We start from the raw sequence: 57,347 nt of genomic DNA, 5'->3' as shown, positions 1-57,347 counted from the left end.
GTCAACGTTGTTTCCATCTGTTGTCCTCACGCTCGGAACAGTGTGTGCTTTCGCCAAGGTATGGACAGCACATGGGTTTTGCTAGCATTTCGTCACACTGATTCGTGTGTCGAAATGAGGAACGTGATGAGGTGTGCGACCTGCGGCGGGCAGCTCCTGCAGCCGATGAAGGGTCGCCGCCGCCGCTATTGCTCGCGGTCGTGTCAGGCCCGCGCCTACCGGTCACGCCGCGATGCGGTGATGGCGCCGCGGCGCACCGCGCGGCCCGCCCGCCTCACCACGGTCGGCATCGTGCGCGCCGCCGTCGAGGTAGCCGACAAGGACAGCATCGATGGGCTCTCGATGCGCCGTTTGGCAGGCGACCTCGGTATCGCGACAGCGAGCCTGTACCGCCACTTTCCCGACCGCGAGGCATTGCTTGCCGCGATGGCCGAACTCGTGCTCGCCGAAATCCCGCCACCCCCGGCACATTCGACGGACTGGCGGGCCCGGCTCACGCACGAGGCACGCGAAGAGTGGCGGCTCTACCGCAGGCACCCGTGGATGCTGACGGTCCTCGCGCGCACCCGCCCACCACTGGGGCCCGCCCTGTTCGACATCGTGGAACGCACCCTGTCGGCCCTGGATCGCCCCGGTCTGCCGCCCGAGCAGATGCTCGCGATCTACCTGTCGGTCTCCGGTCTGGTCCAGGGCCTCGCACTGCTGTGGAGCTCCGAGCGGGCGGACCGGATCGGCGGTGTGGAACCACGCGCCTGGTCGGATGCGCTGCGCGGCGAGTTCCCGGAACTCCTGGACCCCACCACCCGACCAGTGCTGCACCGACTCTTCACCAACGCTCCCACCGGCCTGGATCTCAATTTCGACGCCCTGCTGGAGACCGGACTCGAATTGCTGCTCGACGGCGTCGCGATGCGCCACCTGCCGCTCACCCAATAGCCTGTGCCCATGACCGCTGTTGCAGATCGTTCACTAGGACCGGAACTGGCTCGCACACAAACCGTCGGGCCCGACACCGATGTGCTCGTCATCGGATTGACCTCCTCGGAGAACGGCCCGGCGATCGCGCCCGATGACCTGTTCAGTGATGTGCTCGACGCCGACATCCGCGCGGAGTTGCTGGACCAGCTCGGCGCGGTCGGTGCGAAGGGCAAGGCCGAGGAATTGTCCAGGGTGCCCGCGCCCGCGGGGCTGGACGGGGTGACCAGCGTGCTCGCGGTCGGCCTCGGCGCGCCCGACAAGGTCGACGCCGAGCAGATCCGCCGCTCGGCCGGTGTCGCGGCGCGTGCGCTGTCCGGGACCGAACTGGTGGCGACCACCCTCTCGGGCCTCGACCTCGGCGCCGCCGCCGAGGGCTTCTACCTCGGCGCGTACGCGTTTACGCCGTTCAAGTCGGGCAAGTCCGCGCCGAAGCCGGACGAGCGCCCGGTGGCCAGGGTCGAGCTGCTGGTGCCGGAGCCGGAATTCGGCGAGGCAGCGCTGATCAAGGCGCAACTGGTCGCCGAGGCCGTCGCCACCGCCCGGGATTTCGTCAACACCCCGCCGAGCCATCTCTTCCCCGCCGAATTCGCCGCGCGTGCGCAGGTGTTGGCCGAGGCGGCCGGGCTCGAGGTCGAGGTGCTCGACGAACAGGCCTTGGAGGCAGGGGGTTTCGGTGGCGTGCTCGGCGTCGGCAAGGGTTCATCGCGCCCGCCGCGCCTGGTCCGGATCACCTACGCGGGCGGTCCCAAGAAGGTCGCGCTGATCGGCAAGGGCATCACCTTCGACACCGGCGGCATCTCCATCAAGCCCGCGCAGAACATGGAGAACATGACCTCGGACATGGCGGGCGCCGCCGCGGTCGTCGCCACCACACTGCTGGCCGCCCGCCTCGGTCTGCCGGTCACCGTCACCGCGACCGTCCCGATGGCCGAGAACATGCCGTCGGCCACCGCACAGCGCCCCGGCGATGTGCTCACCCAGTACGGCGGCACCACCGTCGAGGTGCTCAATACCGATGCCGAGGGCCGTCTCATCCTCGCCGACGCGATCGTGCGGGCCGGCGAGGACGAACCCGACTACCTCATCGACGTGGCGACCCTGACCGGCGCCCAGATGGTCGCGCTCGGCACCAGGACCCCCGGCGTGATGGGTACCGACGAGTTCCGTGACCGGGTCGCGAAGATCTCCCGCGAGGTCGGCGAAAACGGCTGGGCCATGCCGCTTCCCACGGAACTGCGCGCGGACCTGAACTCCAAGATCGCCGACCTGGCCAATGTCGCGCCGCACCGCTGGGGCGGCATGCTTTCGGCAGCGCTGTTCCTCAAGGAGTTCGTGCCCGAGGGCGTGCAGTGGGCGCACCTGGATGTCGCGGGCCCGGCTTACAACACCGGTGGTCCGTTCGGCTACATCGGCAAGGGCGGCACCGGTGTCCCGGTTCGCACCCTCATCGCGGTGATCGAGAACATCGCCGCCGAGTAGTCATCCCGACGCCGTCCGAAGGTCGCCCGATCCGCCGCACACGGGCACCGGGCGACCTTCGGTCGGGCCGTGCGGGTGAACATATTGAACGAAACTGCGGGCCGGAACCTACAGATCGCGCAGATCCTGCTCCATCGCGCGCTGTCGCTCGATGCGCTTCTTGGCGTCGTAATCGCGCATCCGTTGCGGATAGCCGGTTTTGCGCACGTCGTAGACCGGGATGTGCAAATCTCCGGCAAGCCGCTGCGCTCCGCGCTCACCGACCACCCGACGGGTCCATTCCCCATCAACGGCAATAAGCACGACAGTGACGTCGGTCACTGTGGTTTTCGGTTCGATGTATCCCTCGACCCCGGCGTGGGTGCGCACCCACTGAGCCAGATAGCGGGCATCGTCGCTATGCGGGGAACCCGCACGTAGAACGCCGCTGCCCCGGGCTGCGGCACCACGAAAACGATCCAGCAAACCCACCGCAGTCGACCTCCTGTCCCACACCGGGAATCGTTCGTCACCGGTCTTCCCATCTTGCCAGCTCTGTGCAGTTCGCTGCCCTGTGCTACGTGAGAAGCGGACGGGTGCAAGGATGGAACGCGGTACAAGAACCACACGGATCTCCGGTGCCACGCACAATGATCGGTGGCTTTCGAGCATTCATCGCAACCCGCGATGCGTGCTCGCAGAGAGATCAACTGTTGTAGAACCCGTCGAGCAGTCAGAGGAGTCAACGGACATGGCCTTCTCCGTCCAGATGCCGGCTCTTGGTGAGAGCGTCACCGAGGGAACGGTGACAAGGTGGCTGAAGCAGGAAGGAGACACGGTCGAGGTCGACGAGCCACTGCTCGAGGTCTCCACCGACAAGGTCGACACCGAGATCCCGTCGCCAACCGCGGGCGTGTTGTCGAAGATCGTCGCCCAAGAAGATGATGTGGTCGAGGTCGGCGGTGAACTCGGCGTGATCAGCGAAGCCGGTGAAGCCCCCGCGCCCGCCGCAGCTCCTGCCCCCGAAGCCGCGCAAGCACCCGCCCCGGCACCGGCTCCCGCGCCCGAACCGGCTCCCGCGCCGGTCGCCGCAGCGGCACCCGCACCTGCGGCACCTGCCGCGCCCGCGGCGGCCGCCGGATCGGGTACCCCGGTCAAGATGCCGGAACTCGGCGAATCGGTCACCGAGGGCACCGTCACCCGCTGGCTGAAGGCCGTCGGTGACCAGATCGCCGTCGACGAGCCGCTGCTCGAGGTCTCCACCGACAAGGTGGACACCGAGATCCCGTCGCCCGTCGCAGGCACCCTGCTGGAGATCACCGCGCAGGAAGACGACGTTGTCGCGGTCGGTGGACAGCTCGGCGTCGTCGGCACCGGGTCTCCGGCCGCCGCAGCCCCGGCTGCACCGGCACCGGCGCCCGCACCTGCGGCACCTGCACCCGCCCCGGCACCGGCTCCTCCGGCTCCGGCACCCGCGCCTGCTCCCGCAGCCGCCGCTCCGGCACCCGCACCTGCGGCACCCAAGCCCGCTCCGGTTCCGGCCGCTGTGGCTGCTGCGCCCGCCGCGGATTCCTCCGGCAACGGCGCAACCCCGTATGTCACTCCCCTGGTCCGCAAGCTGGCCGAGGAGAACGCCGTCGACCTGACGGCACTGACCGGTTCCGGTGTCGGCGGACGCATCCGCAAGCAGGATGTGCTCGCCGCCGCGGAAGCCAAGAAGGCACCGGCCGCCGCACCGTCGGCGCCCGCACCGGCCGTCAAGGCGCCCGCAGCAGCACCGGCCGCGGCGCAGTCACAGCTCGCGCACCTGCGTGGCACTGTGCAGAAGGCCAGCCGCATCCGGCAGATCACCGCGACCAAGACCAGGGAATCGCTGCAGACCAGCGCGCAGCTGACCCAGGTGCACGAGGCGGACGTCACCAAGATCGCCGCGCTGCGCAGCCTCGCGAAGGCGTCGTTCAAGGAGCGTGAGGGCGTCAACCTGACGTTCCTGCCGTTCTTCGCCAAGGCGGTCGTCGAGGCGCTCGGCGTGCACCCGAACGTCAACGCCAGCTACGACGAGGGCACCAAGGAGATCACCTACCACGCTTCGGTGCACCTCGGCATTGCCGTCGACACCGAGCAGGGTCTGCTCTCCCCGGTGATCCACAACGCGAGCGACCTGTCGCTGGCCGGGCTGGCGCGTGCCATCGCGGACATCGCCAACCGCGCGCGCAACGGCGGCCTCAAGCCCGACGAGTTGGCGGGTGGCACCTTCACCATCACCAATATCGGCAGCCAGGGCGCACTGTTCGACACCCCGATCCTGCTGCCGCCGCAGGCGGGCATGCTCGGCACGGGTGCCATCGTCAAGCGCCCTGTGGTCGTCACCGACGAGACGGGCAACGAGTCCATCGGCGTCCGTTCGATGTGCTACCTGCCGCTCACCTACGATCACCGCCTCATCGATGGCGCCGACGCGGGTCGGTTCCTGACCACGATCCGGCACCGGCTCGAGGAAGCGGCGTTCGAAGCTGATCTCGGCCTGTAATTCGGGAAGGTCGGACTGTCACGCATGAAGGTGGTGATCGCCGGTTCGTCCGGACTGATCGGGACGGCGCTCGTCGTGGCACTTCGCCGCGACGGGCATGACGTCGCCCGCCTCGTTCGGCGTCCGGCCGCGGCCCCGGACGAGTACGTGTGGGATCCCGCTCGCGCCGAATTGGACGAGCGGGCCCTGCGCGGCGCGGACGCGGTGGTCAACTTGTGCGGCGCGAGCATCGGGCGCCGGCGCTGGAACGGCAGTTACAAACAGGAACTGCGCGACAGCCGAATCACCCCGACCGATGTGCTCGCCAACGCTGTCGCCGCAGCAGGCGTTCCGGTGCTGGTCAACGGCAGCGGCGTGCACTACTACGGCGGCGAGACCGGCGACCGCGTCGTCGACGAAACCTCGCCCGCCGGTGCGGGTTTCCTCGCCACCCTGTGCCGCGATTGGGAGGCCGCGACCGAACCCGCCACCGCCGCCGGCGTTCGCACGGTGTTACTGCGTAGTGCCGTGGTGTTGTCGCACAGTGGCGGCATGCTCGGCATGCTGCAGCCGCTGTATTCGCTCGGCCTCGGCGGCCGACTCGGCAACGGCAGGCAGTACACGCCGTGGATCTCGATGGACGACGAGATCGGCGCAATCATCTTCGCACTCACCGACGACACGATCTCCGGACCGATCAACGCGGTCGGACCGGCGCCGGTCACCAACGCCGAATTCAACCGCGCGCTCGGCCGGGCACTGCACCGTCCGACCCCCGTGGTGGTGCCCGCGTTCGCGCTGCGCGCGCTGATCGGTGAGTTCGCGCAGGAGGCGATCCTGCACGGACCACGAGCCATCCCCACCGCACTCGAGGAAGCGGGCTATCCGTTCCAGCACCAGACCATCGGCGCCGCGCTCGCGGCGACGTTGGGTCGCGAGGGAGATGAGCGATGACCGAACTGCAAGCGCGACCGGTGCTGGTTGTCCGCGACGCACACGAAGGCGATCTGCCGTCGGTGCTGGAGATCCACAACGCGAATATCGCCACCTCCACGGCCATTTGGGACGAGGAGCAGGTCGGCCTCGACGAGCGGCAAGCCTGGTTCCGGACCCGCACCGCCGCCGGAATGCCGATTCTCGTTGCCGACATCGACGGCGAAGTCGCCGGTTATGCCAGCTACGGCCCGTGGCGGCCCAAGTCCGGCTACCGGTTCTCGGTGGAGAACTCGGTGTACGTCGCAGACCGATTCCAGCGGCGCGGGGTCGCCACCGCACTACTCACCGAGTTGGTCGCGCGGGCGCGCGCCAGCGGCACCGTGCACGCGATGATCGCTGCGATCGAATCGAGCAACACCGGGTCGATCGCATTGCACGAACGCTTCGACTTCCACATCGTCGGCGAACTCCCGCAGGTGGGCTGGAAGTTCGAGCGCTGGATGGACCTGACGCTGATGCAATTGACGTTGCCTATCGACCCGCACTAGCTGCCTGCCAACCCCGAGCTATCGACCCGAGCGGCGTCCAGCCGTCTCGGGCAGCTGTCGTGCGAGAGCCGGTGATCGAGCCGGTTACCGTGTGGCATCCCCCACACCACATCGGTAGAACCTGTGAGCCGGCTGAGCGTACCGTCGAGGACGTGAACGACACGCGCACCACGTGGTCCGCCAGATTCGACACGACCCCGATCGTGGTCAAGGATCTCGGACTCATCGACTACCACAGTGCCTGGGACCTGCAGCGCAACATCGCCGCCGAGCGGGCCGACGGCGTCGGAAACGATCACCTGCTGCTGCTCGAGCACCCGTCGGTGTACACGGCGGGCCGGCGCACCGAGGCCGAGGATCTGCCGATCGACGGCAGCCCGGTGGTCGAGGTCGATCGTGGCGGCAAGATCACCTGGCACGGGCCGGGCCAGCTCGTCGGCTATCCGATCGTGCGGCTCGCGGAACCGGTGGACGTGGTGCAGTACGTGCGCAGGCTGGAGGAAGCGCTGATCACCGTGTGCACCGAGCTCGGCCTGACCTGCGGCCGCATCGAGGGCCGATCGGGCGTATGGCTGCCCGCGACCGAGCTCTTCGCCGAACGCAAGATCGCCGCCATCGGTGTGCGTGTGCAGCGTGGCGTTGCCCTGCACGGCATTTCGCTGAACTGCAATTCCGCACTCGACGGCTTCCAGGCGATCGTGCCGTGCGGCATCCGTGACGCAGGCGTCACCACGCTGACCCGCGAGCTCGGCCGCGAAGTGACGGTGGCCGAGGTCAAGCCCGCGGTCACCGACGCGATCATCCGCGCGCTCGACGGCGAACTTCCGGTGACCGCGCACGACATCGTGCGCGTCACACCGCAGCCCGCACCGGGCGTCGGCGCGTGACCGCGGTGACCGATGGCGCGGCGGCGGGGGAAAACACCGGGCGTAGCATCGGTTCGGTGACCTCAGCTTCAGCACCAGCAGGACGCAAACTGCTACGCATCGAGGCGCGCAACGCGGAGACCCCGATCGAGCGCAAACCTCAATGGATTCGCACCAAGGCCAAGATGGGCCCGGAGTACACCGAACTCAAGGGACTGGTCAAACGCGAGGGCCTGCATACGGTGTGCGAGGAAGCGGGCTGTCCCAACATCTTCGAGTGCTGGGAAGATCGCGAAGCCACCTTCCTCATCGGCGGCGAGCAGTGCACGAGGCGCTGCGACTTCTGCCAGATCGACACCGGCAAGCCGGCCGCACTCGACCGCGACGAGCCCCGCCGGGTCGCCGAGAGCGTGCAGGCGATGGGTCTGCGCTATTCGACCATCACCGGCGTCGCCCGCGACGACCTGGAAGACGGCGGCGCGTGGCTCTACGCCGAAACCGTCCGCGCCATCAAGCAACTCAACCCGAACACCGGCGTCGAACTGCTCATCCCCGACTTCAACGCCGATCCCGATCAGCTGGCCGAGGTCTTCTCCTCGCGCCCCGAGGTGCTCGCGCACAATCTGGAAACCGTGCCGCGCATCTTCAAGCGGATCCGCCCCGCCTTCCGCTATGAGCGTTCGCTCTCGGTGCTGACCGCGGCGCGCGAAGCGGGCCTCGTCACCAAGTCCAACCTGATCCTCGGTATGGGCGAGACCCCGGAAGAGGTCACCCAGGCGATGCGCGATCTGCACGAGGCGGGCTGCGACATTCTCACCATCACCCAGTATCTGCGCCCATCCCCCCGGCACCATCCGGTCGACCGCTGGGTGAAGCCCGAGGAATTCGTCGACCACTCGAAGATGGCCGAGGAAATCGGCTTCGCGGGTGTCATGGCGGGCCCCCTGGTGCGCTCCTCTTACCGCGCAGGTCGCCTCTACACCCAGGCGATGACCCACCACGGCCGTGAAATCCCCACCGCCATGGCCCATCTCGCCAAGGAGGGCACCGCCTCCCAGGAGGCGAGCGCGGTCCTCGCGCGCTTCGGTTCCTGAGCTACCGCACCTCTCGGTCCCCGCGCTCCGGCGAATATTCGCCGGAGCGCGGGGACCGGGTCGTTTATTCGGTGCGTCGATCGATACGGCCTGCCTGCGGGCCCCTTTTCTGCGCGTTCGCCCGAAGCGTGGACGCGGCGCGACCTGTGGTGGGAAGCTCGATGTACGGCAGGTGTCGGCGAGGAAGCGAGACACACAGTGGACAAGGCGAGTGCAGCTGCCGGGGGCAACGGCAGAGTGGTGAGCGCGGGGCGGCCGGAGGACATCCGGAATGTGGTGCTGGTCGGACACAGCGGGTCGGGGAAAACGACGCTGGTCGAGGCGTTGGCGCTGACGACCGGGGCGGTGAATCGGGCGGGGCGGGTCGAGGACGGCACCTCGCTGTCGGATTACGACGAGATCGAACATCGTCAGCATCGGTCGGTGCAGTTGTCGGTGGTGCCGATCTCCTGGGCGGGGATCAAGATCAATCTGGTGGACACGCCCGGCTATGCCGATTTCGTCGGCGAGCTACGTGCGGGCCTGCGGGCGGCGGACGCGGCGCTGTTCGTCGTTTCCGCGGCGGAGGGCGCCGAGGCGGTCAGTGGTGCGACCCGCGCGCTGTGGGAGGAATGCGCAGCGGTCGGGATGCCGCGCGCGATCGTGATCACCCACCTGGACACCGCACGCGCCGATTTCGACGAGATGACCGAGACCTGTCGCGCCGTTCTCGGCGACGGTTCGTCGGAAAACATTCTGCCGCTGCATCTTCCGGTGTACGGGCCGAAAAGCCTCGACGGTCATCGACCGGTCACGGGGCTGGTCGAACTGCTGCCGCACTGCGTGGTCGACTACTCCTCCGGTGAATGCACGCAGATCGAACCATCCGCCGATCAGGTGACGGCGTTGGAGGAAGCGCGCAACCGCCTCATCGAGGGCATCATCGCCGAGAGCGAGGACGAATCGCTCATGGAGCGCTACCTCGGCGGCGAGGAGATCGATCTCGCCACGCTCGTCACCGACCTCGAACGCGCGGTCGCCCGCGGCAGCTTCCATCCTGTGCTCTTCGGCGCGCAAGCGCCGGAGGGCGCGAAACAAGGCCTCGGCACCGTCGAACTGCTCGACCTGATCACCGGCGGCTTCCCGACACCGGTAGAGCACACCGTCTCCGCGATCACCACGACCAATGGCGCCGTGCGACAGCCGCTGCACTGCGACCCGGCGGGCGTGCTGGCCGCCGAGGTGATCCGGACGGCATCGGACCCCTACGTCGGCCGGGTGTCACTGGTCCGGGTCTTCTCCGGCACCCTGCACGCCGACGACACCGTGCACGTATGCGGTCACGGGCACGAGGACCGCGGCCACGTGAACCACGATGTCGACGAACGGATCGGCGGGGTCACCGCACCGTTCGGCAAACAACAGCGCCCGCTCGGGGAGGCGATCGCCGGCGACATCGCCTACGTCACCAAACTCGGCAGCGCCGAGACCGGCGACACCCTGTCCGGCACTGCGGCGCCGCTGCTCATCGAACCGTGGCCGATGCCGGATCCGCTACTCCCCATTGCCATTCAGGCTCGCAGCAAGGCCGATGAGGACAAGCTCTCCTCCGGCCTCGCGCGCCTGGTCGCCGAGGATCCCGCGGTGCGGCTGGAGCAGAACGCCGACACCCACCAGATCGTGCTGTGGTGCCTCGGCGAGGCGCACCGCGATGTCGCGCTGGAGCGGTTGCGCACCCGATTCGGGGTTCAGGTCGACGTGATCGATCACCAGGTCGCGCTGCGGGAGACGTTCGCGGGCAAGGCAACCGCACGCGGCAGGCACGTCAAACAGTCCGGCGGCCACGGCCAGTACGCCGTCTGCGAGATCGAGGTGGAGCCGCTGCCCGGCGGGTCCGGGATCGAGTTCGTCGACAAGGTGGTCGGCGGCGTCGTTCCGCGCCAATTCATTCCGTCGGTGGAGAAGGGCATCCGTGCGCAGGCGCTGCGCGGTGTGGCGGCAGGTTATCCCCTTGTCGATGTGCGGGTCACGCTCTTCGACGGCAAGGCCCACTCGGTCGATTCCTCCGATGCTGCCTTCCAAACCGCGGGTGCGCTCGCCCTGCGCGAGGCGGCAAGCGCGGCGGGCGTCGCGCTGCTCGAACCGCTCGACGAGGTCTGGGTCGTCGTCTCCGACGACTACGTCGGCCCGGTACTCACCGATTTGTCCAGCCGCCGCGGTCGTGTCCTGGGCACCGAACCGCACGGCGTCGGCCGCACCCGCATCCACGCCGAGGTCCCCGAACTCCAACTCAGCCGCTACGCCATCGACCTGCGTTCCCTCTCACACGGCACGGGCGACTTCAGCCGCACCTACACCCGGCACGAGCAAATGCCCCAGTCGATTGCCACCGCTGTCCGCGGGCAGGCCACTGTCCGGACCTAGCCGCCACCGCTGCGTTTCTCCCTGCGGCCAACCGGCGTGTGCGGCCGCCACGCGCTCAGGTGGGCAATCAGCCGATCTCCAACGACGGGCCACCAGCAGGCTCGATGGCCCGACCGAGCATGGCCACGATGCCCTCCGGCGCGGCAGCGTCAGCATTCTGGTGGGTACGGAAGGCACAGCGGCGGCATGAGCATAGGTGCTGGTTCCGCCGTTTCGACAGGTCCGGGTGGTACGGCGGCGGCCTCGGTGGTCAGTGTGGGCTGGGGCGGCACTACTGCGTCCTGGTGCGACGACGAGCAAGCGGCGGCCAGGAACCACAGCGCGACAAAGGCGCCCACGATGACAGCCACCGCCGCCAGCTGCTGCGGAAGATGCCGGTTGACCGGCACAGGGCCGGTCGTCTGGGCTGGAAAAAGCTGACGGATGGACAGCGTAGGTCGAGTCGTCTGAGCTGGAAAAAGCTGACGGATGGACAGCGTAGGTCGAAGCGATGGCATGCGGAGCCGACGTTCGTTGACGACCGGCTTGGTTCGGCCCGGCAACAGCCTCGGTACGGTTTCTGACGGTAACCAGTTCTCGGCGGGTGGCTGCGCGCTGACGGGGCGCGACAGCATGTCGTCATAGTCCTCGTCGTAGTCGTCGTAGTCGTAGCTATCGGCATCGGCATCGGCATCGGCATCGGCATCGGCATCGGCATCGGCATCGATCCACGACGACCATTGGCCGGTGAAGGACGACTCCGGACCGTCGGATTCCGGCGGCTCCACATCACCCGCATCGACTTCGGTCTCGTACTGCCAGTCCCGGTATGGTGCCGGGGTTCGGTACGACTGTGCCGGATCCGCATCGAGATCGTGGATGGTCGACGACACGTGATGATCTGCACGGAAAGTGCTCGCCGACGGCGGCTCGACCTCGGAATCGGGCACGATCAACGGCGACTGACCATCCAGAAACGACGATCTCCCTGACGGCTCCATCTCGGTGTCAGGTGTGATCCATGGCGGCGGGACCACGGCGGGCGCCCCTCGTTGCTGCCCGCTCGAGTCCGGAGCACGTCGCCCCTCCACGGTCGACCACGCGCCGGGTGCTTCTGTGACGAGTTGCGTGTCGGTGCGGCTTGCGGCGGTAGCACTCGCGCCGGAATGCGACATCAACGCCGCCCCGTCGGATACATCGTCTGTCCGGCGATGATCCACCTGGGCGGACAGGGCGCGGCGCGGGCTCTGATCATCCAGTGGTCGCACCGGAGGCCCGAACCGCGTTACCTGTTCCGACTCGTCCGGTCGCACCCGCAGGAGGGCCGCCGCCTGCGGCGACTCCGATTGGTCCGAGGCAGGCACCGGTTGATCTTCGTCCGGTGGGTAGTCGAGTTCGGCCGAGCGCACCGAGCCGGATGGGGCCGCAGCTACTGCGGGCAGCGGCGAGGTCGGCGAGTGATCCAGATCGGTCGGGCACGGCGGCCCGCTCGAACCCGCATGCGGGCGTGTCTGCGACGGAAAGCCCTCCGCGACCAGGTCTTCGCGGGTGACCAGATCGGACATGTGCAAGTCACCGAGCAACGTGTGCACGTCCTCGGCGGACCAGATCAGCCGTCGGTTCGCGGTGCGGATGAACCAGGCACGCAGCTGACCGGGAGTCGACCCCAGCACCACCGGGAATTCGTCGTGCGGCGATTCGACATTCGACGTGATCCCCGCTTCCGCGGGCGGCACCACGACCATCAGCCCGTCGACATGGGCGTCGACATGGCGCTCACGAACCAGTTCTTTCAGCCTGAAGACAGCATTCGTCATCTGATCGAACAGGCTGCTGTCGTCAGGCACCTGGATCTGATCACCCTCGAACCTGGGCTGTCGCCCATCGGCCCACACCGGCAAGCCACCGGTGGCGGCCACCGGAACGGCCGCTTTCGCTCCGATCACGACCACTGCCTGCGGCGTGATCACCACCAGGTCGGTTTCTGTCACATGGTCCGCGCGGCCAGGCCCTGGGATAGAACACCCAGGAATCGCCAGTCCCACAATGATGCGATGCCCGGTCCAGGTCCGCATCCAGTCGAGCACTCGCTGCTCGGATCCCGGTATCGCCGCTCGCTCGTTGATGACCCGCATCGATGGCCACCCTTCATCGCGTCCACGCTATCGACCGCTCAAAGATATTCGATGCGAGGACCAGTTGGAAATTCGAAAGGCACTGCAAGAGCAGGGCATTGGCGGCACAAGGGCGGTCATAGGCCAGCGCGTCGGACGAATTCGATCACTCGCCTGCCCGTCGCCGTTCAGGCACGGATCTGGAACGACCTTCGTGCGACGCATTCGAACCTGCTGAACTGTTCGCCCGATAGTGAAGGCGCTATGCGTCGCCGTACCGCACGGGCAAGGCCAGGTGGTCCAGCCTGTGTGATCGCGATCATCTCGTATCCGCGAGCCGGCTGCATCGCGATCACTCGAACCACGCCCGTCCCGCCGCCGACCGGGCTATACGCAGCCACTATCCTGAGAGACATGGCAGTAGGCAAGGGCGGCACCCCGTCGAAGGAAGCGAAGGCCGCGGCGAAAGCGGCGCGCAAGCAGCAGTCGAAAGAACGCCGCCAGCAGTTGTGGCAGGCGTTCCAGATGCAGCGCAAGGAAGACAAGCTGCTGCTGCCCTTGATGATCGGCGCCGTGGTCGGCATCACGGCCGTATTCGTGGTGGTCGGCCTGATCTTCGGATTGCAGTGGTTCCTGCTGCCGCTCGGCCTGCTGCTCGGTGTGCTCGTGGCGTTCATCATCTTCGGGCGGCGCGTACAGAAGAACGTCTACGCCAAGGCCGAGGGCCAGGCGGGCGCCGGGGCGTGGGTGCTGGAGAACCTGCAGGGCAAGTGGCGGGTCAGCAACGGCATCGCCGCGACCACCCAGCTGGACGCCGTGCACCGGGTGATCGGCCTGCCCGGGGTGATCCTGATCGGCGAGGGTTCCCCGCAGCGGTTGAAATCGCTGATTGCGCAGGAGAAGAAGCGCACCGCGCGACTCATCGGCGACACCCCGATCTACGACATCATCATCGGTAACGACGAGGGCCAGGTATCGCTGAAGGAGCTGCAGCGCCACCTCACCAAGCTGCCCCGCAATATCGACGTCAAGCGCATGGACCTCATCGAGGGCAGGCTCAGCGCCCTCAACGCGCGCAGCGGCCCGGCTCTGCCGAAGGGCCCGATGCCCGCGGGGGCCAAGATGCGCGGCGTGCAGCGCAGCATCCGCAGGCGCTGACCCAGCGCGGTAAGAATTTCGAAAGGCCCGCGTCCCGGGAATCGGGACGCGGGCCTTCGGTTGTTCGGTGCCGTTACACCGACTCTTCCCTGGTGAGCAGCCAGGTGATCCGGTCGTAGGCGAGCAGGTGATAGACCACGAGCGCCGCCCCCGACACCAGTGCCCACCGCGGCAGCCCCGCGGCCCACAGGAGGGCGGCTCCCCCGAACAGCACGGCAAGCTCGACCGCGAGGCGAACCGGACCGGCCACCGCGACCGGCGCCGCACCGCTTCGGCTCGGGTCGCCGGGAACGGCGAATGTGCCCCACACCGCGGCGGCCACGATCGGCAGCGCCACCACCATGATGAACCGCCAGGGCGATTCGAAGGCCCGCCAGCCGTACACCCCGAAGGAAGCGATTGCGGTGAGTTCGAGAAGTAAGCGAACGGCGAGCAACGCCGGATTCAATGACACCCGCGGAGCCTACCGACGCGGGGTTGCCATTGCCCGGCCGTTTTCGGACATCTGCAGTCCACAGCGAATGATGCAGCATCTCGATCGCCTCGCGGTCGGAAGGTCTCGACCCTGCGTATGGGCCGTAACGTGACGCCGCGTCAGCGGGCGCGGGCGACCGCGGTCCCGGTGGCGCGGTCGTGCATGCCACGACCGTCGGCGTCGGTGAACAGCGCGGGCACCACGAACACCAGCAGCGCCTGCCGAGCCAGCGCACGCACGAAACCGACACCTACCGGCGCATCGACTCGGATCACCCGCAGCCGAAGGAAGTACTGCCCCGGTGTGTAACCGAACAACGTGACCGCACCCACACCGATCACGAACCAGATCAGCAGGGTGAGGCTGGAGGCCGAGCCACCGCGCACGATCAACAGCGAGATCCCGACCGCGATCATCCAGTCCACGAACAGCGCGGCGATCCGACGTCCCATGCCGGGCAACGACCCCGGACCCGACTGCGGCAGACCGAGGTACTGACCGGGGAACTCAGGAGTTGCCGGGTCATCCGGGTCCGTCGGAGGTCCCGAGAGCCATGATCCGGTGCTGCGTGCCATACCCCCACAATAAGCACGCCCAACCGGCCGGTCGGCACCGCATAAGGGGAGTTCAGGTCGGCGCGTGCCCCCGCCGATGGCAGGATTACCATGCTGTTCGAGCCCGGGTGGTCAGCGCCACCCGACCAGCCGCACGTGTAACACTGGCGAAACACAGCCTTGACTGCCGGGAAACACCGCATCCATAGCGTCTGGTCGCGACGAACCCATGCAATCGACACGGGCTGGGAACCGATCCGTAAGGAGTACAAGTGACGTTCAGCACGGCCGACGAGGTCATCAAATTCCTCGCTGACGAGGAAGTCGAGTATGTCGACATCCGCTTCAGCGATCTTCCTGGTGTACAGCAGCACTTCTCGATCCCCGCGAAGGCGTTCACCACCGACCTCGCAGAGGAAGGGCTCGCGTTCGACGGCTCCTCCGTCCGTGGCTTCCAGTCGATCGACGAGTCGGACATGCTCCTACTCCCCGACTTCAGCACCGCGCGACTGGACCCGTTCCGCGCCGCGAAGACCCTGAACCTCAACTTCTTCGTGCACGACCCGTTCACCCGCGAGGCCTACAGCCGCGACCCGCGCAACATCGCGCGCAAGGCCGAGGAGTACCTGCGTTCGACCGGTATCGCCGACACCGCCTACTTCGGCGCCGAGGCGGAGTTCTACATCTTCGACTCGGTCCGCTACGAGTCGGGGATGAACGGCGCGTTCTACGAGATCGACTCGATCTCGGGTTCGTGGAACACCGGCGCGGAGTTCAATCCGGACGGCACCCGCAACCGCGGTTACAAGGTTCGCAACAAGGGCGGTTACTTCCCGGTCGCCCCGTACGACCACTACGTCGACCTGCGCGACAAGATCTCGACCAACCTGCAGGAAGCGGGCTTCGAGCTGGAGCGCGGCCACCACGAGGTCGGCACCGCCGGTCAGGCCGAGATCAACTACAAGTTCGGCACCCTGCTTTCGGCCGCCGACGACCTGCAGCTGTTCAAGTACATCGTGAAGAACACCGCATGGCAGGAAGGCAAGACCGTCACCTTCATGCCGAAGCCGCTCTTCGGTGACAACGGCTCGGGCATGCACGTGCACCAGTCGCTGTGGAAGGACGGCAAGCCGCTGTTCCACGACGAGGCCGGTTACGCGGGTCTGTCGGATCTGGCGCGTCACTACATCGGGGGCATCCTGCACCATGCCCCGTCGCTGCTGGCGTTCACCAACCCGACCGTGAACTCCTACCACCGTCTGGTTCCCGGCTACGAGGCCCCCATCAACCTGGTGTACTCGCAGCGCAACCGCTCGGCTGCCGTGCGCATCCCGGTCACCGGCAACAACCCGAAGGCCAAGCGCATCGAGTTCCGCGCGCCGGACTCCTCGGGCAACCCGTACCTGGCCTTCGCCGCCATGATGATGGCGGGCCTGGACGGCATCAAGCGCAAGCTCGAGCCGATGGCCCCGGTCGACAAGGACCTCTACGAGCTCCCGCCGGAGGAGGCCAAGAACATCCCCCAGGCCCCCACCAACCTGGCGTCGGTCATCGACAAGCTCGAGCAGGACCACGACTACCTCACCGAAGGCAACGTCTTCACCGAGGACCTGATCGAGACCTGGATCTCCATCAAGCGCGAGCAGGAAATCGCCCCGGTGAACCTCCGCCCGCACCCGTACGAGTTCGAGCTCTACTTCGACGTGTAGCCCTGACCTGCATGAATGGGCCTACTTGGCCCGTTTCGTACGCAGTTCATACGCAGTAGACGGCATCGAGTCCACCCGTTCCGTGATCACAGACGCGATCACGCGGCGGGTGGACTCGTCCGTATCCGGCCACAGATGCCCGTACGTGTCGAGAGTCGTCTTCGCCGTCGCGTGCCGCATTCTGGCCTGAACCACCTTGATGTTCGCCCCGTTCGCAATCAGCAGCGACGCCAGGTAGTGACGCAAGTCCTGAAACCCGAACTCCTCAGGAAGGCCGACGACATCCCCGCGCACCGCCCGGAGCGCACGATCGATCTGCCAGGGCGGGACCGACTTGCCGTCGTCATCGATGAGTACACGCTCCCCCGGACGTTGCTGAACAGCTGACGACAGCAAAAGAGCGAGTTCACGCGGTATCGGGATAGGAGCTTCGGAGCCATCCGTCTTCAGCTCCCTGGCGGGCCACTGTTGTTTCGGGTGGACGACACCCCGCACGAAATCAACATCCAGCACCCGCAGTCCGCACGCTTCGGAGATGCGGAGTCCAGCGAAAGCCCCGAGCAGGATCGCGGGCCGCAAATGCGCTGGCATCAGGTCATGCAGCGCCCAAACCTGCTCGGTGGTAGCGCAATAGACCTTCTGCTTGCCCATCGGCGGAGTCGTCCGTTTCGAGCACGGATTCCGCGCCAGGATGCCGTCCAGCACAGCATCACTGAGGATCTGAGACAGCCGACCGTGCAACGCGTAGATATAGCTGGGCTCGTGACCGCGAGCCTTGAGCTTGGCCGTCCACGTCTTGATTGCGGACGGCCGGATGGCTGCCAGCTGCACAGCACCGAACTCCGCGTTGATCTGGGCAATGTGGACGCGGGCCTGGCGCACAGTTCCGTCCCGGTTGTTGGCGTAGCCGCGGAGCCACTCCTCACACCATTCCGAAACCGTGCGCCGCATGTCCTTCGGCGCAACGTGCGTGCCCTGCACCAGCGAGGACATCTGACCATTCAGCCATGTCTTTGCATCAGTCTTGCGGGCGAAGGTCTTCGAATGCTCCTGACCGGTGTCATCCACATACCTCGCACGCCAACGCTTCCACTTGCCATGGATCGCGGAAGGCACTCGCTGCATCGAGCCATCCGGTAGACGTTTCTCCTTGGTCCAAAGGTCTTCGATACCGGAGCGGCGATTACGTCGAGTAGCCACTATGCCGCTGCCGGGTTGCTACCGGTGGCCTGCTCCTGTTCAGCGATCCAGGCCAGCACGACGGACTTACGCCATACCCGCCGACGCGGACCCAGCTTGAACGATTCTGGGCCACGGCCGACGTGCGCCCACCATCGCCAAGTCGCCTCCGGAATGCCGGTCAGGTCCTCGCACTGCTTAGCCCGGAGGAACACGTCATTCTCGATCATCGCTGGATACCTTCCTATGCTGCTTGCTGAACAGTCGAAAACGCTTGTGACACAATGGCTCCCCTGGCATCGCCTGGTGGCCCCTGGGTCATGGCGAGGCGGGCATTGGTGTACTCGGCGCGGTCGTTGATCCGTGCAGCGACCAACGCCATGACCAGATGCGAACGAGGCGGCGCGTCCTTGTCGCCAGGCCCGACAGGGGTGATCCGCAGGTGCGAGGTATCCGGCTTGACGATGCCGACGCGGGCGAGCTCGGCGCGCACGAAGTCGAGGCGATCAGCCTTGTGATCGGGAATCGTTTTGCCTGACCACTTGTCCGAGCTCAAGCACCGTTGACCGGGCAGGCCCAAGGAGTCACGGCGGTGGGCTTTGCCTTTGCACTTGCCTGGTTGGGTCTTCTCGTTGGCGCCCTTGGGGACGATGCCGTAGCGCAGCCATACCGCGCATGTCTTCGAACACGGGGTGTGCTGCAGCTCCGCGTGCAACCGGTCGTAGTGCACCGCGGTACGCACGACATCGGTGTCGAGGACTTCCCCGATGGACTTGGTCAGGTACTTCGTCAGATACCGAACCTTGGTGTCCATCTCCTCCGAGCCCCCGAGGATCTGCACCGCCTTGGACTGACCACCGAACTTCATGGTGTGGGCCGGTTCGAGATCGTCCACGGTGTCCATCACCGCCAGGGCGTCATCCCAGTACGTCAGCGGCTTGTGGGTGCGCGGGTCCACGAAAGTGCCGGCGGTGTAGTCCCACTGCGGCATGTTCGCCTCGGTGTAGACCGGGGTGTCGAAGTGCGGCCACCAAATGTTGACGTAAGTCGCCGCGGTGACCTGATACAGCAGCTGCGAGGGGATCGAACCCCGGATAGCGATATGCAGGTGTGGGGCACCGCGTTTCTGCGGTTCCACAGTCGCGAAGTACTGGACGTTCCAGCCGATCGCGCGGCGTAGGTTCTCGATCCACTTGGAGAACAGCTTTGCCATGTGGATCGTGTCGCGGGCCTGGCGGGTGTAGTCGTAGGACTCGGGGTCGCGCGGGGAACCATCAGAGACCATCTTGCCGGTCTCGGGATCGCGGACACGGTTGATCGCCCCGTAGGAATCCAGGGTGATGGTGAAGAACGTCGAGGGCCGATACTTGCCGTTCGCGTAGGCGGCACCCACGGTCAGCGCCTTGTTGACCTTCTTGCGTGGCAGGTCCGGCAGGTCGTCACGGCGACGGGTCGATTTGGCTTTGCGGCGGGGCTTCTCGTCTAAGGCTGGGAGACGGCCACGTACGCCGAGTTCACGCAGCTCGACATCGAGGTCGGCCACCAGAGCTTTGATCGCATCCGCGAGTTCGTGATCACCGTCACGGCGAGCGTCGTGATAATCGGCGAAAAGGATTGCGCGCCCGCCCAATACATCCTGCTGCGCTTGGGTCGGTTCGGTCTTGGTGTCGACGGGTTCATGTTCGGCACACCAGCCTTCGCGCAGCTGGGTCATGCGCAGGTAGCGGTTGGCTTTGGCACACGCCGGGCACGTCGAGGCCACTGTGGACTTGCAGGGGGCGCCGACGTAGGAGGTACGAGAGGTGATCGGATCGAACGCCCGCATGGGCACGACACGAGCGCACACACCTTCTTTCTCGGCGGCTGATTCGGCGATGTCGTTGATGTCGGGCATCGCGCGTCGGTCGGCGGCTGTTTCCCGGTTGGGGGCGATTCCGATGATCGGTGCGGTCATGCTGCGAGTTCCATGGCGTCGAGGTCGACCGGTTCCACGATGACCGGCGTCGAGGTGAACACGAGCCCGTCAGTTGCCGGGATCAGTCCGGCCACCATCGCGGCGAGGTCGGTCGCCTGCCAAAGGTTCGCGTCGTAGGTCTCGCTGTATGCCCCGCCAATCAGGCCGAGTTCCCGCCAGCGGCAGCACAATTCGCTGAACTCACACGAGGACAGTTCCGAGACTTCCTCGAACGCGATGGACATACGGTTCGGTCGGTCGAGTAGCCAGCACAGCAACCAGCGCTCACGGAACGGCAGAGCATCCAGGCCCAGCAGGAGCAGGCGTGCGTGGTCTTCCTCGGAGACCTGTCCGTTGTAGGTGCGCATCAGTACTGCACCCCGTAGGCCGCCCACTGCGCAGCAGCATCATTCGGATTCGCTTTCGCGATCGCACCGAGTTCGGGAGTCTTCGGCGTCAACGGCGGGTACTTGTAGGGCTCGACAGCCGGGCCGCGAGGGACCAGGCCGGAGGCACCGTTACGGGGCTCATCAGCCGGACGGGCCGGGCAGGTGACGACGAACGAGAGCAGGTCGATCACCTCGGCATCGGGGCCATCCGCCTCGATCAGGCCACCCACGCACTCGCAGCGGGTCATCGTTTCGCGGTCCGAGTATTCCGACCCCTGGCAGATGGTGCACAGCGTCCAACTGCTCGCAGCGTGGAGGGCGATGCAACGAGCGTCGGTGCACCCCAGGGCGATGCAGTACATGCACCAACCAGCGAAGTTGAGCCGCGACGGTCGAAGCCCATCCGAACCCACCCGATTCCGAACCTGCATGATGACCTCCGCTTTTCGACCCTCAAAGTTCCGTGTTCGTATACTAGCACGCGATTACGTTTGCGAGCTAGTACACGATGGGAAATCGTTGGTAGAGACGGAATATCCGCAGGTGATAGACTTGCATGTCAGCTAGCACGCTAACGCCAGGAGGTTGTTTAGATGTCGCCGACACTGGATCGGCCCGCGCCTGCATACCTGCAAATCGCCGCCCACTTCCGAGAACTGATCAAGAAGGGCGAACTGGCCGAAGGCGCCAAATTGCCCTCCGTCGCAGAGGTTGCACAAGGCTGGCAAGTAGCTTCGGCTACCGCAGCCAAGGCACTCACCCAGCTTCGAACCGAAGGCTACGTTCGCAGCACCAACCAGGGCACTTTCGTGTCTATCGCACACAAGCAGACCACCGGCCCCGATCGGTTGCAGATGCTCCGCGCGACTGGAAACGGCTACCGTTCTGGCGAATCCGTCGAGGTTGTCAGCTCCGAGTTGACCAGCGCTGCCTCCGATATCGCGGAGCCCCTTGGGATCCCCGAAGGCTCGTCCGTCGTCCGCCGTCGTCGCATCTATCGCGATGATCTTGGAATCGTCACGGTGTCGACATCCTGGCTGCCTGGCGAGTTCGCCAAGTCCGCACCTGAACTGTTGTCGACCGATCCGCTACCGAAGATGACCTTCGGCCTGGTCGAAGATCGGACTGGGCGGCGGGCTGTCATTCGCCGTGACATGGTGGCTCTCCGTCCAGCCCCGGCTGACATTGCGGAAAGCCTTGGCGTTGAGGTTGATTCGGAATGCTTGACGATGGCGAACCTCTACTGGGATCAGAACGGTGATCCCACGGAGTACGCCATCGATTTCCTTGGCCCAGGGCGTGAGCTCAGCGCGGAGTACTCGCTCGACTGATAGCCAGCGCCCAGGAATGCAATCCGGCTGGGACCCGATCGCCATCTACGGTCGAGGTCTCGGCCGTTTTTGTGTGCACAGCTACGCAGGCGAGCACGCATCGCCACCTCACGTACGCGAGTTGTTGCTGAATTTCGCTATATAGAGTCAAGAGCGCCTGCGGCGGCGCGTGCGCGCCGCCGCCGCGCTACGGTCCTACGCTCTGTCCCGCCGCCGGACCGGCGCGTCGGCGGCACCCACGCGCTAACGGCAGAAGCCGGACTCCTGAATGCTCAGACAGCATCGACCCGAGGGCATTGACGGGTCACGAGGGACCGGCAGTCAGAATTGCCGAACGGTTCACGAACCCGACTCGGCCGGCGTTGTTCCCGATCGACGGCCACCAGCACACCGACTCTCATACGGTGCTGCCGCACGAGCTTCGCTCGCTTGCCTCATAAGACCAGCCTGCCGAACCCGCGTCGGCGGGCACCGAGCCGTCACCGGTCAGCCGAAAAGGCCGGCCTTTTGCTCGATCACCAAGCCGCTCACCAGGTGCGAGTGAATTGCTGAACGGAATCCGCGGACAGGGTGACTGGCTATGGTTGCGTAGATCCCTGCCTCCTCATGGCCCGATTGTCTGACCTCACTCGGACGAGTCAAGGGAAAGAGCGCCCTTGACACGCCCTCCCTCCGCTCAGAGATGGCCAGTATGAGGAAGCAGGGGAAGGGAAGTCACCCGGACATGACGAAGTCGCGGAGCATCACACCCCGCGACTTCATACGCAGCTCATACGCAGCGGCCCCATCGAGAGCCAACATCGGCCAACGCTACGACGGAAAAACCCCAGCTCACAGCCACCGAACCCAACGACCACCAACGACGCAAACGCCCAGTTTCTAGTCCGAGCTCTACTTCGACGTGTAAGCCTGACCTGCACGGATGCGGCTAATTCCCGCGTTCGGTCCGCAGTAGACGGAATCGAGTCCATCCGCTCGGTGATCACATTCGCGATCACCTCGCGGGTGGACTCGTCCGTATCCGGCCAGAGATACCCGTAGGTGTCGAGAGTGGTCGCGGCGTACGAATGTCGCATGCGACTTGCACCACTGTGATGTTGGCGCCGTACGCGATGAGCACTCTCTTTGTGGTTCCTTTCTTCGCATCCTCTCCTCTTGATCTCTTGTTCTTTGTGTTTGGCGTTGTCCCTCTTTCCGTCCGGTCCCCACTCTCTATGAACAGCGAAGCCATAGAAAGCGGGGACCGGGCAGGAAGAGAGACGGCGGAACCTACCCAGCTCAGACCCTATTCTCTACTGAGGGTGCCGGGACCATGACAGGACTAATGAGGTCCCGTAATAGTCCCGGCACTCGCGAGCAGAAGGCCCGCCAGTCGTGCAACCTGGCGGGCCTTCTATCATGAGGGTGCTTATTCACGGGCGGGCGAAGTTGCGTCGCCATTCAATGAGCCCAGCGAGCACCTTCGGCTAAGTCCGTTCGGAGCCAACGACGCCTAGAGGGACGGCAACAAACACCGTGCTAGCCAGACCTATTTCTGGGCCAATTTGATCCACTTCCGAATCCGGGTCACGTCCGGATCCGGTGTTCGAGCCGACGCCTATAAACCCAGGAATGGGCCCACGACAGAAACCAACTGGTCGCAATTATTAGTGTCTTCGGTTTCCCCGCGGCCGTACGTGAATCCCGACAGAATGGCACAGTGCTGTCGTTGATTGGGAAGTCCGCAGGTCGCATCCGCTTGCCTATACGAAGACTGCCGCTACTGCCTGCAGTCTGCGCGGCGGTGGCTGGCGGCCTTGTTATCGCCGTGCTGGCCGTGTGGACCCTCAGTGGGTTAATCCAGACAAGCACCAAGGCTGCCGACCCAATCGACATCACCAAGCTCGGACTCGCTATCGCCGGTGGCGTCGGTGGTGCGGTCGCTCTCGTTGTCGCCTACCGACGACAACGAGATATAGAACAAGGACGCTTCGTTGAACGGTTTGGCGCCGCGGCTGCGCAGCTCGGGGCAAGCCAGGTCGCCGTCCGGATTGCTGGCGTATACGCCATGGCTGGCGTCGCCGATGAATCAACAGGCCTACACCGTCAGCAATGTATTGATGTCTTGTGCGGCTACCTGCGTTTGCCCTACTCTCCGGAACTCGGGGAAAACCATCAGACCAAGTCCATCCTGAAACGCACTTCCGCAGATACGAATGAGCCGGAAGTCGAGGAGCACTTCGAGTATCTACAGAACGACAAGCAAGTTCGTAGCGCTATCGTCCGAGTTATCGCCGATCACCTTCGAAGTGATGAGCATAACTGGTCAGCGAATGACTTCGACTTCTGGAAAGCCCACCTTGTAGATGCAGATTTCAGCAACTCGAAATTTGCAGGGAATGTTAGGTTTGGATATTCAACGTTTGTTGGATACGCCAATTTCACCGCAGCCATATTTACGAGCCCAGCAGCGCTAATCCATGCGAGATTCCTAGGCAACGCCAGTTTCGAAGATGCCTCCTTTGGCGATGTAGTGGCTTTCGATGACTCAAACTTCGATGGCTATACAACCTTCGAAAGAGCACGCTTTCGAGGACGGACAACGTTCTTTGAGGTGAAATTCTCCTCACATGCAATATTCGATAATTCTTCGTTCTCCGAAGACGTTTCGTTCGAAGGGGCAAAATTCTCAGAAGTTATCCGATTTGTTAAGTCGAGATTCTCCCGACGAGCCATTTTCGGAGAAGCACTCTTCTCTGCATCGGTTTTTCATAAATCCGCCAACTTCAGTCATGCAGCATTCCTCGGTGCAACTTTCTTCAACAAGGTTACTTTTTCTGGACAGACCAATTTTCAGTGTGCAGAATTTGCGGCGCCAACGACATTTGAGAACGTCGACTTCGGTTCAGAAACTATTGCGTTCGACGAACCCCAACGGTGGGGACCTCCTCCGCCACAGTTCGATTGGGACCAGGATCTATCGCTCAAACCGGAGAACGTGACCCCCGTCCGCTGGCCACCTGCACAGGCCCCAGATCCGACTACCTGAGGATAAGAGCGGTCATTCACCGGATTTGGGAGTGTTAGGCCTCCAAGTCCAGTGGCGCACGGTTCATAACAGCGGACGATGGCCGGAGGCCGGCAGTACCAAATACGACCCGGGCGGGTACGCAGAAGTACGCAGCAGCCCCGCTTCGACCTAACTTCCTCCAACATCACCACCACGAAATCCGCTGGTCAGATAGCTTCACCAACGTCGTCAATGCGCGCAAACGACCAGGTATTAATCCGAGCTCCACTTCGACGTGTAGGCCTGACCTGCGCGAACGCGGCTGAACACTGCGTTCGGTACGCAGTAGACGGAATCGAGTCCATCCGCTCGGCGATCACATTCGCGATCACCAGGCAAGTGGACTCGTCCGTGTCCGGCCATAGGTGCCCGTACGTCAACACGTCGGTTTGATGCGGTTCTTCCTCTTCCCATAATTCGACCCACGGCAGTATCGGAAGATTAGTCGTCCCATTGGCATCGATGATGGCGATGGGACGCCTACGTATCTGAGCGGACTCGATGTCCTCCTAATTGGCCGTATCATCGCTCTCAGGCCTGCGATCCTGTCGCCCGTCGAACATTGGTCTCTCGTCTCTTCTCACGGCCTCTGGGTGCGCCGCCCTGTACCGGGCGATCACGCCGTCTATTTCGGCTTGCTGGCGGGGTAAGCCGGGCTCTGCTCGCAGCTCTGCCGCAATCCGCGTCATAGTCTCCAGGTCGGCGCGGCTCGCTTCCCGCAGGATCGACTCGACCCGTGCGAACTCCGCCGGTTCGAGTCGGCCGCGCCATGGGAGCCGACCGAGTGGCCCGTTCATGACCGCACACCCGATTGTGAGGTGCGGTGTACCACGCCGGCTGCTTCCAATGTCGACAGCGCGGCTTGCTTCTGCCTGCACTGCACAGACTCGCTATGCAGGTGAATCTGCGACAGCCGATGTGCCTCTTCGACACTGAGAGGTCCTGGGACGAAGCCGCAGTGGTCGTAGTGCGGGTAGGCGTTCGGGTCGTCGGAACCGTTCTCGAATTGCACGGCGATGCGAACCGTGTCGAAGTCGACGTTCATCCAGGAACCACCGCCGACATGTCCGGCCTCGCGAACCCGGACGGAATCGCGAACTCGGGGTGTGGCTCCAAGCTCAGCCGGTACATGACGCGATCACCGGTGAACGCGGTCCGGCCATGGAGCCAACGATGGTTGTGCAACACGTACCCTTGTCCGGGCTCGAGAGCGAAGTGGGTGGTGTGTCGTTTGATCGCGGCAGTTAGCACGGGCAAGAAGCGCATGATCTCCGGCGAGTACTTGACCAGTCCGTCATTGCGGTATCGGACCCGTATCCGGCCTCCCTGGACATGCTCGAAGATGGAGCCCAGATATCCTGCAGCGCCACCGAAAAGTGCTGTGCGGGGCATCGTTAGCGCGTGTGCGGATTCCGGGTCGTTCGTCGCGAGATCGATGTATACGCCGCGTCCGTCGATCGCGACGCACTCACCGCCCGAACTGCTTTTGCGCCCGCACACCACAAGGAGGAGCGCGGGTGGTTCTGTCACCCCCGAGCGGTCGGTGTGTGGTGCGAGGGCACTTGTGCCGAATCCCTCGTAACCGATCTTTTTTGCGAGTCCTCCCCGGTCTTGAAGCGTTGTCACGCCGTCGTCGTCGCTGTCGCGGTGTGCAACGATGCGACCCAGCGACGCCCCGAGCGTGACGAGCTGGGCTCGGGTGCTAATCCTGTCGAAGCGGGCGAACCCGTCAGCAGCGAGCCTTGCCGCCACCCCTGCCGCCCAATCCTGCTGCAAGTCAACCAACATGGGACAACCGTGCGCTGTGGGTCGCTGGTGCGTCCACTGACAGACTGTCAACCTCAACCATCCGCCTTTAGGCGATGGCCGGTGCTAGCGTCGCGATATGACTGCCTCCGGTTACGTGCCGCACATGTACTCGATATCAGTTAAAGGCGTGGTTGTTCGTGACGGTCGGGTATTGCTGCTGAAGAACGAGCGGGAAGAGTGGGAGTTGCCGGGCGGCAGAATCGAAACCGACGAGACGCCCGAAGAATGTGTAGCTCGCGAGATCACCGAAGAGACGCAGTGGCCGGTTACCACGGGGCCGATTCTCGACTCATGGGTCTACTACATCAACAAGGTCGAGAAGCATGTATTCATCGTGACGTACGGCTGCTACCCGGACACCGACGCCGATCCAGTTTTGTCGCACGAGCACAAAGAGGTCGGGTTGTTTCGTGAGAACGAGATAGCTGGGTTGAACATGCCAGACGGCTACAAGCGATCCGTCATGACTTGGTTCGCTCAACTCCGGGCAGCGGAGAACGTCTAAAGGAACAGGATGAGCGGCGGCAGGTGTCAGGCGTGCGGCGTCATCATCAGCCGCTATGCGAGCGAGACCGTGTGTCCCACCTGTGCCGCGAACACCAGTGCCACGAGCCGGATCGTCGTCCGCGCCGCCCCCATCGCGTCCGCCATTTGGTTATGGGCCGCACCCGAGGCAGCGACCGCGATGGCGACCCGCGACCTACCGACGATCCTCCGCGCCTACCGCCGCATCAACGGGCTCAACCAAGTCGCGTTGGCCGAGCTACTCGGCTACGACAAGTCATACGTGTCGATGCTCGAAACCGGCCGCCGCGCCATCACGGACTTGGCTTCCCGCCGACACATCGCGGCGCGGTTGGGGCTGCCCTCCCATATACTCGGTGTGACCGGCACAGACGACGCGGAATACCGAGCCATGCTCCAATTCGGCGACAGTACAGTGCGACTCGCTGAGATCGCCCGCAAATCCGGCCACGCCGTCGAGGCCGTCAACGAGTTGTGGCCCCTGGTCGCTCGGCTGGAAGCCATGGCAGTAGAGGGGCGTATGGAACGAGACAGCCTCATCCTGCTCGCACAAGCTCGGGTTGCACTCGGCGTCTCGCTCGGGACGGTCCTGCCCGAAGAACGCCTATCATCGGCCGCCCGCTGGACCGGCCAGGCGGTCAAGGTGGCCGCTCACCTTGATGACCCAGCGTTCTACGCTCACACGCTCCGTATGCACGGCAACGAGTTGCGTAAAGCCGGCCACGTCGGCGCGGCAGTCGCCCGTCTGGAGCAGTCATTAGAGCTGTCGATGGAACCCGCAGACCAAGGCTCGACGCTTGCGTTCCTCTGCCGTGCGACCGGTGAACTTGGGGACAGTGAACAATTCGATTCCGCCCTGCGTCAGTATCGGGGACTGCTAGAGCTGAACACGGGCAGCGGCTTGCTGTTTCAGCCGTTCACTTTGCGCGAAATTGAACTCCGCGGATTGCTTGGTACCGGTCGCATCGTCGACGCTGGTCGACTCGTAAACCTCACAGTAGGAACCCCTCCCGCACCGCAGTGGCGCATCATCGAACGAGTGACGACAGGCGAAGCCCTGGCCGCGATCAGTGAACCCAGAGCGGCCGCCGAAGCGTTCGCGGAAGCCGTCGTGGCGGCAGAGCAGCACCGTCTACCTCATCAGATTCAGCGGACTATCCGAGCGGCGATCAAGACAGGCATGCGTGAATTGGCCGCCGAAGCCGAAGCAGCATTGCAACGAACCCGCTGGCTACTAGCACCGCACCGCAGCCCGTAGGCCACATGTCTCTTCGGGGACGCTCGGCCTCTTCCAAGAGGGGACCGAGTGACGCGATCCCGCACCGCCTGTCACGGACAACCAACCCTGAAATGCCGTAACCGCACAGAGCCACCGCCTGTACCGTGGGACAGATCTTCACATCCTGGGCTACTGGTCAGTGATTGCTATGCGCGCGATCGAAGTAGCCGGCGGGCTGCTGCGTCGACGACACACCAAGACGAAGCCGGCCGCCATCCTGCCCACACAGCAGCATTCACCGGGCCGGAAGTCCGGTCGAAATCGTCAGAGGTGGAGCAACTTCCGCGTTCATACGCCGAATCTACACGGGACAGGATGAATCCCGTTGAATGGAACTGGAATCCTGTTGAGCAGGAGGCGAATCCCGGTGAGCGGAGCAGTCGCGGCGAAAACGGAGGGAACGCCTGCAGACACCTCGGCCGCGGTTCTACTGTCCCGCGCCATGAAGATTTCTATTGTTTCTTTCATTACAGCTGCCCTCGCGACATTCGCGCTGACCGCGACCAGTTCGCCGCCTACCGCGATTGCCGATCCCACCGTCGAGGCGGCGGCGCGGATCGAGTTGCAGGGGGCGGTGAATGTTCGGGACATCGGCGGATATCGCACCTATGACGGAGCGAAGGTCAAGTCCGGCAAGGCTATTCGAGCCGATTCATTGGACAAGCTAACCGCTGCGGATGTACAGAAGCTGGGCAGTCTGAACCTGAAGGCGGCCATCGATCTGCGGACGCCCGCGGAGGTCCAGTTCTCGGGGCCCGACAAGCTGCCCGCAGGTGTGCAACAGGTCTCGCGGCCGATCGATGACACCGGGCTGTTCCAGCAGATGCTGCAGGCGATTCAGTCTCGCGATCCGCAGCGGCAGGAGGAATTGCTCGGCAACGGGCGGGCCGAGGAGATCATGGCGGGGGTTTACCGGAGTTTCTTCAACACCGACTCGCTGGCTGAATTCGGGCAGACGATCAAGGATCTCGCGGCAACCGACAAGGCCACGCTCTATCACTGCACCGCGGGCAAGGATCGAACCGGCTGGGTGACCTACGTGGTCCTGCGGGCGGTCGGCGTGCCGGAACAGACTGCGCGCCAGGATTATTTGCTGTCGAATCAGTTCCGGGCCGCGGCCGACGCGAAGCTGCGCGAGGACGTGAAACGAGCAGGTCTGATGCAGAACCCCGATCTGCTGATTCCGTTGCAGGAAGTCCGTGCCGCCTATCTGGAAACGGCGGTCGACAAACTGGAAGCGGATTATGGAGACTTCGGGAAGTTCCTGACCCAGGGGCTCGGCCTCGACGGCGGGACCATCCTGCAACTGCGCAAGAACCTCGTCGGCTGATATTCATGAAATTCGTTCGGGTCCATCCGTTTCGGCGGATGGACCCGAACGACTGTGTCAGCGTTTTGCGATCGGACCGAGCGCGGTGAGATCGAGAGCACCCAGCGCCTCGGTCCACCCATGGCACGCAATTCCACCGCCTGCCACCGACCGGGCACAAGAGAATGGCCCGCTGTTCTACCGAACGGCGGGCCATTTTCGCGCGTGGACGCGCTCTTGTTACGCGACCGCGGGCATCCGTCCGGTCGCCACTGCCCGCGCGCCCTTTGCCTGCGGCTCGGCAACCCGTCCGAATCCACGGAAGACCGGCACCGCGAGCTTGCGACTCGCGGGCCGCAGCCCCCACGACGCCACTGCGCACAACGCGAAGAAGCCGGTGTAGAACAGATGGTTCGCGCCGGAGCCGTGCGCAATGTGCGAGGCGAACGCTCCGGTCAGATCGAAGAATGTGCCCGCGTACGCCCATTCCTTCACCAGCGGGAATCGCGGCGCGGCAATTGTCAAGGCACCGAGCACTTTCCACACACCCAGAATGGTCATGACGTAGGTCGGGTACCCCAGTTCGGTCATGCCGCTCGCGGTGTCGGCGCGGTGCACCAGGTCGGCGACACCGCCCGACACCAGAATGAAGACCGTCACCGCGGTCGTGGTCCAATATCCGATCGATCGTGCATTGCTCATGACGGCTCTCCTCGCCTCGTTCCTCCGGCGCGAGTGGGTGCTGCGCCGTCACACCCCTGACCGTTCGCACGGCCCAGATGTGACAGCGCAGGTCACAGCCGAGTCCAGCCCTACTGGACTTCGAGTTCCATCAGTCCGAGCGTCTCCGCATCGGCCAGCAGGTCGATCGCGACGATCCGGCCGTTGGACACGGTGAAGTCGAAGACCACCCGCGGTGTCCCGCCCACGGCCCACACCGCGCCCGCTCGGCCGTCGATGAGCGCCAGCCGCGCCGCCTTGGCCCGGCCGGAGAAGGTTTCGGCCACCGCGCCCGCACCGAGCGCCCCCACCGCACCCGTCGCCATGGCGGCGGCATCCACGCGCAGCACCACATCCGGGTCGAGCAGTGTCAGCAACCTCTCGAACTCGCCGCTGCGCGACGCCGCCAGAAACGCGTCGACAACCTCACGCTGCCGATCGCGGTCGGCAGCCGCCCGCGCACCCTGGACCCGCCGCCGCGCCCGGCTCGCCAATTGCCGTGCCGCCGCCGGAGTCTTGCCGACCATCGGGGCGATCTCATCGAACGGGACGGCGAACATGTCGTGCAGGACGAAGGACAACCGCTCCGGGGGTGCCAGAGTGTCGAGCACCACCAGCAGCGCGAGTCCGATCGAATCACCGAGCACCGCTTGCTGTTCCGGCCCGTCGGCGGACGGCAGCGGCTCGAGGTCGTCGAGTGGCTCCTCGCGCCGCGTCTTGCGGGACTGGAGCATGTTCAGACAGACCCGCGCCACCACGGTGGTCAGCCAGCCACCCAGATTGTCGATCTCGTCGGCGTCCGAACGACTCAGCCGCAGCCACGCTTCCTGGAGCGCGTCGTCGGCTTCGCTTCCGGAGCCGAGCATCCGGTACGCCACCGCGAGCAGGTGCGTCCGATGCTCTTCGAAGCGCTCGGCAAGGAAATTCTCGTCCATGTCACATTCTCCCGATTCGGTCGGTCAAGTAGACGAACCGGAGCGAACACCGGGGAAATCCGCTGGCAAGCGAACACAAGGAGTCGATCATGACCGCAGGACTGCAGACCATCGTGTACCCCGTCACCGACCTCGTCAAGGCGAAGAGCTTGTTCAATGCGCTGTTCGGCGCGGAGCCGATCGCCGACACTCCGTACTACGTCGGCTACCGCGTGGCAGGCCAGGACATCGGCCTCGACCCGAACGGCGCGCAGAAGGGCATGACGGGACCGATCGGCTACTGGCACGTCGAGGACATCCACAAGCACCTCGCGGCCCTGGTCGAGGCGGGCGCCGAGGCGGGGCAGGAGCCCACGGACGTAGGGGGCGGGAAGCTGATCGCCACGGTCACCGATGCCGACGGCAATGTCCTCGGCCTGCTGCAGCCGTGACCGGGTGACCGACACCCCGCTTCCAGGGGCTGGACAGCCGCCCGGGAGCGGTCGATAGTGCTCAGGTGAATGTGGGTGCTGCGTTGTCGCGGGTATTGGTCGGGGTACTGCTGCTACTCGGGGTGGTGGCACCGGTGTCGGCCGCCGATCCGGCCGGGTTGCCGTTCACGTGGTCACAGAGCTATATCACCGCGCCGGACGGCACCCGATTGCACGCGGACATCATGCGCCCGCGCGGGATCTCGGAGGACACGTGAACTCCGGTGGTGCTCACCGTGAGCCCGTATCGTTCGCACCTGGCCTATCTGAGCATCCCGCACCTGGCGGACGGTCCCTCGATCGACTTCCTCCCCGTCGACATGTTCCTGCGGGCCGGCTACACCTACGTGATCGTCGATCTGCGCGGGTTCGGCGGGTCGTCGGGATGCCCGGATTACGGTGGGCCGGGGGAACGTTCGGATGTCACCAGCGCGGTGGAGTGGGCGGCGAGCCAGCCGTGGTCTACCGGCAAGGTCGGCATGGTCGGCGTTTCCTATGAGGGGTGGACCGCGATGATGGGTCTTGCCGGCAAGCCGAAGGGCCTTGCCGCGGTGGGCTCGTTCGCGTCTGCGGTCGATCCGTACACCTACCTGTACATGCAGGGCGTGTCGTGGAAGTTCAGCGGTAAGCCGGTCATCGACAGAGGCATCCGCCCGGCCGACCAGGTGGGCCTGGAACACCTGCTCATCGCCTCCACTCCGGGTCGGTGGGACGACTCCCCCGAATATCAAGCCAACGCCGTGCAGATGTCGCCGCAGTGCTACGCGCAGTACGCCGCGAACACCGCCGACCACAATGTGAACTCCGAGTTCTGGCGCGACCGCAATCTGGTCGACAAGTTGCGCGGTAACACGATTCCGCTATTTCTCGCCCAAGGGTTCCTCGACTACAACACCCGGGCCTACCGCGTGTTCGATGTGTGGGATGCGCTCGGCCCCGGCGAGCACCGGGCCTGGTTCGACCAGTGGAGTCACAGCGATTGCCACGAGAAGTGTGGCACCCCGAATTTCGACGCCGAACTGCTCGCGTTCTTCGACAGGCATGTCGCGGGCCGGGACGTAGAGGTGCCGGGTCCGCGCGTCAGGGTCGGTCAGTACGACGGGGGTTGGCGCTCGGAATCCGCGTGGCCGCCGAAGGACATGCGACGGGTCTCGGTCGATCTGCGGCCCGGCGTCTACACCGACCGCGGCATTATTCCCGGGCCCGATCGAGAGATCTGGTCGGTCTCCGAACCGCTCGCCCAGGACCAGCACCTGGCCGGCGCGCCGACGGCGTCGTTGCGGCTGGTCGGTCCGCCGACGGCCACTGTCACGGTCGAGCTGTACGACATTGCCCCGGACGGGCGCGCCACCATCATCACCCGCGGCATCGCTCCGGTGTCAGAGACCGCCGAGGTCAGGATGTTGGCCCAGGATTGGCCGCTGTCCGCGGACCACCGAATCGGGGCGATGATCACCGATGTCATCGACGATGTGTGGTCGCACACCCCGGCGAACACCGCGGTCACCGTGACGGCGACCCGGCTCGACCTGCCGCTGCTCGGTGCGCCCCGCCAACCCGACCTGACGGGCGGGGTCAGCGATGCCCTGGTCAAATGGCGCGCCGAGAAGACGATCACGCTCGACCCCGGTCTGTTGAACAATGCAACGGTGCCCATGAATCTGCCGCCGTACGAGACCGGTGATCGATGACCGGAGATGCCGCGTTTATCAACCCGACCGCGGTCGATGCGCTGGTCGCCGAGCGATTGGCGCAAGCACTGCGCTGCGTGACGGTGTCCGCTGAAGAATCCGCCGCCGACGACCCGGAGTTCACCCGACTGGGCGAGCATCTGGAGCGATCCTTCCCGCTCGTGCACGACGAACTCGAGCTGGAGCGGTTCGGCCACAGCAGGCTCTACCGGTGGGCGGGTACGGCACCGGACACCGTGGCGGCGATCCTGCTCGCCCACCAGGACGTGGTGCCCGTCGACGACCCGGCGCGCTGGACTCATCCACCGTTCGCGGGCGTTGTCGACGACGAGTTCATCTGGGGCCGCGGCGCCATCGACGACAAGAGCCGCCTGATGGCCATCCTGGAGGCCGTCGAAGCCGCGCTCGCGGCGGGCATCCGGCCCGAACACACCGTATATCTGGCCTTCGGGCACGACGAGGAGGTGTTCGGCGACCAGGGCGCGGTGCGGATGGCGCAGCGGCTGCGTGACGCGGGTGTGCGCGCGGACCTGCTGCTCGACGAGGGCGGCGTGATCACCGATGGCGTTGCCGACGGCGTGGATCGTCCGGTCGCCTCGATCATGTTGGGCGAGAAGGGCTATGCCACCATCCGGTTGTCGGTGTCGGAGGTGGGCGGGCATTCGTCCATGCCGGGCCGCCAGACCGCGGTCGGCCGCATCGCCCGCGCGGTGAGCCGCGTCCAGGACCATCCGATGCCGTTGCGCCTGATTCCGTTGGTGTCCGACATGCTGGCCAGGCTGCGGCATGTCATGCCCGATTCCCGACGCCGCCTGCTCGGCCTCGCCGGACTGGCCACGCCGTTGATCACCCGGGTGATGGCGGCGACGCCGCAGACCGAGGCGCTGGTGCGCACCACCACCGCGCCCACGGTGATCAGCGGCGGCGTGAAGGCCAATGTGCTGCCGCAACAGGCCGAGGCCCTGGTGAATTTCCGTATCCTGCCTGGTGATTCGGTCGCGTCGGTGCTCGAACACTGCCGGAAGGTGGTGCGTGACGCGGGGGTCCGCATCGATCTGGTCGGCATGACCTCGGAGCCGACCAGGTCTGCCCGGCCCGGCGCGGGGTTCGAGCTGATTGCCCGACTGGCCGAGGACGTGGTGCCTGGCATCGCGGTGACCACCGGCATCGTCCCCGGCGCCACCGACGCCAGGCACTACAACGATCTCGCCACCGCGCGCTGTAATTTCGCGCCCATTGTGCTGACCAAGGCCGACCTCGCGACGATCCATGGAACCGACGAACGTATCTCCCTGGTGAACTACGCTCGGCTCATCGAGTTCAATCGGCGGCTGATCGACCATTTCGCACACGTGTCGACCACCGCGCCGCCGCAGACGTCAGGAGCCGACGTATGACATCCGACAGCCTCGAGTCCGCCACCGGTGAATTCGAAGGACGCGGCAGCCGGGTCGCGTGGCGCGCGTGGTTGCCCGATACCGTCGCGCAGGCCGTGATCGTGCTCGTGCACGGGGTCGCCGAACACTCCGGCCGCTACGCACATGTCGGAAAGCGGCTCGCGGCCTCCGGTTTCGCCGTCTACGCGCTCGACCACATCGGGCACGGAAAGTCCGCGGGCAGCAATGCGAACATCGGCTCGATGGACGGCTCCGCCGACAATGTCGCCTTCATGCTCGACCTCGCCGGGCGCGAGCATCCCGACGTACCGCGCTTCGTGATCGGCCATTCGATGGGCAGCCTCATCGTGCTGCACCTGGCCACCCGCGCACCGATCGACGTCGCGGGCATCGTGCTGTCGGCGCCACCGCTGGACATCCCGATCGGCAATCCGCTGCAGCGCCTGCTCGCACCGGTGTTGTCCCGGCTGACGCCGAATCTCGGTGTGCTGAAGCTGGATTCGTCGATGATCAGCCGTGACCCCGAGGTGATCCGGGCCTATGACAATGATCCGCTGGTATTCCGAGGCAAACTCCCCGCCCGCACCGGCACCGAGATCCTGACCACGACGACCCTGGTCAAGGGGCGGTTGAACAAGCTCACCGTGCCGCTGCTCGTGCTGCACGGCACCGCGGACACCATCGCCGCGCCGTCCAGCTCCACCCTCATCGAGGAAGGCGCGGGTTCGAAGGATCTCACGGTGATCCGCTATGACGGGCTGTATCACGAAATCTTCAACGAGCCCGAGCAGGACAAGGTGCTCGGCGATGTCGTGGACTGGCTGGAAGCGCACGTTACCGGGAAGTAGGATCCGACTATGGGCACTAGTACCGGATCCGTCGCGTTCATTCGCGCCATGTGGCACAGCTCGATCGTCGGCAAGGCGTACGAGGGCTTCGCCGCCGAGTACGCCGACCTCGGCTTCGATCCCGCCACCATCGACGTCTTCGAGGTCCCCGGCGCGTTCGAGATCCCGCTGCACGCCAAGCGCTTGGCACAGAGCGGTAAGTACGCGGCGATCGTGGCGGCGGCGCTGGTCGTCGACGGCGGCATCTACCGGCACGATTTCGTTGCCTCCGCGGTAATCGACGGCCTGATGCGGGTGCAGCTCGACACCGACGTGCCGGTCTTCTCGGTGGTGCTCACCCCGCACCACTTCCACGAGCACAGCGAGCACGCCACCTACTTCACCGAGCATTTCGTGACGAAGGGAGCCGAGGCCGCTCGCGCGATGGCGAACACCCTCAGCTCCCTGCGTGCGCTGCCTGCCGCTGCGCAGTGACCTGCTGACCTACCGGTACTGCGTCAGGCAGGCGGACTCACCGTCGAGGACGCCCATCCGGAACGCTTCCAGCCGCTGGAAGCCGCCTGCCACCACCTTGCCGTCTACGTCGGCGGCGACCAAGCCGTCGGCCAGCAGACCGGAGACCGCCTCGTCGAGGTCGTTGGCCGACAGGTGCGGATCGCTGGTCGGCTCGCTCAGCTTGGTTGTCACCACGCCGGTCAGGCACGCGGTGCGCAGTCCGGCCGTGCCGGCGCCGGTCAGCGTGAGCTTGCGATCCTGTTGCACCGCAAGGACATAGCGGGAGATGAACATCGCGAAGGCGTTGTAGTCGCCGTCCACGACCGCCGAGAGCGGTTCGCCTGCCCCCGTCATCGGCCCGCCGCGCGCGGCGAGAGCGGACACATCGGTGCCGATCTTCCCGGAGCTCGGGCAATAGGACACCGGTTCGGTGGTGGTGACCTTCGCGCAGGTGCGCACCACGCCCGCATAGTCGAATTGGGGCGACTTCGGCAGCGGGAAGATCTTCCCGAGCGCCTGACCGAGGCTGGTCAGCGAATCCACGTCGACCGGAAGCTGATGGTTCTCTTCGTCCTCCTCGAAGGACAACGGCAGATTCCCGCGACGCTTGTTGATCTCACCCTTATTGATCTTCTTGCAGGCCGACGCCCCGTCGGTGTATCCGATCTGCACGGCGGTCACGCGCTCGAACGCGGAACCGTGCACGTTCTTCGGATTATCCGGATCCTGGTCGCGCACCGCGACCGTCGCGCCGAGCACTGCATTGAGCCCATCGGTCGTGTTCAGCGTGAAGTGTGCCGAATTGCCTTCCGCCACATGGCGTAGGAAGACCCCCGCCAAGCAGTCCGCCTGCTGCTCCTTGACGATGGCCGAGGTGAGGAAGCCCGCGATCTTGGCCTGTCCCTGGATGGCGTGGCCGTACTCGTGCGCGAGCACCATCACCACCGCCATCTCACTGAACTTCTCCTTCAGCTTCGGCAGCAGCACGCCGCGGTCCCAGCCGATGGTGTGGTCGAGGCCGCAGTAGGCGGCGTTGACCACGTGAAAGGTGCTGGACTTGCAGAACGTGATCGCCTGCTCCTTGGGCGCCTTGGCATCCCACGAGAGATAGCGGGTCACCGGTTCGAAGGTGCCGGGAAAGGTTCTGCCGTACTCGGTCTTCCAGTAGTCCTCCAGGTCGGCGATGGTGTTGAGAGCAAGCTTGTCGATGGCTCCTCCGTCGCCGTTCACCGCGGTCAGTGGCGCGTCCGGCACACCGATGCGCGGTCCGTTCGGTCCCGAGGAAGAGGCCGACCCGGCCAGCTCCCATGGGTTGTCGGCGCTGCTCGCCGCAATATCGGCGCCGACCGTGTCGCTCCCGCATCCGGTCAGCGCGACGCCGAGCACCATCAGCACGGCGACCGCCCCGAAACGCAGCCGTGTTGTCTTCATCAGGTTCCTCCCCGAATCCCGGACTCGTCTCCGAGCCCGCCCCTCCGGCCGGTGTGGCAGACGCACGGCCATCGAGCGTTCATATGGTAATCGCCGCAGGCGCGCGGTGTGTATACCTCGCGCGGGCGAGAACGCAACGCACCGTTATCCGTTCAGCCGGATCGTGGCAATCATGGCCCGGTGGTCGGAGCCCGGCATGGTGAGTGTGTGCACCTCGTCGGCGGCCGCGTCGGCGACCAGGACGTGGTCGATGCCGATCACCGGGCCCCACTGGTAATCGGTCGGGTAAGTGGGCAGCGGGCCCGCGCCGGCCTGCTCGGCAGCCGCGGTGAAGCGCCCGCGCAGTAGATCGCGAAAGGCCGAATGATCGCGCGTCGCATTGAAATCCGCGCCGACGATCGCCGGACCCTGCTGTGCGTCCAGGATGTCGCGGATGCTGTGCAGCTCCGAACTCCATGCGGGAAAGTCCACCGTCGGCGGAATCGGATGGAACGCGAACACCGCGACCGCTCCGGCCTGCGGATGATCCATCGTCGCCGACACCTGGTTGAGCACGAAACCGACATATTTCTTGGTGTCGCGCAACGGGTATCGGCTGTAGATCCCGGTGCCGCCCGCAGCGGAGGTCGGCTCGAGGTACTGATACGGCAGTGCCTGCGCGAGTCCCGCCGCGGCGAGCCGCGCGACCATGTCCGCGGTCAACTCCTCGGTGGTCAGCACATCGACCCGATTGTCGTGCACCGCCCGCACCACGGTCGCGGCATCGGCCGCGCCGAGCATCAGATTCGACTGCATCACCACGACTTCCGGCCCACTGGCCGCTCGGCCGTCCGGCACGAAGATCGGCAGCTGGGTCCACGCCACCGCGGCGACGAGCACCCCCGCAACAGCGGCACTGCGCCAGCCGCGCGCGATCAAGAACAGCACCAGCCCGACGACGGCCCCGATCATCAGATACGACGCGCCGGAAGCGACGAGCACGACCGCCCGCCGCTGCCATGTTCCGAAATACAGAACGACCCCGACGCCCCCCGCCGCCACCGCGCACCACCCCACACCGAGTAGCGCTCGATCCATCCATGTACGCATGCCTCGAACCCTACGTACGCTCGGTGCGGGCACGGTGTCGACCTTGTGGAGGTTCTGTGTGGAGAATGCAGCTGTGTACGTCGAAGAATTCGTCGCCTCCGGTGCCATGACGACCGAAACCGCCGAAGACCTCGCGGCGGTCGCGGGGCGCTACACCACGCGAATCACGGTGAGCAGCAATGGCCACACTGTCCAGGCACTCGTCCTGCCATACTGTTGGAGCGACCTACGAATAGTCGCCGGCTCCACCATCTCGGTTACCGCCGACAGCGGTTACCGCCCGCCCGACTTCGAAGACCGCCGCGCCATCCGCGATTTCGTCTCCCGCTTCCGGTCGCCGACCTCGGACACCGCGCAGCGATAGCCCTCGTGCCACGACGCCGCCGTGCTGAGCGACCAGAGGTGGCCGAACCCAGCACGGCGGCGTCTCGCCCTGCCCGGCGTCAATCGCGCGGTCGACTCAATGCCGCCGTGAGTGTGGCGGTGTCGGTGCTGAGCGAGCCTCCGGCGAATTCGAGTGTCGCGTGCGAACGTTCGGCGGCGTCGGGGTGTCCCGCACCGCAGGCGTCGGTGACGACGACGGGGAAGTAACCCAGGTCCAGGCTGTGCCGGACGGTGGGTTCGATGCCGACCTCCATGGCGATGCCGGCAATCGCGTAGGTGTCGATTCCGCAGTCGCGCAACGCGATATCCAGCGGCGTCGCGGCGAAGGCGGACATGGTGATCTTGTCGAAGACCATCTCGTCGGGGCCGGGGGTGAGCTCCGGCACGAGCTGGAATTGGGGCGAGCCCTGCGGGAAGCTGGAACGCACTTCGGCCGGATCCTCCAGCCGCTGCCATGCCATCGCCATCCGCAATTGGGATACGCCCGCCACCGCCGACGGCAGCGACATGTGCCGGGTGTAGAACACCCGGAACCCGTTGGCCCGCGCCGCATCTCGCAGCTGCACGCAGGTCTGGACGATCTTGTCGCCGTCCGGAATCTGGCTGACGATGCCGACCTGCATGTCGTAGATGATCAACGCCATACGACGGGGGTCGCAGGCATCGTCGAGGGTGTGCGGGATGTCGAGACCGAATGCGTGTCTCATGACGGACTCAGTTCGTCCGGTCGTAGGGCTCGGCGACGTCGACCTTCGGGTCCATCAGTGCCTCGAGCGGCAGCGGCGCCTGCACCGGAACGTAGGTCCATTCCAGGTAGCCCGCCTTGGTCAGCGGGAAGTCGGCGACATACTTCTGTGCTTCCTCGACGCTGTCGACCTCGAACACGATGACCACGCCCGGCTCGTCGGCACGCGCGTAGTTCTCCCGCACGATGCCCGCCTTCCACAGCCGCCACACATTGGCGACCTCTTCGGGCAGGTACGGGTTGATGGTCTCCATCGTCACACCGGGCTTGAAACGGTCGAAAACGATGACCTTCATAGGATTTGGACTCCATGTCTGTAGTAGCTGATGCGGCGAGCCGCGGGGACGACATCTATGAAAGCCGGATGATTACAGTGTTACAAGAACGCACTTTTTAGTGAGTACCGGAGGCGAGAGATGGGTGTGCAGAAGCGCTACAACTGTGCGGTGGAGGTGACCGTCGACCTGATCGGCGGCAAATGGAAGCCGGTGATTCTCGCCCAGCTCAAGAAAGGTGTACACCGCTACGGCGAGCTGCGCCGATTGATGCCTTCCACCAGTGAGAAAATGCTGATCCAGCAGCTGCGGGAGCTCGAGGCCGACAATCTGGTCGAGCGCACCGTCTTCGACACCGTCCCACCCCAGGTCGAGTACCGCTTGACCGAAGAAGGCTGGAGCCTGGTGCCCGTGTTGACGGCGCTGTACGAGTGGGGCCGTAAGCGCGCCGATCGCGTGCACATCGAACTGCCCGGCTGAGCGAACCGTTCCCGCGGCCGCGGAACTACCCGCCGAACACCCGCTCCGCGACGGCCTTGGCTCGGCGCGTGACCCGCATGTAATTGTCCAGGAATTCACTGCCGTCATCGTTCGGCCAACCCGCGACCCGCGCGACGGCCGATAGTAGGCGGCCCGGGCCGGGCAGCTGATCGGCAGGCTTGCCGCGTACCAGGACAAGGGCGTTGCGCGCCTTCGTCGCGGTGAGCCAGGCATCGCGCAGCAGCGCCACGTCCTCGGCGTCGAGCAGCTTGGTCTGCTCGATGACCTCGAGCGATTGCAGCGTAGAGGTGTTGTGCAGACCCAGCACGTCATGGGCGTAGCGCAGCTGCATCAGCTGTACTGTCCATTCGATATCGGCCAGTCCACCGCGGCCCAGCTTGGTGTGGGTGGCCGGGTTGGCACCGCGCGGCAGCCGCTCGGAATCCACCCGCGCCTTGATCCGCCGGATCTCGCGCACCGCCTCCGTGGACACCCCGCCATCGGGATAGCGCACCTTGTCGATGATGTGCAGGAACCGCACCCCGAGCGCCTCGTCACCCGCCACCTGGTGCGCACGCAGCAGCGCCTGCACCTCCCACGGCTGCGCCCACTGCTCGTAGTAGGCGGCGTAGGCGGCCAAGGTGCGCACCAGCGCACCGTTGCGCCCCTCCGGCCGCAGCCCGGCATCCACCTGCAGCGGCGGATCGGTGCTCGGCGCGCCGAGCATCCGCTGCACCCGCTCGGCGATACCGATCGCCCACTTCACGGCCTTGGTCTCGTCCTGGCCCGGACGCGGATCGCAGACGAACAGCACATCGGCGTCGGAGCCGTAGCCCAGCTCCATCCCACCGAGCCTGCCCATCCCGATCACCGCGAAATCGGCGGGTGCGGGCTCGCCGAGCTCGGCCTCGCTGGCCCGAATCACCGCGCGCAGTGCGGCTTCCAGCACCGCGACCCACACCGCGGACAGCGCGCGGCACACCTGCGGCACGTCGAGCATGCCGAGCAGGTCCGCCGATGCCACCCTGGCCAGTTCGTGCCGCCGCAGCGAACGCGCCGCGGCCACCGCCCGTTTCGGATCGTCGTAACGTGCTGCCGCCGTGAGGATTCCGCGTGCGACGTCTTCCGGTTGCGGACTGAGCAGCAGCGGACCACCAGGACCGTCGGCGTACATCCGAATCGTGTCCGGCGCATTGATCAGCAGATCGGGCAGATACTCCGACGAACCGAGCACGATCATCAGCCGTTGCGCGATCGCCCCTTCGTCGCGCAACTCGCGCAGGAACCAGATCTGATCATCGAGACCCTCCGACACCCGCCGGTAGGCCAGCAGTCCGGAATCGGGATTCGGTGTGTCACCGAGCCATTCGAGCAGAGTCGGCAGCAGCAGCGCCTGGATGCGGCCCTTGCGCGAGATTCCGCCGGTCAATGCCTTCAGGTGTCCGAGCGCGTGTTCCGGCGCCACGTAACCCAGCGCGGCCAACTGCCGAATCGCCGCGTCCGGACTCAACCGCAGCGCGTCGGGATCGAGTTTGACCACCGATTCGAGCAGCGGGCGGTAGAAGAGTTTGGCGTGTAATCGCCGCACCCGCACCGAATTACGCCGAATTTCGTTGCCGAGCACGCCGACCGCATCCTGCCTACCGTCGGGCCGGATATGCGCGGCGCGCGCCAGCCAGCGCATGCCTTCCTCGTCGTCGGCGGCGGGCAGGGTGTGCGTTCGCTTGAGTCGCTGCAGTTGCAGGCGATGCTCGAGCAACCGCAGGAATTCGTAGGAGGCGTTGAGATTGGCCGCGTCGTCGCGACCGACATAGCCGCCTGCGGCCAGTGCCGTCAACGCCTCGACGGTGCCCTGCACATGCAGCGTTTCATCCACTCGGCCGTGCACCAATTGCAGGAGCTGCACAGCGAATTCGACGTCGCGCAGACTGCCGCGCCCGAGCTTGAGCTCACGTTCGCGCAGATCGGCGGGCACCAGATCCTCCACCCGACGCCGCATTGCCTGCACGTCGGCCACGAAATCCGGCCGCTCCGACGCGGTCCAGACCATCGGCATCAGTGCGGCGCGATACTGCTCCCCCAGCTCCAGGTCGCCGGTCATCGGCCTGGCCTTGAGCAATGCCTGGAACTCCCAGGTCCGCGCCCACCGCTTGTAGTACGCGATATGCGACTCCAGCGTGCGCACCAAGGCACCGGCCTTGCCCTCCGGCCGCAACGCCGCATCGACCTCGAAGAAGGCCGCGCTGCCCACGCTCATCAGCTCGGCCGCCAGCCGGGTCGCGGTGGCGTCGGCGGGCTCGGCGACGAACACCACATCGACGTCGCTGACGTAATTCAGTTCGCGCGCACCGCTCTTACCCATGGCAATGACCGCGAGCCGCACCGGCACCGGTCCTTCTTTGCACACCCGCGCCACCGCTACCGACAGTGCAGCGGTCAGCGCGGCGTCGGCCAGGTCGGTGAGATGGCGACCGACAACCTGATACGGCAAGACCGGTTCGTTCTCCACCGTCGCGGCGAGATCGAGCGCGGCGAGGACCATCAGCTGATCGCGATACCGCTTGCGCAGCAAGGCAATCGCCTCCGGACCGGAGATGGCGGCCCGGTACAGCGCGGCGGTGGCCTCAGGGCTTTCGACAGGCACAGCTTCGACCGAAGCAAGCAGATCCGCGATCAGTTCCTCGCGACTCGGCAACTTGTCGCGCCGCAGGATCCGCCACGCCGCCGGATCGGCGACCAGGTGATCGGCGAACGCACTCGACGAACCGATCAACGCGAACAGCCTGCCGCGCAACGAAGTGTCGGCACGCAACTGCGAATCCAGTTCCGCCCAGCCCGCACCCAGCGCCGCGCGCAACCGAATCAGTGTCAGCAACGCCAGATCGGCATCCGGCGATCGCGACAGGGCCCACAGCACCGGAATGCTGTCGACATTATCCCACGCCAACTCTCGCAAGGACTGGGCGGCGGTCGGCTCGAGCAATCCGAGCCGACCGACACCGGGAACAGCTGAACGAGCAGTCGGCGGCCGTACCATATGTCCAACTTAGTTCGCCGCCCATGTCTTTCCACACGGGCGGGTGGAAAGACATGCAAACGTGGCCGTTATCGGCCTATTCGCGACACCGGGTCACAAACCGAGGTATTCCTTCAGCTCGAACGGCGTCACCTGGCTGCGGTAGTCCGCCCATTCCCTGCGCTTGTTGCGCAGGAAGAAGTCGAACACGTGCTCGCCGAGCGTCTCGGCGACCAGCTCGGAGCGCTCCATCGCCTGCAGCGCCTCGTCGAGGGTGCCGGGCAGTTCACGGAAGCCCATGGCGCGCCGCTCGGCGGCGGTGAGCGACCAGACGTCGTCCTCGGCCTCCGGAGGCAGCGTGTAGCCCTTCTCGATACCCCGCAGACCGGCGGCGAGCAGCACCGCGAAGGTCAGGTACGGGTTGCATGCCGAATCTGGGCTGCGGATCTCGACGCGACGCGAGGAGGACTTGTTCGGGGTATACATCGGGACGCGCACCAGCGCCGAGCGGTTGGACCGGCCCCACGAGGCGGCGGTCGGCGCCTCGCCGCCGTGGATGAGCCGCTTGTAGGAGTTCACCCACTGGTTGGTGATCGCGCTGATCTCCGGTGCGTGCTCGAGGATGCCCGCGATGAACGCCCGGGCGGTCTCCGACAGGTTGATCGGGTCGTCAGGATCGTGGAAGGCGTTCGCCTCGCCCTCGAACAGGCTCATGTGCGTGTGCATCGCCGAGCCCGGGTACTGAGCGAAGGGCTTGGGCATGAACGTCGCGCGCACGCCCTCGTCGATGGCCACTTCCTTGATCAGGTAGCGGAAGGTCATCACGTTGTCGGCCATGGACAGCGCGTCGGCGTAGCGCAGGTCGATCTCCTGCTGACCCGGCGCGCCCTCGTGGTGGCTGAACTCGACCGAGATGCCCATCGACTCGAGCGCATCGATCGCGTGCCTGCGGAAGTTCGGCGCCGAATCGTGCACGGCCTGGTCGAAGAAGCCGCCGGTGTCGGCGGGGCGGGGGTCTGCGCCCTGCGGTCCGTTCTCCAGCAGGAAGAACTCGATCTCCGGGTGCACATAGCAGCTGAAGCCGACGTCACCGGCCTTGTTGAGCTGACGGCGCAGTACGTGGCGCGGGTCGGCCCAGGACGGCGAACCGTCCGGCATGGTGATGTCGCAGAACATGCGCGCCGAATGCTGGTGACCCTTGCTGGTGGACCACGGTAGGACCTGGAAGGTGGACGGATCCGGGCGGGCGACCATGTCCGCTTCCGAGACCCGCGCGAAGCCTTCGATGGCAGAGCCGTCGAAGCCGATGCCCTCCTCGAAGGCGCCTTCCAGCTCGGCCGGCGCGATGGCGACGGACTTCAGATAACCCAGCACGTCGGTGAACCAGAGACGCACGAAGCGGATATCCCGCTCTTCGAGCGTCCGCAGCACGAATTCCTTCTGGCGATCCATGAACGCGAGCGTAAGCACCTGGCGTTAAATCCGTGTTACATACACGCTTAGGGATTGCAATTCGGTGAGTTGGAACAGATCGCACTATCGGTTCGCAGCACCTGTGAGCGCCCGGTGGCGGGCCGGATCCACCCGCCCGCACGAGGTCAGCAGGTGAGTCCTTGCTCCGGAACGGTCAGCTCGGTGAGGTAGGCGATGACCACATCATCGAGGCAGGCGTCGCCCGCGACGAGGGCCGCGGTGTGCCTGGTGCCGCGGAAGGTGATCAGTGCTGAGCCCAGCTGCGCGGCGAGGTCGACACCGGCCTGGTAGGGCGTCGCCGGATCCTCCGTCGTCGACACCACGACCGTCTTCGGCAGCCCGGTCACCGAGATCTTGTGCGGTTCACTCGTGTTCGGCACCGGCCAGGCGTTGCACACCTCGAGCGGCGCAGCCCCGGTGCCGCGGCCGTCGTCGAGGAACGGTGCCGCCTTGCGGTACTCGGTGTCCTGCTTGCCCGTGATCGCGGGATCGGCGATGCGCGGATCATCGACACAGCGGATCGCGTTGAACGCGTCCTGGGTGTTGTTGTAAGTGCCGTCGTCGCGACGGCCGTCGTAGATGTCGGCGAGCTGCAGCAGCGTGTCGCCGCGGCCGTCGCGCAATTCCGAAAGGCCGAGGGTTAGCACTCGCCAGAATTCGTCGGTGTAGAGCGCCTGCTGCACGCCGGTAATCGCATCGCTGTAGCTGAGCCCACGCGGGTCGGTGGTCGCGGCGGGCTTGTCGCGCAACGGGTTCACCAGGGCCCGGAACCGCGCAACGGACTGCGCCGGATCGGTGCCGAGCGGGCAGTCCGGCTCCTTGGCGCAGTCGGCGCTGTAGCCGTCGAATGCCTTCTGGAAGCCGGCAGCCTGCCGCAACGACTCCTGCACGGGGTCTGCCGCGGAGTCGACCGCGCCGTCGAGCACCAGCGCCCGCACGTTGGCGGGGAACTTCTCGGCATAGGCCGAGCCGAGCTTGGTGCCGTAGGAGTAGCCGAGATAGGTGAGCTTGTGGTCGCCGAGCACGGCGCGGATCACATCCATGTCCTGCACCACCTCGCGGGTGCCGACGTGAGCGAGTAGCTCCGCCCCGGTGCGGTCGACGCAGTGGCCCGCGTATTGGCGGTTCTCGTCCTCCGAGTCGGCGATGCCTTCCGGGGTGTTGTCCGTCGGCCGCTCCGCGCGCTCGGAATCGGATTCCTGCGGGGTCAGGCAGGCGACGGCAGGCAACGAGGAACCGACCCCGCGTGGGTCGAAGCCAACCCGATCGAAGCGCTCGGCGAGCGGCGTCTTGCCCGCGATGCTCGCCATCGACAGGCCCGACACCCCCGGGCCACCCGGGTTCAGCAGCAGCGAACCGATGCGTTTGCCGCTCGCCTCCAGCCGTGACAGCGCTATCTGGGCGGTCGGGCCGTCCGGCTTCTCGTAATCGATCGGCACTGTGATGCGTGTGCACTGCGTCTTCGGTGCGAGGTTGTCCTCGGGGTCGCCGAAGCCCTCGCAACCACCCCACTGCGGCACCTGCGTATAGAACTTCTCCAACCCGGCGGGCGGCGCGGGTAATGGCGCCGTCGGCTCGTCCTTCTCGACGGTGCATCCTGCCGCCACCATCGCCAGCACCGCTCCAACGAGCACACCACGCCAACTCCGCATCCACGCCATAGTGAAATCCTGGCAGGGCCGCCGCCGCGCCTGTGCGGCGCACTGGAAACCGCCGCGTCGGTGGTGTGACCAATCGCACCGGTCACAGGCCTTAATACGATGGTTGCGTCGGTGCAGACTGGACTCGTCAGATAAACCCGGGGACCCGCATGGGCCTCGAGGAGACACGACGAAAGGGACGATGATGTCCGTGTCCGATTCGGAAACCCCCGCGTACGGCGCAGCACCGACCGCAACCAAGGCGGCGAAACGCAAGACGCGGGTGCATCACCTGCAGCAGATGAAGGCCGAGGGTGAGCGCTGGTCGATGCTCACCGCCTACGACTATTCCTCGGCGCGTTTGTTCGAAGAGGCCGGTATTCCGGTGCTGTTGGTCGGCGACTCCGCCGCGAACGTGGTGTACGGCTACGACACCACTGTGCCGATCACCGTCGACGAGCTGATCCCGCTGGTGCGTGGTGTCGTCCGCGGCGCACCGCATGCGCTCGTCGTCGCCGATCTACCATTCGGCACCTACGAGTCCTCGCCGCAGCAGGCGCTGGCCACCGCGACCCGGTTCATGAAGGAGGGCCAGGCGCACGCAGTGAAGCTGGAGGGCGGCGAGCGAGTGGCCGAACAGATCGCACTGATCACCTCGGCGGGCATTCCGGTGATGGCGCACATCGGCTTCACGCCGCAGAGCGTCAACACCCTCGGCGGCTTCCGGGTGCAGGGGCGTGGCGACGGCGCCGAGCAGCTGGTCGCCGACGCCATCGCGGTCCAGGAGGCCGGCGCGTTCGCCGTGGTGATGGAGATGGTTCCGGCCGAGCTCGCCGGTCAGGTCACCCGCAAGCTGACCATCCCGACCGTCGGCATCGGCGCGGGCGCCGAGTGCGACGCACAAGTGCTGGTGTGGCAGGACATGGCCGGCTACACCAGTGGCAAGACCGCAAGGTTCGTCAAGCGCTTCGGCAATGTCGGTGACGAACTACGCACTGCCGCAGCCGCTTACGCCGACGAGGTGCGTCGCGGCACCTTCCCCGGCCCCGAGCACAGCTTCTGATAGGGGACCAACGATGAACGGCCGAGCAGTGCACGCCCCGGTGGCGCTGCTCGGCCAACCGCTGGAACCGGTGCTGGACTGGGCCGCCGGAATACTCGACGCACGCAACGTGGAAATCACCGGTCCACCCACGCAGACACGTCGACGCGCGTGGTCGTTGATCGCCAGTATCCCGACCGACGCGGGTCCGATGTGGCTGAAGGCCAACGCGCGCGCCTTCGCACACGAGGGTCCGCTGCTGCAACGACTGGCGGCGCTTCGTCCCGGCAGTGTGCTGGAACCCCTTGCCGTGCAACCCGATCACGGATGGCTGCTCAGTAGCCACGGCGGTGACATCGCCACCGACAGCGAGGCCGAATGGACCGGCCTCATCGAACGCTACGTGGATCTGCAGCAGTCGCTCACGACGCACATCGAGGACCTACGGGACACGGGAACGCCGTATCTGCCGCCTACGCAACTGATCACGATCTACCGGCACTACGAGCCACGGGTGCCAGGGCTCGGCGCCGCGATCGAGGAATCGGCCGCAGCGCTCGAAGAATTCGGCAGGCTCAGCATCGAGCACAACGACCTGCACCCCGGCAATGTGTTCGCCGCGGCCACCCCGGGAACCGGGATGCTCTTCGACTGGGGCGATGCGGTGATCACCCACCCCTTCCTGTCCGAGCGGATGCTGAACGGCCCGCATCGCAAGCAATACTTCGAGTGTTGGCGCCGCGACAGCCCGATCTCCGATGCGGAAATCATCCTGGCCGAACGACTCGCCCCTCTGGTGTCGCTCAACCCGTGGCGCACCATCGACATCTCTCGACCGCGATTCGCCAGGGTGGTGCAGCAACTGCTGGACGGACTGCAGGCCGGTTTTCGTTAGCCCGAATCCGGTCCGATCCGGCGTGCCGCCGCCGTCCGATGGATTCGCACGGGCCCGACGGCGCAAACAATGGCAGACTCGATGCGGACAATGTCGACACGAGCAGAGGTACCGATGCCGCAGCCCCGTTGGATTTCACGCAGCACACTCCTGGTGGCCGGAGTTTTCGCCGCTGCCGCGCTGACCGCCTGCGGAACGAGTACCGACCCGGCTCCGACCGGCAGCTCGGCATCGACCACCGGATCCGCGACCAGCGCGCCCAATGGCACGGCCGCTCCCAAGCCGACCACTCCGCCGGTCTCCGATGCGTCGGCGACCCAGCTGTGCGACATGCTCCGTCCGGAGCTGTCGAACTTCCGAATCCAGGGCGGGACACTCGGCCGCATCGGCCTCAACGCGCTGGTGCACGAATGGGCGCTGCGCAACGGCGGCATCAACAGCCAGGTGCTCGCCGACAAAGCCATCATCGACCGGACCACCATCAAGGCCTGCCCCGACGTGCGCCAGCAGACGATCGAGGCGCTGGGGCTGTCCGACCTCGCTTCCGGACTCGCCTTCTGATGCGAACCCTGTACCCGCCGATCGAGCCGTACGAGACCGGCATGCTCGACGCCGGAGCAGGGCAGTCGGTGTATTGGGAGGTCAGCGGTAACCCGGCCGGCAAACCGGCGGTGTTCCTGCACGGCGGCCCCGGTGGCGGCACCGCGCCGCATCACCGTCAATTCTTCGATCCGGCCGTCTATCGCATCGTGCTGTTGGACCAGCGCGGCTGCGGCCGCTCCACGCCGCATATCGCCGATGGCGCGAGCCTGGAGACCAACACCACGCCGCATCTGATCGCCGACATCGAGGCGCTGCGAACCCATCTCGGCATCGAGCGCTGGCAGGTGTTCGGCGGCTCGTGGGGTTCGACATTGGCGCTGGCCTACGCGCAACAGCACCCGGAACGGGTAACCGAACTGGTGCTGCGCGGGATCTTTCTGCTGCGCCGCAAGGAAATCGACTGGTACTACAACGGCTCCGCAGGCTACGTCTACCCGGACGAGTGGGAGAAATTTCTCGCCCCGGTGCCGGCGGCCGAACGCGGCAACGACCTCGTCGAGGTCTATCACCGACTGCTGCACTCCCCCGACGAGCAGGTCGCCCTTGCCGCGGCCGTCGCCTGGTCGACTTGGGAGGGCGCGACGAGTTCGCTACTGCCCCAACCGGATCGGGTTGCCGAAACGGCCGAAGCACGCTTCGCGCTCGCCTTCGCCCGGATCGAGAACCACTACTTCATGCACGGCGGATTCCTCGAGGAGGGACAGCTGTTGCGCGATCTCGACAGGATCGCGCACATCCCGGCCGTCATCGTGCAGGGCCGCCACGACATCGTCTGCCCTGCCGTCAGCGCCTGGGATCTGCACCGCGCCTGGCCCGGCTCGCAGCTGCACATCGTGGACGATGCCGGACACGCCGCCAATGAGCCGGGCATCACCCATCACCTCGTCGAGGCAACCGACGGATTCGCGAAAGTGAGCTGAAGATGGTCAGCGCCGGAAACGCCCTCGTCGCGGCACTCAGCGACGACGTGGACCGGCTGCTGGCCGCTGAACCGGAAGTCCGTGCGGACACTCATGATTCGGTGCACCAGATGCGGGTCGCGACCCGACGACTACGCAGCGTGTTGCGTTCCTATCGCAGCCTGTTCGAGCAGGCGCCCGCCGCCGCGATGGGTGACGAACTCAAATGGCTGGCCGGGTTGCTGGGTGTCGCACGGGATGCCGAGGTGCGTGCCGAGCGGTTCACCGCTCTGTTGGCCGAGCATGCCGGGCCCGAATCCGGCACGGCCGCAAGCGATTCGGGCGCCGCTCCCGAATCGTCGGCGACAACAGCAGCGCAACCCGACAGTGCCGAACCCACCGCGGCCGACATCGTTGCCGTCACCACCGAGCTGGTCGGCGCAGAGCAAGCGAAATATGCGCGCGCGCATGCCGAGATCCTCGCGGAGTTCGACGGCCACCGGTATCGCAAACTGCGCGATGAATTGTCCGCCTGGCGTACCGATCCCCCGCTCGACCCCGCCGAGGCCGCCCGGCCCGCGGCCGACGCTTTCGAGCGGGTACTGCGGCGGGACCGCAAACGACTGCGCCGGCTGGTATTCGCCGAACCTGCCGTACCACCCGCCGAACGAGTCGAGCTGCTGCACGATATCCGCAAGAGCGCCAAGCGCTTACGGTATTCGTGCGAAGGCGCCGCGGAGACGCTCGGCGCTGCCGCAGCCGATCTGGGCAGCAGTGCGAAACGTCTGCAAACCGTCCTCGGTGACCACCGCGATGCCGTCGAGTCCCGCGAAGCCATCCTCGCCCGCGCCGCCGAATCCCCCGTTCGAGGTCGGGTCGCCGCGCTCTACGAAATCCTGGCCGACGCAGAGGAAATCGAGGCAGGCATGGCCCTCGCCCGCTACCCGATCGCCGCCGCGTTCGTCTCGGGCGGCTGACACCGGACCTGTCCCCGCACACCTGGCCCGGGTCGACCGCGCCCGCTCGGTGCTCGGAGTCGTTCGGCGTACTTCGCGGTTCCGGTTCAGACCGGGAATGCGAAGCCGATCTTGCGAGTGGCCGGGTCCGCGGAAACCAAACGAACGCGCACGGCCGCACCTTCCGGTGGAGAGCCGACACAGGGTCCCGCGACCGGCGGGTCGGCGATGAACACTTCGGCGAGACGGCTGCCGTTGGCTTCACGGATCACCACCGCGTCGAACTCCGCACCGCTGCGCTCGGCGAGCAGGGTCGCCTCGGTCAGGTCGATGCACGCACGTTCCACCTTGTTCGCGAGGGCGTCGCTGCGCCGCATCGACTCGGTGGTGGGTGAGAGGCCGTCTCGAACCCATTGCGGTACTTCGGCTCCCGCACACAGGGCAAGACAGATCTCGGTGGCGAACCGGTCGGCGAGTCGGCGCAGCGGCGCGGTCACATGCGCGTACGGTGCGCCGATCGCGCTGTGCTGCAGGTTATTCGGCTGGTCGGCCGACTGCCTGGTGTTCGCCCCGGAGTTGGACCGCCTGCTGTTCGACTGCTCGGCCCTCGCCCCCGCAGCGGGCTCGACCTCCCCTTGCCCAGCGCTCGGCGGCACGCCGTTGGAAGGCGCCGCGGCAGGCCCGTCTGCGACGGCCCCGTCCAGCACGGTGTACGCGGCCCCGCGGAGCAGCCCGGTGGCCTCCGACATGAGCACAAGGGCAGCGGGCGTGTTCGGGTCGAGTCCGGCCAGCATGCGCCCGACCGACTCCTGGGCAGGCCAGGCGATCCCCAAGGCCGCGGCGGTCCTGCGTATCGATGCGATCGCCGAGTCGGGCGGCGGTGGCATAGTACGCAGCAGTGCGATGCGTTCACCCGACGGAGTCGTCCTGTCGAGCATGATCCTGGCCGCGCACATCCCGGTCAGCAGCGACACCTGCTCGTTCCAGTCGTCAGCGGCGGTGCGCGGCTCCAGCACCAGTCGCCAATGCCCGTCGGCCTTGTCGTCGCTGATCACGCTCTGTGCGGGCAAGCGCAGCCCGATCGCGCCGCGGGCGAGCCCCGCCTCGATGCGCCGCGTGCCGAATTCCGGCAGGGCCGCGATCGAGGGGTGCAGGCGACCTGCGTCGGCGTCGGCTTGCACACTCGCGTAGTCGAGCCTGGCTCGGGACCGAATGAGCGCGCGCACCACCGAGCAGCGCTGCGGTTCGGCGTTCTCGTCCAGTTCGATGGTCCACAGCGCGGCGGGCCTGGTCTGCTCGGGCAGCAGGCTCGCGGCATTCTCGGAGAGCACCGGCGGATGCAGCGGCACGGTGCTGTCCGGCAGATAGAAGGTCTGGCCCCGAGCGACGGCCTCGGTGTCGAGCGCACCGCCCGGCACGATCACAGCGCCGACATCGGCGATGGCGTAGTGCAGTGTGAAGCCGGAATCGGTGCGGTCCAGGTGCAGTGCCTGGTCGAGATCCATCGCACCCGGCGGGTCGATCGTCACGAAGGGGATATCGGTGCGATCGATGCGGTTGCCCGCGAACGCGTCGACCGCGTCGCGGGCTTCCGTGGTTGCCTCGGCGGGATACGCCGAGGCCAATCCGAATTCGGAACGGATGGCGCCGAAATCAACCGGCGCCGACACGATCCGTTGGTGAAGTTCCACGCTGTCGGTGGGCTCTACTGCAACGCCAGCATGGTGCCGTTCAATTCATTCAACGGTCCGTACATGGTGAAGGTCACCCGACCGTTGGGAACACTCGACGACACACCGGCCGCCGCGTCGAGCGCCTGGCCGAACGACGCCGCCGAGGGATGCGGCAGGCCGGCGATCGCCTTCCCGATGTGGCTCTGGTGCACCCAGGCCGTGTCGGCGGGGCTGAGGTCGACCTGGACCCCGCCCGCCAACGGGGTCACCGCGACCGCACCAGCGGACCCGGCGCCAAACACTGCGAAAACCGATGCAGCCCCGGCGATCAAAGCGCCGGCGACCAGTGAACGAACTACCCGCATAGAGTTGAGACCTGCTTCCGCGATCGAAGAATGAACGGCCCGCTGCTGCCCGGCAACAGGCCTTGCCAACGGCGACCACTCTATGACGTCGCTCACGTTATTAGCCAGTTCCGGACGAATCACCATGCCGGACACGCCGAGCCGCCGCCCACCGCGGCCGACTGCTAGGGTTGCCGGGCGTAGCGGGGGTTCGATATTCCCGCACATTTCGAAGTATCCGTACGTCGACAATTGGGAGTTACGCACTCATGTCATCGCTGCTTTTCGACTACCTGATGCCACTGCTCGGCCCGGAACAGGCCGCGTACTGGGCTCAGGTCTTCACAATCTCGCCGGCCTGACCTCACCGCCTCCCGCGCGGCTTCGTCGCCTCCCGTTAACCACATGGGAGGCGACGTTCGTCAAGTGCCGCTAGCATCCCGCTCCGTGCAAAGAACCTCCGCCGCTATCGCGGCCAGCGCCACCCTCTTCACCCTGCTTCTCGCAGGCTGCAACGACGACACAGCAGGCAGCGCCGCCTCTTCGACAACGGCGAGCGCCGGATCGTCCGCCGCGGCCGGCGACGCCCCCGACAACATCAAAGCGGGCACCTTTGTGGTGAGCTTCCGCACCGCCTTCCCCAAACTCGCCGACGGCAAAGACAACAACAAGATTCGCGACGTTCTCGTCGAAACCTGCAAAGACGTCAAGGACGGCAAGTCGGAGGACGCCGTCGTGCAGAACATCATCAAGCACACCAAGACCGGATCGGTCGAGGCGAGCAAGGAAGAGGCGCAGGCCATCTATCAGATGGCCAAACTGCTCTGCTGAACTATTTGTTCCAGGGCAGATAATTCGGCAGGTACTTCAATACGTAACCCACCGTGATCATGACGATGATGGCGATCAAAGGGATAAGCACGGACATCGGTCCGGTCCTTTACGTTGTGCTACCGATGGAGGGATCGTGCCGCACACCATCGAGGCGCGCGGTACCTGTATCGGTATACGCCTCCGGTGTTACGTGTGAGTTCCGTCCTGGCCCGCCGCGGGTGTGTCGTCCTGAGGCTGCACCGGTGGGCTACTGCGCTCGAGAAAGCGCAGCAGCTCCACCGGGAACGGCAGCACCAGCGTCGAGTTCTTCTCCGCAGCGACCTGGACAACAGTTTCCAGCAGCCGCAGTTGCAATGCCGCGGGATGTTCCGACATCTGGGCGCCCGCCTGGGCCAGCATCTGCGCGGCCTGCAACTCCCCCTCCGCCGAGATGACCCTGGCCCGGCGTTCCCGCTCCGCCTCCGCCTGCCGCGACATCGAGCGCTTCAGCGAATCCGGCAGCGCCACATCCTTGATTTCCACCCGGTCGATGTGCACGCCCCACGCCAGTGCCGGGCTGTCGATCATGAGCTCGAGCCCCTTGTTCAGCTGCTCCCGATTCGACAGCAGATCGTCGAGTTCGCTCTTGCCGATGATCGAGCGCAGCGAGGTCTGGGCTACCTGGCCGACCGCGAACAGATAGTTCTGCACCTCGATGACGGCGGCGACGGGGTCGATCACCCGGAAATACACCACCGCGTCCACCCGCACCGTCACGTTGTCGCGCGTGATGCCGTCCTGCGCGGGCACCGGCATGGTGATGATCTGGATGGAGACCTTGCGCATCCGATCGACGAACGGAATCAACATGCGCAGCCCGGGATCCCGTGTCCCCGCAACCCGACCGAACCGGAAAACCAGCCCCTTCTCGTACTGTGTGACGATCCGCGCGCTCATGGCGGTGAGGACACCGCCGACGACCGCTCCTATACCGAAAATGCTGCCGATGAGGGCAAGAATGTCCATAACTGCACCGCCAAGGCGAATCGTCTGCCGCGCCGGAACCCGGTCTCGCGGCTCACTTCCATCATGGCACCGTGCGGGCGGACGAGTTGGCCTGTAAGCCGGATCCTGTCCCCGGTTCACACCGAGTGACGACCATCCATCTGGACACACCGTTGCCGGGTGCCTCGAGCGGTCCACCCGCAGGCTCGGGCGAGCAGCCCTCGAACACCTGCGCAGCCGCACCGCACGCGATGCGACCTTCGACCTTGCTCCGGGCGGGGTTTACCGAGCCGCCCCGGTCACCCGGGGCGCTGGTGCGCTCTTACCGCACCGTTTCACCCTCACCGACGCTCGCGCATCGGCGGTCTGTTTTCTGTGGCACTGTCCCGCGGGTCACCCCGGGTTGCCGTTAGCAACCGCCCTGCTCTGTGGAGTCCGGACTTTCCTCGGCGACGGGCGGCGGCACAGCTGTGCCCGTTCCCATCGCCGCGGTCGCCCGGCCAACTCGTCCGCGGCGTCCAGGGTACGTTGTTCCCGGGCCTGACCTCGCAGCTGGTCGGAGCAGAACAGTACGGTGGGGTGCCATGGAACGTGTCGAGGTCAGTTTTCCTTCGGGTAGCGAGCATTGCGCCGCCTGGCTGTATCCACCCGACGGCGTCCCCAAGCCCCGCCCGCTGGTGGTCATGGGGCACGGTCTGGGGGCCAATCGAGAAATGGGATTGGACAGGTACGCGCGCCGGTTCGCCGCCGCGGGAATGGCTGTGCTGGTGTTCGACTACCGGCATTTCGGGGCCAGCCAGGGTTCACCACGCCAGCTACTACACATCGCCCGCCAGCGCGAAGACTGGCGGGCGGCCATTGCCTATGCGCGCACGCTGCGTGGTATCGATGCGACCCGAATTGCCCTGTGGGGCACCTCTTTCGGCGGCGGCCATGTGCTGTCGGTGGCACCCGACGACGACTACATCGCGGCCGTCGTGGCGCAGGTCCCCTTCACCAGCGGCCTGGCCTCGGCCTTGGCGAAGGGCCCGACCAGCCTGACCAAGGTCGCCACCATCGCCGCCACCGACCTGCTCGTCGGATCGCTGCGCCGCAAGCCGGTGCGCATCCGACTCGCGGGCCGCAAGCGCGCCGCCGCACTGATGAGTGCGCCGGATGTGCTGGAGGGTTTCGGCAGGCTCGCCGACGAAAGTGAAAGCTACGAACCGAAAGTCGCGGCCCGGGTCGCACTGTCGACGCTGTTCGACTCTCCCGGCCGCCGAGCCAAGTCGCTGAAGATGCCGGTCATGTACGTCGTCGCCGACAACGACTCGATCGCCCCGATCAAACCGACGCTGCGGGCCGCGGAACGCACCAAGCACGCCGTCGTGAAGCGTTATCCGATAGGGCATTTCGACGTCTACTTCGACGACCACTTCGAGCGGGCGGTCTACGACCAGACGGAATTCCTGGTCTCGGTGCTGCGTCCGTGACCGAGCCCGGCGTCGGGGCTTTGCCGGCGGTCTCGACGTCGGTATGCTCGAGCGGTACGGTTCGGCCGGTTCGTCGGCCACCACCAACGATGGCCCGGATGCGCCGCGAAGCATCCTCACAATGAATCTCGTTGTCTCCCCCGCGCTCCCAGGGAAGGACCTTCCCGTCCTTCATTGACCGCCGCGCGGGTCCGTACCCGCCCCGAACTCCGTCGCCAACGCAGGCGGCGGGCGCACGGCTGCTGGAACCACCTCCTCATCGCGCCGCTGTGGCCGATGCACGGCGTCAACCTCGGCACCCTGCTGCGCACCTGCGATGCGGTCGGCGCGTGCCTGGCGGTGCCACGGCGGCCGTGGATACCGGACGCGCTCGCCCAGGGCAACACCCTGCGCCACCGACAATGTGTGCACTGGATCGACGGTCGCGTGGAACGGTGGCTGGATCGCCAGCGGACCGAAGGTTCCGCAATCGTCGGCGTCGAGCTCACCGACGAATCCATCCGCCTGGCCGACCTACCCGCCGCCCGCAAGCGCACCGTCATCGTGCTCGGTCACGAAAGCAGCGGCATACCGCCTGAGGGACTCGAACTCCTCGATGTCGCCGTCGAAATCCCGATGGTCGGCACCGGCCACAGCCTCAACGTGGCGGTCGCGGGGTCACTGGTGCTCTACAAGTTGGCCGGACTGTGCTGATGACAATCAGACAGTACGGGCGCGGCACCCGAACACCGCCGCGGCGGTGCCGTCCGCCTACTCGATTGTCGAGTTTTACATCCCGCTCCAACAGTGAGTATTGCCACTGAGGTGTGACCGAGACGCACTCCCTACCCGCGCGCGGAGGCCGTTGCGGGGTCAGCGATCTCGTCCATGAGCATTCGTAGCGTGAGCGAATGCTTCTCTGGCGGTAACGCATCCAGTGCGGCCCGTGCCAGCTTCACACCCTCGGTGCGG

At 65.8% G+C, this 57,347-nt stretch carries 55 protein-coding genes and 1 other RNA gene (2 of these 56 running past the window's edge); 31 read left to right on the top strand and 25 right to left on the bottom strand.

What is annotated here, in order from left to right:
• Positions 1-17, bottom strand: the start of a protein-coding gene (locus tag OHA42_RS15385; protein WP_406237748.1) for a GNAT family N-acetyltransferase. It extends 595 nt beyond the left edge of the window; the window shows 17 of its 612 coding nt (coding positions 1-17); the start codon lies at positions 15-17; its stop codon lies off the left edge, out of view.
• Between the two features lie 109 nt (positions 18-126).
• Here OHA42_RS15385 and OHA42_RS15380 point away from each other — a divergent pair, with 109 nt between their 5' ends.
• Positions 127-936 (top strand): TetR/AcrR family transcriptional regulator, encoded by an 810-nt coding sequence (locus OHA42_RS15380; protein WP_406237746.1) that lies wholly within the window; start codon positions 127-129, stop codon positions 934-936.
• 9 nt (positions 937-945) lie between these two features.
• A complete protein-coding gene (locus OHA42_RS15375; protein ID WP_406237744.1) occupies positions 946-2,457 on the top strand; it encodes a leucyl aminopeptidase in 1,512 nt (503 codons plus the stop codon).
• Between the two features lie 108 nt (positions 2,458-2,565).
• Here OHA42_RS15375 and OHA42_RS15370 read toward each other — a convergent pair whose 3' ends face one another.
• Positions 2,566-2,928, bottom strand: coding sequence for an oxidoreductase (locus tag OHA42_RS15370; RefSeq protein ID WP_406237743.1), 363 nt, complete (start codon positions 2,926-2,928; stop codon positions 2,566-2,568).
• 259 nt (positions 2,929-3,187) lie between these two features.
• Between OHA42_RS15370 and sucB the strand changes: the two genes are divergently transcribed.
• From sucB to OHA42_RS15340, 6 genes are all read left to right on the top strand, one after another.
• Positions 3,188-4,966, top strand: coding sequence for a 2-oxoglutarate dehydrogenase, E2 component, dihydrolipoamide succinyltransferase (sucB, locus tag OHA42_RS15365; protein ID WP_406237741.1), 1,779 nt, complete (start codon positions 3,188-3,190; stop codon positions 4,964-4,966).
• 24 nt (positions 4,967-4,990) lie between these two features.
• Positions 4,991-5,899 carry a TIGR01777 family oxidoreductase gene (locus OHA42_RS15360; protein ID WP_406237739.1) on the top strand — a complete coding sequence of 303 codons (909 nt, stop codon included), beginning with the start codon at positions 4,991-4,993 and terminating at the stop codon, positions 5,897-5,899.
• Positions 5,896-6,429: a GNAT family N-acetyltransferase gene (locus OHA42_RS15355; RefSeq protein ID WP_406237738.1), complete on the top strand. Its 534-nt coding sequence runs from the start codon at positions 5,896-5,898 to the stop codon at positions 6,427-6,429. Before OHA42_RS15360 ends, OHA42_RS15355 begins: the two co-directional genes overlap by 4 nt.
• Before the next feature lie 152 nt (positions 6,430-6,581).
• Entirely contained in the window at positions 6,582-7,316 is a 735-nt protein-coding gene (gene lipB / locus OHA42_RS15350) for a lipoyl(octanoyl) transferase LipB (RefSeq protein WP_406237737.1), read from the top strand.
• Between the two features lie 56 nt (positions 7,317-7,372).
• Entirely contained in the window at positions 7,373-8,389 is a 1,017-nt protein-coding gene (gene lipA, locus OHA42_RS15345) for a lipoyl synthase (RefSeq protein ID WP_406237735.1), read from the top strand.
• Positions 8,390-8,587: 198 nt separating this feature from the next.
• Positions 8,588-10,792, top strand: coding sequence for an elongation factor G-like protein EF-G2 (locus OHA42_RS15340; protein WP_406237734.1), 2,205 nt, complete (start codon positions 8,588-8,590; stop codon positions 10,790-10,792).
• Between the two features lie 149 nt (positions 10,793-10,941).
• Here OHA42_RS15340 and OHA42_RS15335 read toward each other — a convergent pair whose 3' ends face one another.
• A complete protein-coding gene (locus OHA42_RS15335; RefSeq protein ID WP_406237733.1) occupies positions 10,942-12,906 on the bottom strand; it encodes a hypothetical protein in 1,965 nt (654 codons plus the stop codon).
• 393 nt (positions 12,907-13,299) lie between these two features.
• Between OHA42_RS15335 and OHA42_RS15330 the strand changes: the two genes are divergently transcribed.
• Complete coding sequence (locus OHA42_RS15330; protein ID WP_328411261.1) at positions 13,300-14,043, top strand: DUF4191 domain-containing protein; 744 nt, start codon at positions 13,300-13,302, stop codon at positions 14,041-14,043.
• A 73-nt stretch (positions 14,044-14,116) separates the two neighbouring features.
• On the opposite strand, the gene OHA42_RS15325 is transcribed toward OHA42_RS15330, so the two are convergent.
• Together OHA42_RS15325 and OHA42_RS15320 are read right to left on the bottom strand one after the other, a co-directional pair.
• Positions 14,117-14,497, bottom strand: a complete 381-nt coding sequence (locus OHA42_RS15325; protein ID WP_406237731.1) for a YrdB family protein — start codon at positions 14,495-14,497, stop codon at positions 14,117-14,119.
• Between the two features lie 140 nt (positions 14,498-14,637).
• The gene (locus tag OHA42_RS15320) at positions 14,638-15,093 is read right to left on the bottom strand and encodes an RDD family protein (protein WP_406237730.1); all 456 of its coding nucleotides are present in this window, start codon (positions 15,091-15,093) and stop codon (positions 14,638-14,640) included.
• Positions 15,094-15,344: 251 nt separating this feature from the next.
• Here OHA42_RS15320 and glnA (OHA42_RS15315) point away from each other — a divergent pair, with 251 nt between their 5' ends.
• Positions 15,345-16,781, top strand: a complete 1,437-nt coding sequence (glnA, locus tag OHA42_RS15315) for a type I glutamate--ammonia ligase (RefSeq protein WP_406237728.1) — start codon at positions 15,345-15,347, stop codon at positions 16,779-16,781.
• 21 nt (positions 16,782-16,802) lie between these two features.
• Here the strand turns inward: glnA (OHA42_RS15315) and OHA42_RS15310 are convergent, their stop codons facing one another.
• The 5 genes from OHA42_RS15310 to OHA42_RS15290 form a co-directional block, all read right to left on the bottom strand.
• A complete protein-coding gene (locus OHA42_RS15310; protein WP_406237726.1) occupies positions 16,803-17,849 on the bottom strand; it encodes a tyrosine-type recombinase/integrase in 1,047 nt (348 codons plus the stop codon).
• A gap of 131 nt (positions 17,850-17,980) precedes the next feature.
• Positions 17,981-18,190 (bottom strand): helix-turn-helix transcriptional regulator, encoded by a 210-nt coding sequence (locus tag OHA42_RS15305; RefSeq protein ID WP_406237724.1) that lies wholly within the window; start codon positions 18,188-18,190, stop codon positions 17,981-17,983.
• A 14-nt stretch (positions 18,191-18,204) separates the two neighbouring features.
• On the bottom strand, positions 18,205-19,914 hold the full coding sequence (locus tag OHA42_RS15300; protein ID WP_406237723.1) for a replication initiator: 1,710 nt from the start codon (positions 19,912-19,914) through the stop codon (positions 18,205-18,207).
• On the bottom strand, positions 19,911-20,282 hold the full coding sequence (locus OHA42_RS15295) for a hypothetical protein (protein ID WP_406237722.1): 372 nt from the start codon (positions 20,280-20,282) through the stop codon (positions 19,911-19,913). Before OHA42_RS15295 ends, OHA42_RS15300 begins: the two co-directional genes overlap by 4 nt.
• Entirely contained in the window at positions 20,282-20,551 is a 270-nt protein-coding gene (locus OHA42_RS15290) for a hypothetical protein (protein WP_406237720.1), read from the bottom strand. The genes OHA42_RS15295 and OHA42_RS15290 overlap by 1 nt, the downstream gene beginning before the upstream one ends.
• 345 nt (positions 20,552-20,896) lie before the next feature.
• On the opposite strand from OHA42_RS15290, the gene OHA42_RS15285 reads away from it, so the two are divergent.
• Both OHA42_RS15285 and OHA42_RS15280 read left to right on the top strand, forming a co-directional pair.
• Entirely contained in the window at positions 20,897-21,634 is a 738-nt protein-coding gene (locus tag OHA42_RS15285; RefSeq protein WP_406237718.1) for a GntR family transcriptional regulator, read from the top strand.
• Positions 21,635-23,333: 1,699 nt separating this feature from the next.
• Positions 23,334-24,662 carry a pentapeptide repeat-containing protein gene (locus tag OHA42_RS15280; RefSeq protein WP_406237716.1) on the top strand — a complete coding sequence of 443 codons (1,329 nt, stop codon included), beginning with the start codon at positions 23,334-23,336 and terminating at the stop codon, positions 24,660-24,662.
• Positions 24,663-25,724: 1,062 nt separating this feature from the next.
• On the opposite strand, the gene OHA42_RS15275 is transcribed toward OHA42_RS15280, so the two are convergent.
• Entirely contained in the window at positions 25,725-26,471 is a 747-nt protein-coding gene (locus OHA42_RS15275; RefSeq protein ID WP_406237714.1) for a TauD/TfdA family dioxygenase, read from the bottom strand.
• 97 nt (positions 26,472-26,568) lie between these two features.
• On the opposite strand from OHA42_RS15275, the gene OHA42_RS15270 reads away from it, so the two are divergent.
• The 3 genes from OHA42_RS15270 (at position 26,569) to OHA42_RS15260 (ending at position 29,626) form a co-directional block, all read left to right on the top strand.
• Positions 26,569-26,997 (top strand): NUDIX domain-containing protein, encoded by a 429-nt coding sequence (locus OHA42_RS15270; protein ID WP_406237712.1) that lies wholly within the window; start codon positions 26,569-26,571, stop codon positions 26,995-26,997.
• A 9-nt stretch (positions 26,998-27,006) separates the two neighbouring features.
• Entirely contained in the window at positions 27,007-28,275 is a 1,269-nt protein-coding gene (locus tag OHA42_RS15265; RefSeq protein WP_406237710.1) for a helix-turn-helix domain-containing protein, read from the top strand.
• A gap of 463 nt (positions 28,276-28,738) precedes the next feature.
• The gene (locus OHA42_RS15260; protein WP_406237708.1) at positions 28,739-29,626 is read left to right on the top strand and encodes a tyrosine-protein phosphatase; all 888 of its coding nucleotides are present in this window, start codon (positions 28,739-28,741) and stop codon (positions 29,624-29,626) included.
• Positions 29,627-29,845: 219 nt separating this feature from the next.
• Here the strand turns inward: OHA42_RS15260 and OHA42_RS15255 are convergent, their stop codons facing one another.
• Entirely contained in the window at positions 29,846-30,307 is a 462-nt protein-coding gene (locus OHA42_RS15255; protein WP_406237706.1) for a DoxX family protein, read from the bottom strand.
• A gap of 110 nt (positions 30,308-30,417) precedes the next feature.
• Positions 30,418-31,260 (bottom strand): sigma-70 family RNA polymerase sigma factor, encoded by an 843-nt coding sequence (locus OHA42_RS15250; RefSeq protein ID WP_406237704.1) that lies wholly within the window; start codon positions 31,258-31,260, stop codon positions 30,418-30,420.
• A gap of 89 nt (positions 31,261-31,349) precedes the next feature.
• Between OHA42_RS15250 and OHA42_RS15245 the strand changes: the two genes are divergently transcribed.
• The 6 genes from OHA42_RS15245 (at position 31,350) to OHA42_RS15220 (ending at position 36,140) form a co-directional block, all read left to right on the top strand.
• Positions 31,350-31,691 (top strand): VOC family protein, encoded by a 342-nt coding sequence (locus tag OHA42_RS15245; RefSeq protein ID WP_406237703.1) that lies wholly within the window; start codon positions 31,350-31,352, stop codon positions 31,689-31,691.
• 65 nt (positions 31,692-31,756) lie between these two features.
• On the top strand, positions 31,757-31,948 hold the full coding sequence (locus tag OHA42_RS15240; protein WP_406237702.1) for a hypothetical protein: 192 nt from the start codon (positions 31,757-31,759) through the stop codon (positions 31,946-31,948).
• An 18-nt stretch (positions 31,949-31,966) separates the two neighbouring features.
• A complete protein-coding gene (locus OHA42_RS15235; protein ID WP_406237701.1) occupies positions 31,967-33,421 on the top strand; it encodes a CocE/NonD family hydrolase in 1,455 nt (484 codons plus the stop codon).
• Positions 33,418-34,818, top strand: a complete 1,401-nt coding sequence (locus OHA42_RS15230; RefSeq protein WP_406237699.1) for a M20/M25/M40 family metallo-hydrolase — start codon at positions 33,418-33,420, stop codon at positions 34,816-34,818. Before OHA42_RS15235 ends, OHA42_RS15230 begins: the two co-directional genes overlap by 4 nt.
• A complete protein-coding gene (locus OHA42_RS15225; protein ID WP_406237698.1) occupies positions 34,815-35,666 on the top strand; it encodes an alpha/beta hydrolase in 852 nt (283 codons plus the stop codon). Before OHA42_RS15230 ends, OHA42_RS15225 begins: the two co-directional genes overlap by 4 nt.
• Positions 35,667-35,675: 9 nt before the next feature.
• Entirely contained in the window at positions 35,676-36,140 is a 465-nt protein-coding gene (locus tag OHA42_RS15220) for a 6,7-dimethyl-8-ribityllumazine synthase (RefSeq protein ID WP_406237696.1), read from the top strand.
• A gap of 9 nt (positions 36,141-36,149) precedes the next feature.
• On the opposite strand, the gene OHA42_RS15215 is transcribed toward OHA42_RS15220, so the two are convergent.
• Both OHA42_RS15215 and OHA42_RS15210 read right to left on the bottom strand, forming a co-directional pair.
• Entirely contained in the window at positions 36,150-37,592 is a 1,443-nt protein-coding gene (locus OHA42_RS15215; protein ID WP_406237695.1) for a metallopeptidase, read from the bottom strand.
• A gap of 144 nt (positions 37,593-37,736) precedes the next feature.
• Complete coding sequence (locus OHA42_RS15210; protein ID WP_406237693.1) at positions 37,737-38,681, bottom strand: endonuclease/exonuclease/phosphatase family protein; 945 nt, start codon at positions 38,679-38,681, stop codon at positions 37,737-37,739.
• 58 nt (positions 38,682-38,739) lie between these two features.
• Between OHA42_RS15210 and OHA42_RS15205 the strand changes: the two genes are divergently transcribed.
• Entirely contained in the window at positions 38,740-39,045 is a 306-nt protein-coding gene (locus OHA42_RS15205) for a hypothetical protein (RefSeq protein ID WP_406237691.1), read from the top strand.
• Between the two features lie 79 nt (positions 39,046-39,124).
• Here the strand turns inward: OHA42_RS15205 and OHA42_RS15200 are convergent, their stop codons facing one another.
• Together OHA42_RS15200 and OHA42_RS15195 are read right to left on the bottom strand one after the other, a co-directional pair.
• A complete protein-coding gene (locus tag OHA42_RS15200) occupies positions 39,125-39,772 on the bottom strand; it encodes a cysteine hydrolase (RefSeq protein WP_406237689.1) in 648 nt (215 codons plus the stop codon).
• A gap of 7 nt (positions 39,773-39,779) precedes the next feature.
• On the bottom strand, positions 39,780-40,106 hold the full coding sequence (locus tag OHA42_RS15195; RefSeq protein WP_328411211.1) for a hypothetical protein: 327 nt from the start codon (positions 40,104-40,106) through the stop codon (positions 39,780-39,782).
• Positions 40,107-40,226: 120 nt separating this feature from the next.
• Between OHA42_RS15195 and OHA42_RS15190 the strand changes: the two genes are divergently transcribed.
• Positions 40,227-40,565, top strand: coding sequence for a helix-turn-helix domain-containing protein (locus tag OHA42_RS15190; protein WP_328411209.1), 339 nt, complete (start codon positions 40,227-40,229; stop codon positions 40,563-40,565).
• 25 nt (positions 40,566-40,590) lie between these two features.
• On the opposite strand, the gene OHA42_RS15185 is transcribed toward OHA42_RS15190, so the two are convergent.
• From OHA42_RS15185 to OHA42_RS15175, 3 genes are all read right to left on the bottom strand, one after another.
• Complete coding sequence (locus OHA42_RS15185) at positions 40,591-43,602, bottom strand: bifunctional [glutamine synthetase] adenylyltransferase/[glutamine synthetase]-adenylyl-L-tyrosine phosphorylase (RefSeq protein WP_406237687.1); 3,012 nt, start codon at positions 43,600-43,602, stop codon at positions 40,591-40,593.
• 93 nt (positions 43,603-43,695) lie between these two features.
• A complete protein-coding gene (gene glnA / locus OHA42_RS15180) occupies positions 43,696-45,033 on the bottom strand; it encodes a type I glutamate--ammonia ligase (RefSeq protein ID WP_366527872.1) in 1,338 nt (445 codons plus the stop codon).
• Between the two features lie 146 nt (positions 45,034-45,179).
• Positions 45,180-46,706, bottom strand: a complete 1,527-nt coding sequence (locus OHA42_RS15175; protein ID WP_406239378.1) for an alpha/beta hydrolase — start codon at positions 46,704-46,706, stop codon at positions 45,180-45,182.
• A gap of 193 nt (positions 46,707-46,899) precedes the next feature.
• Between OHA42_RS15175 and panB the strand changes: the two genes are divergently transcribed.
• The 5 genes from panB to OHA42_RS15150 all read left to right on the top strand — a co-directional run bounded on the left by panB (position 46,900) and on the right by OHA42_RS15150 (position 51,110).
• Positions 46,900-47,757: a 3-methyl-2-oxobutanoate hydroxymethyltransferase gene (gene panB / locus OHA42_RS15170; protein WP_406239376.1), complete on the top strand. Its 858-nt coding sequence runs from the start codon at positions 46,900-46,902 to the stop codon at positions 47,755-47,757.
• Between the two features lie 13 nt (positions 47,758-47,770).
• Positions 47,771-48,631, top strand: coding sequence for a phosphotransferase (locus tag OHA42_RS15165; RefSeq protein ID WP_406237685.1), 861 nt, complete (start codon positions 47,771-47,773; stop codon positions 48,629-48,631).
• Positions 48,632-48,745: 114 nt separating this feature from the next.
• Complete coding sequence (locus OHA42_RS15160; RefSeq protein ID WP_406237684.1) at positions 48,746-49,192, top strand: hypothetical protein; 447 nt, start codon at positions 48,746-48,748, stop codon at positions 49,190-49,192.
• The gene (gene pip / locus OHA42_RS15155; protein ID WP_406237682.1) at positions 49,192-50,154 is read left to right on the top strand and encodes a prolyl aminopeptidase; all 963 of its coding nucleotides are present in this window, start codon (positions 49,192-49,194) and stop codon (positions 50,152-50,154) included. Before OHA42_RS15160 ends, pip begins: the two co-directional genes overlap by 1 nt.
• Positions 50,155-50,156: 2 nt before the next feature.
• The gene (locus tag OHA42_RS15150) at positions 50,157-51,110 is read left to right on the top strand and encodes a CHAD domain-containing protein (RefSeq protein ID WP_406237680.1); all 954 of its coding nucleotides are present in this window, start codon (positions 50,157-50,159) and stop codon (positions 51,108-51,110) included.
• Between the two features lie 86 nt (positions 51,111-51,196).
• Here the strand turns inward: OHA42_RS15150 and OHA42_RS15145 are convergent, their stop codons facing one another.
• Together OHA42_RS15145 and OHA42_RS15140 are read right to left on the bottom strand one after the other, a co-directional pair.
• Positions 51,197-52,780, bottom strand: a complete 1,584-nt coding sequence (locus OHA42_RS15145; RefSeq protein ID WP_406237678.1) for an RNB domain-containing ribonuclease — start codon at positions 52,778-52,780, stop codon at positions 51,197-51,199.
• A 14-nt stretch (positions 52,781-52,794) separates the two neighbouring features.
• On the bottom strand, positions 52,795-53,262 hold the full coding sequence (locus OHA42_RS15140; RefSeq protein WP_406237676.1) for a hypothetical protein: 468 nt from the start codon (positions 53,260-53,262) through the stop codon (positions 52,795-52,797).
• 291 nt (positions 53,263-53,553) lie between these two features.
• Between OHA42_RS15140 and OHA42_RS15135 the strand changes: the two genes are divergently transcribed.
• The gene (locus OHA42_RS15135) at positions 53,554-53,937 is read left to right on the top strand and encodes a hypothetical protein (RefSeq protein WP_406237674.1); all 384 of its coding nucleotides are present in this window, start codon (positions 53,554-53,556) and stop codon (positions 53,935-53,937) included.
• A 189-nt stretch (positions 53,938-54,126) separates the two neighbouring features.
• Here OHA42_RS15135 and OHA42_RS15130 read toward each other — a convergent pair whose 3' ends face one another.
• Both OHA42_RS15130 and rnpB read right to left on the bottom strand, forming a co-directional pair.
• The gene (locus tag OHA42_RS15130) at positions 54,127-54,876 is read right to left on the bottom strand and encodes a slipin family protein (protein WP_406239374.1); all 750 of its coding nucleotides are present in this window, start codon (positions 54,874-54,876) and stop codon (positions 54,127-54,129) included.
• A 147-nt stretch (positions 54,877-55,023) separates the two neighbouring features.
• Positions 55,024-55,432: RNase P RNA component class A (gene rnpB, locus OHA42_RS15125), an RNA gene on the bottom strand.
• Between the two features lie 76 nt (positions 55,433-55,508).
• Here rnpB and OHA42_RS15120 point away from each other — a divergent pair.
• Both OHA42_RS15120 and OHA42_RS15115 read left to right on the top strand, forming a co-directional pair.
• The gene (locus OHA42_RS15120; RefSeq protein ID WP_406237672.1) at positions 55,509-56,396 is read left to right on the top strand and encodes an alpha/beta hydrolase; all 888 of its coding nucleotides are present in this window, start codon (positions 55,509-55,511) and stop codon (positions 56,394-56,396) included.
• Positions 56,397-56,570: 174 nt separating this feature from the next.
• Positions 56,571-57,089 carry a TrmH family RNA methyltransferase gene (locus OHA42_RS15115; protein WP_406237670.1) on the top strand — a complete coding sequence of 173 codons (519 nt, stop codon included), beginning with the start codon at positions 56,571-56,573 and terminating at the stop codon, positions 57,087-57,089.
• A 131-nt stretch (positions 57,090-57,220) separates the two neighbouring features.
• On the opposite strand, the gene OHA42_RS15110 is transcribed toward OHA42_RS15115, so the two are convergent.
• Positions 57,221-57,347, bottom strand: the 3' portion of a protein-coding gene (locus OHA42_RS15110; RefSeq protein ID WP_406237668.1) for a helix-turn-helix domain-containing protein. Its footprint extends 1,013 nt past the window's final position; only the last 127 of its 1,140 coding nucleotides appear in the window; its start codon lies beyond the right edge, outside the window; it ends in the stop codon at positions 57,221-57,223.

This window comes from Nocardia sp. NBC_01009, from assembly GCF_045208035.1.
Classification (GTDB): domain Bacteria; phylum Actinomycetota; class Actinomycetes; order Mycobacteriales; family Mycobacteriaceae; genus Nocardia.
The sequence above is the reverse complement of the archived record's forward strand: the minus strand, read 5'-3'. Positions and strand labels throughout refer to the sequence as shown.

Coding starts and splice junctions, on each gene's coding strand:
- OHA42_RS15380 (WP_406237746.1), top strand. CDS start 127: ATGAGGTGTGCGACCTGCGGCGGGCAGCTCCTGCAGCCGATGAAGGGT.
- OHA42_RS15375 (WP_406237744.1), top strand. CDS start 946: ATGACCGCTGTTGCAGATCGTTCACTAGGACCGGAACTGGCTCGCACA.
- sucB (WP_406237741.1), top strand. CDS start 3,188: ATGGCCTTCTCCGTCCAGATGCCGGCTCTTGGTGAGAGCGTCACCGAG.
- OHA42_RS15360 (WP_406237739.1), top strand. CDS start 4,991: ATGAAGGTGGTGATCGCCGGTTCGTCCGGACTGATCGGGACGGCGCTC.
- OHA42_RS15355 (WP_406237738.1), top strand. CDS start 5,896: ATGACCGAACTGCAAGCGCGACCGGTGCTGGTTGTCCGCGACGCACAC.
- OHA42_RS15335 (WP_406237733.1), bottom strand. CDS start 12,906: ATGCGGGTCATCAACGAGCGAGCGGCGATACCGGGATCCGAGCAGCGA.
- OHA42_RS15330 (WP_328411261.1), top strand. CDS start 13,300: ATGGCAGTAGGCAAGGGCGGCACCCCGTCGAAGGAAGCGAAGGCCGCG.
- OHA42_RS15320 (WP_406237730.1), bottom strand. CDS start 15,093: ATGGCACGCAGCACCGGATCATGGCTCTCGGGACCTCCGACGGACCCG.
- OHA42_RS15305 (WP_406237724.1), bottom strand. CDS start 18,190: ATGATCGAGAATGACGTGTTCCTCCGGGCTAAGCAGTGCGAGGACCTG.
- OHA42_RS15300 (WP_406237723.1), bottom strand. CDS start 19,914: ATGACCGCACCGATCATCGGAATCGCCCCCAACCGGGAAACAGCCGCC.
- OHA42_RS15295 (WP_406237722.1), bottom strand. CDS start 20,282: ATGCGCACCTACAACGGACAGGTCTCCGAGGAAGACCACGCACGCCTG.
- OHA42_RS15290 (WP_406237720.1), bottom strand. CDS start 20,551: ATGACCCGCTGCGAGTGCGTGGGTGGCCTGATCGAGGCGGATGGCCCC.
- OHA42_RS15285 (WP_406237718.1), top strand. CDS start 20,897: ATGTCGCCGACACTGGATCGGCCCGCGCCTGCATACCTGCAAATCGCC.
- OHA42_RS15275 (WP_406237714.1), bottom strand. CDS start 26,471: ATGTTGGTTGACTTGCAGCAGGATTGGGCGGCAGGGGTGGCGGCAAGG.
- OHA42_RS15270 (WP_406237712.1), top strand. CDS start 26,569: ATGACTGCCTCCGGTTACGTGCCGCACATGTACTCGATATCAGTTAAA.
- OHA42_RS15265 (WP_406237710.1), top strand. CDS start 27,007: ATGAGCGGCGGCAGGTGTCAGGCGTGCGGCGTCATCATCAGCCGCTAT.
- OHA42_RS15260 (WP_406237708.1), top strand. CDS start 28,739: ATGAAGATTTCTATTGTTTCTTTCATTACAGCTGCCCTCGCGACATTC.
- OHA42_RS15255 (WP_406237706.1), bottom strand. CDS start 30,307: ATGAGCAATGCACGATCGATCGGATATTGGACCACGACCGCGGTGACG.
- OHA42_RS15250 (WP_406237704.1), bottom strand. CDS start 31,260: ATGGACGAGAATTTCCTTGCCGAGCGCTTCGAAGAGCATCGGACGCAC.
- OHA42_RS15245 (WP_406237703.1), top strand. CDS start 31,350: ATGACCGCAGGACTGCAGACCATCGTGTACCCCGTCACCGACCTCGTC.
- OHA42_RS15230 (WP_406237699.1), top strand. CDS start 33,418: ATGACCGGAGATGCCGCGTTTATCAACCCGACCGCGGTCGATGCGCTG.
- OHA42_RS15225 (WP_406237698.1), top strand. CDS start 34,815: ATGACATCCGACAGCCTCGAGTCCGCCACCGGTGAATTCGAAGGACGC.
- OHA42_RS15220 (WP_406237696.1), top strand. CDS start 35,676: ATGGGCACTAGTACCGGATCCGTCGCGTTCATTCGCGCCATGTGGCAC.
- OHA42_RS15215 (WP_406237695.1), bottom strand. CDS start 37,592: ATGAAGACAACACGGCTGCGTTTCGGGGCGGTCGCCGTGCTGATGGTG.
- OHA42_RS15210 (WP_406237693.1), bottom strand. CDS start 38,681: ATGCGTACATGGATGGATCGAGCGCTACTCGGTGTGGGGTGGTGCGCG.
- OHA42_RS15200 (WP_406237689.1), bottom strand. CDS start 39,772: ATGAGACACGCATTCGGTCTCGACATCCCGCACACCCTCGACGATGCC.
- OHA42_RS15195 (WP_328411211.1), bottom strand. CDS start 40,106: ATGAAGGTCATCGTTTTCGACCGTTTCAAGCCCGGTGTGACGATGGAG.
- OHA42_RS15190 (WP_328411209.1), top strand. CDS start 40,227: ATGGGTGTGCAGAAGCGCTACAACTGTGCGGTGGAGGTGACCGTCGAC.
- OHA42_RS15185 (WP_406237687.1), bottom strand. CDS start 43,602: ATGGTACGGCCGCCGACTGCTCGTTCAGCTGTTCCCGGTGTCGGTCGG.
- glnA (WP_366527872.1), bottom strand. CDS start 45,033: ATGGATCGCCAGAAGGAATTCGTGCTGCGGACGCTCGAAGAGCGGGAT.
- OHA42_RS15175 (WP_406239378.1), bottom strand. CDS start 46,706: ATGCGGAGTTGGCGTGGTGTGCTCGTTGGAGCGGTGCTGGCGATGGTG.
- panB (WP_406239376.1), top strand. CDS start 46,900: ATGTCCGTGTCCGATTCGGAAACCCCCGCGTACGGCGCAGCACCGACC.
- OHA42_RS15165 (WP_406237685.1), top strand. CDS start 47,771: ATGAACGGCCGAGCAGTGCACGCCCCGGTGGCGCTGCTCGGCCAACCG.
- OHA42_RS15160 (WP_406237684.1), top strand. CDS start 48,746: ATGCCGCAGCCCCGTTGGATTTCACGCAGCACACTCCTGGTGGCCGGA.
- pip (WP_406237682.1), top strand. CDS start 49,192: ATGCGAACCCTGTACCCGCCGATCGAGCCGTACGAGACCGGCATGCTC.
- OHA42_RS15150 (WP_406237680.1), top strand. CDS start 50,157: ATGGTCAGCGCCGGAAACGCCCTCGTCGCGGCACTCAGCGACGACGTG.
- OHA42_RS15130 (WP_406239374.1), bottom strand. CDS start 54,876: ATGAGCGCGCGGATCGTCACACAGTACGAGAAGGGGCTGGTTTTCCGG.
- OHA42_RS15120 (WP_406237672.1), top strand. CDS start 55,509: ATGGAACGTGTCGAGGTCAGTTTTCCTTCGGGTAGCGAGCATTGCGCC.